We start from the raw sequence: 57,671 nt of genomic DNA on the forward strand, positions 1-57,671 counted from the left end.
TTCCGACTCTATCAGATCTTTTCTCGATCCGATTTCCTCGGTGCTTTCCAGGTTCCCGCTTTTGTTTCGCGGTTTCCTTTCCGGCGGTTCCGACTTTATCAGAAGTTCTGAGTCGGTTTTCCCGCCCCTCCGGGACGTTGTCCCCGGTGCGCGAAGCAGCCGGGTTCCCGTTCGGGCGGAGCCGTAAACGTACTGGAGCGGGGCGCCCCGATGCAAATCGAGGCGCCCCGCTCCGAGTTCACGCGTACGAGAGGTCGTTCGCGGGTCAGACCTCCACGACGACCGGGAGGATCATCGGCCTGCGCCGATACGTGTCGGAGACCCACTTGCCCAGCGTGCGGCGGACCAGTTGCTGGAGCTGGTGGGGTTCGACCACGCCGTCCTGGGCCGAGCGCTCGAGGACCTCGGTGATCTTCGGGATGACGTCCGCGAAGGCCGAGTCCTCGATGCCCGAACCGCGGGCCTGGACGTGCGGACCGCCGGTGATCTTGCCGGTGGAGGCGTCCATGACGATGAAGACCGAGATGATGCCCTCGTCGCCCAGGATCTTCCGGTCCTTCAGCGCCGGCTCGCCCACGTCGCCGACCGAGAGGCCGTCGACGTACACGTAACCGGCCTGGACCTTGCCGGAGATCTTGGCCCTGCCCTCGACGAGGTCGACGGCGACGCCGTCCTCGGCGATGACGATGCGGTCGTGCGGGACGCCGGTCATGGCGCCCAGCTCGGCGTTGGCGCGCAGGTGGCGCCATTCCCCGTGGACCGGCATCAGGTTCTTCGGGCGGCAGATGTTGTAGAAGTACAGGAGCTCGCCCGCGGACGCGTGGCCGGAGACGTGCACCTTGGCGTTGCCCTTGTGGACGACGTTCGCTCCCCAGCGAGTGAGGCCGTTGATCACGCGGTAGACCGCGTTCTCGTTGCCGGGGATGAGCGACGACGCCAGGATCACCGTGTCGCCGTCGACGATGCGGATCTGGTGGTCGCGGTTGGCCATCCGGGACAGGGCGGCCATCGGCTCACCCTGGGAGCCCGTGCAGACCAGGACCACCTCGTGGTCGGGAAGGTCGTCGAGGGTTCTGACGTCCACGACCAGGCCCGGCGGAACCTTGAGGTAGCCCAGGTCGCGGGCGATGCCCATGTTGCGGACCATCGAGCGGCCGACGAAGGCGACCCGGCGGCCGTACTCGTGGGCCGCGTCCAGGATCTGCTGGATGCGGTGGACGTGGCTGGCGAAGCTCGCCACGATGATCCGCTTGCGCGCGCTGCCGAAGACCTGGCGCAGCACGTTGGAGATGTCGCGCTCGTGCGGCGTGAAGCCGGGGACCTCGGCGTTCGTGGAGTCGCTGAGAAGGAGGTCGATGCCCTCCTCGCTCAGCCGCGCGAACGCGTGGAGGTCCGTCAGACGGTTGTCCAGCGGAAGCTGGTCCATCTTGAAGTCGCCGGTGTGGACCACCATGCCGGCCGGCGTGCGGATGGCGACCGCCAGGGCGTCCGGGATGGAGTGGTTGACCGCGACGAACTCGCAGTCGAAGGGGCCGATGCGCTCGCGGTGCCCCTCCGCCACCTCCAGGGTGTACGGGCGGATGCGGTGCTCCTGGAGCTTGGCCTCGATGAGGGCGAGGGTCAGCTTGGAGCCGATCAGCGGGATGTCCGGCTTCTCGCGCAGGAGGTAGGGGACGCCGCCGATGTGGTCCTCGTGGCCATGGGTGAGGACGATGCCCTCGATGTCGTCGAGGCGGTTCCGGATGGACGAGAAGTCCGGCAGGATCAGGTCGATTCCGGGCTGCTCCTCCTCGGGGAAGAGCACTCCGCAGTCGACGATCAGCAGGCGGCCGCCGTACTCGAAGACCGTCATGTTGCGGCCGATCTCGCCGAGGCCGCCGAGTGGGGTGACCCGCAGGCCGCCCTTGGGGAGCGGAGGGGGCGGGCCCAGTTCGGGATGCGGATGACTCAAAAGACTCTCCTCAACCACACACGCCACGTACCGGTCGGGCACGTGGCGCGCGTGACGTTCGTGCAGAAGCAGTTGTCCTGATGGAAGGCGCAGGCACCGGTGGCCTGCTGTATTCAGTTGTGAAGTCTGGTGTTACAGCTGTACCCCGCCCGCAGCAAGATCGATCTTGAGCTGCTCGATCTCTTCGCGGGAGCACTCGACCATGGGGGCGCGCAGCGGCCCCGCGGGCAGGCCCTGAAGGGTGAGTGCGGCCTTGGTGGTCATGACGCCCTGGGTGCGGAACATGCCCGTGTAGACCGGGAGCAGCTTCTGGTGGATCTCCGTGGCCTTCTGGACGTCGCCGGCGACGAACGCGTCGACGAGGGCGCGCAGGTCGGGGGTGACGACGTGGCCGACGACGGAGACGAAGCCGACCGCGCCCACGGAGAGCAGCGGCAGGTTCAGCATGTCGTCGCCGGAGTACCAGGCCAGACCCGACTGGGCGATGGCCCAGCTGGCGCGGCCGAGGTCGCCCTTGGCGTCCTTGTTGGCGACGATCCGGGGGTGCTCGGCGAGGCGGACGAGCGTCTCGGTGTTGATCGGGACGCCGCTGCGGCCGGGGATGTCGTAGAGCATGACCGGCAGCTCGGTGGCGTCGGCGACGGCCGTGAAGTGCCGGTAGAGGCCCTCCTGCGGGGGCTTGTTGTAGTACGGGGTGACGACCAGGAGGCCGTGTGCGCCCGTCCTGTGCGCCGCGCGCGCCAGCTCGATGCTGTGGCGGGTGTCATTGGTGCCGACTCCGGCCACGATGTGCGCCCGGTCGCCGACGGCCTCCAGGACGGCTCGTACCAGGTCCGATTTCTCCGCGTCGCTGGTGGTGGGTGACTCGCCGGTGGTGCCGTTGATGATCAGGCCGTCGTTGCCTGCGTCCACCAGGTGGGTGGCGAGCCGCTGTGCGCCGTCGAGGTCGAGTGCGCCGTCCGCCGTGAAGGGCGTGACCATGGCGGTGAGGACCCGCCCGAAGGGGGTCTGCGGAGTGGAGGTCGGAGCCATGGGTAACACGCTACTCGTTGCTCAGGGCGGGGTCTGCCCTCGGGGCGGGCGACAAGTCGTGACAAAGAGGGAACCCGGCACTGCCTGCTCGGGGGTTCAAGCAGTGCCGGGTCCGTTTGATCAGGCTAGATGAACTTCTCTAAATGCCGCAATACGGACACTTCGCCAGGCTGATCCGCACATACGTCTTCCGCTAAGGGGCGACGCGGCCGTTGGCGTTGAAGGCCGCGTGGGTGAGGGGCATGAGCTTGGCCCACTCGGCCTCCATCTTCTCGCCGACCATCTCGATCTCCCGCTGCGGGAAGGACGGGACCTTCGCCAGCTCGTGCTGCGTGCGCAGGCCGAGGAAGTGCATCAGCGAGCGGGCGTTGCAGGTGGCGTACATCGACGAGAACAGGCCGACGGGGAGGACCGCGCGGGCGACCTCGCGGGCGACACCGGCGGCGAGCATCTCCTGATAGCGCTCGTACGCCTGGATGTACGAGTCCTGCATCGAACGCTGCACGATCTCCTGCTGCGCTTCGCTGCCCGGCACGAACTCATACTTGCCCGGACGTCCCTGTTGGACGAGCTTGCGGTCCTCTCCGGGCAGGTAGAAGACGGGCTGGAGCTCACGGTACCGACCGGACTCCTCGTTGTAGGAGTTGTGGACGACGATGTCGTTGGCCAGGAAGTTGTGCCAGGGTCCGTCCACGGTGAGGTCGTACGTCATCTCCTCGCCGTCCGTCTCGATGGACACGACGGGATCGGGAAGGGCCACAGCGATCTCCCCACCGCGACGAGCCAGCTGCTGCTCATCGGCGCTCTTGGCCGCATGGCAGGGCTCGCAGGCAGGCGCGAGGTTTCGCTCGTCGAGGGCGCGGGTGAGATCGTCAGCCACGGGAACGACGTGATCGAGCGCGAGGTCCTCGCGTGCGAAGGACTCGCCGCAGAGGTGGCAGGTGTCGGTCTCCCCGATCAGGCGGTCGCGCTGCATCGAGGTCCAGACCCCGACGCCACGACGGAGGCTGGGAGGGACCAGCCGCTCCGAGGGGCGGGGCGCCGTCCCCGCCGCCATCACCGCGTCCCCGACCGTGAGCTCGCCGGCCTTTCGCCAGCCGTCCGGGGTGAGCACCGCATGGTCGACGGTGCAGCGCAGGACCTTGCCGCCGGCAGTGGTGATCTTGATCAGCCGCTTGACGCCCGACTGGATCACGTCCAGGATCTGGGCGCTCTGCGCCGTCAGCGTTTCCTCGTCGTAGCAGCGGACGTGGTTGCGCCGGACGGATTCCAGCTTGCGCAGACGGGTGGACGGGTGCTGCTCGCGGAACTCCGCGACGGCGGAGTCGGCCGCCTCACGGCTGTCGTAGAGCCCCAGGTAGTGGTCGGTCTCCCCGCGCCGAACCTGCGCCATCCACTTCTGCGCGCGGGCGTGCCAGGTCACACCGCCCGCCGAGTGCGGCAAGCGGTCCTCGACTCCCAGATGCCACAGCTCGTACAGGTCCTCGATCGAGCGGCGCCGCACCTTTCCGGCCTCGCTGACCAGCGTGATCTCCGTGTCACCGGCGACGCACCAGCCCACCCGGTGGCGCATGAACTCCCGGAAGACGAAGATCGGGGCGCTGATGAAGAAGGTCATCGAGTTGTGCTCGAAGGGGCTGCCGTGGCGGTCCCGCATCAGGTAGTTGATCAGGCCCTTCGAGCGCTCCGGGTCCTTGTCCAGCTCGTCCAGGGACTGCTCGCCGACAGTCGACACGCGGGCCGCGAACAAGACGTCCGCGTCGGACGCGGTGTGCTTGACCAACTCGACGGTGACGTCGCTGCGAAAGGTCGGCTTCAGGTCGTCGGCGGGGGTATCGGTCACGGGTGGGAGGGTCCTTCCATCACTGCGCAGGCACTTCTCGGGGCGGCGAACACTCTACGGGCCGCCACTGACATCAGGGCGTTCGGTGCCGGGGCGCGACATCTTCGGTGAAGATCTGTGAATTCGGGGCAAGCGGGCACCTTTCGTGGCACTCGTTCGTCTGTGGTGATGACAGTGATGCTTTCGAGTCCCCGAGAGGAGATGCACCGCCCATGTTCCGTCGGCGTGAACCCGTCCCCTTCGCCTTCCTTGCCGAGGCCGACCGGTTCCGCAGCAATGTCGCTCCCCCACCTCCCGAGCGGTCCACCATCGGACAGATGGCCGGGCGCTGGCTTCTGGGGCTCACCATCGTGGCCGCGCTGGTGGGTTCCCTGGTCATCGGGATGCCCGCGCTCACCCTGGACCACTCGGCGCAGACCCAGCAGTCGCAGGCGTCCCAGGGGCGCTGACTCCATCCGGGCCCCCGAAGGTGGTGGGGGCAGGCACAGGCGGATAACCTCACCGGGCACAGCCCCAGCCTGGATCGAGTGAGGACCAGCCGTGCCCCTGCCCTTCCTGACGGCCGACCGCGCATTCGAGGCAGCGGATGATGTGCCGTTGCCCTTCGACGACCGTGACCGCTGGCGGCGGCCCTACCGTCCCGGGCCGTGGCGGGTCGGCGTGGCCGCGCTGTGCCTGCTGCTCGCCTCGTACGTGCTGTTCGCGGCGGTCGTGATCGCGCTGACCGGCACCGTGTCCGAGGCCGGTGCGATCTTCGGCATCTCGCTGCTGGTGATCGCCTGTGCGCTGCGGCTGCTGCGGATGGGCGTGTGGGTCAGTGCGCGCGGGCTGCGGCACGTGGCGTTCTTCCGCACGCGGACGGTGCCCTGGGAGCGGGTCGTGGCCGTGCGGACCGTGCAGCAGCCGGTGCGCTGGCTCGGTCTGCCGCGGACCGTGCAGGGCCAGGCCCTGACGCTCGTACGGCGGGACCGCGCCGTGGAGGACTCGCTGCCGTTGCTGACCACGCACGGCGCCGACTTCCTCGCCAGGGTCGAGGCGTTCGACCGGGCGGCGGACTCGGTGGAGGCGTGGGCCGAGGAGTACCGGCCGCACTGAGCGCTGAGCACACGCCCGTGGGCCCGGCCGGCGCGTGCCGGCCGGGCCCACGGGCGTGTGCGTCAGTGCGCGGCCTGCTGCCGTGAGGTCCGGTGCAGGGTGATCGCCTGTTGCATCGCCTTGCGGGCGCGCGGGGTGTCCCGGGCGTCGTGGTAGGCGACGGCGAGGCGGAACCAGGTGCGCCAGTCGTCGGGGGCGGCTTCCGTCTCGGCCTTGCGCCGGGCGAAGACCTCGTCGGCCGAGTCGCGGTCGATCCGGCCGCTGGGGGTGCGCTTCAGCTCGTCGACGGGCAGGCCGCCCTCGGCGTCGAGTTCGGCGGCGAGCCGGTTGGCCCGGTGGACGAACTGGGTGTTCTTCCACAGGAACCAGACGCCGATGACCGGCAGGATCAGCACGGCCACGCCGAAGGTGACGGTGAGGACCGTGCCGGACTGGATGAGCATGACGCCGCGGCTGCCGACCAGGACGAAGTAGACGACCAGGACGGCGGCCGTGAGGGCGTAGGACAGCTTCGCGCGCATGGGTGTCGGGCTCAGTTCAGGTCGAGGAAGTGTTCCAGGCCGAAGGTCAGGCCCGGGGTCGTCACCACGCGGCGGGCGCCCAGCAGGATGCCCGGCATGAAGCTGCTGTGGTGCAGGGAGTCGTGCCGGACGGTGAGGGTCTCGCCCTCGCCGCCCAGCAGGACCTCCTGGTGGGCCAGCAGACCGCGCAGGCGCACGGCGTGGACGGGGACTCCGTCGACGTTCGCGCCGCGGGCGCCGTCCAGGGCGGTCACCGTGGCGTCCGGGGCCGGGGCGGAGCCGGCCCGGCGGCGGGCCTCGGCGATGAGCTGGGCGGTGCGCGTGGCGGTGCCGGAGGGGGCGTCCACCTTGTTCGGGTGGTGCAGCTCGACGACCTCGACGGACTCGAAGTAGGGCGCGGCGATCTGCGCGAACTTCATCGTCAGCACGGCCCCGATGGAGAAGTTCGGCGCGATGAGCACGCCCGTCCCCGGGGACTCGGCCAGCCGGTCCTCGAGCCGCGCGAGGCGCTCGTCGGTCCAGCCGGTGGTGCCGACCACGGCGTGGATGCCGTGCCGTACGCAGAAGTCGAGGTTGTCCATGACCGAGGCCGGGGTGGTCAGCTCGACGGCGACCTGGGCGCCGGCCTCCGTCAGCGTCTCCAGCTTGTCGCCCCGGCTCAGGGCGGCCACCAGCTCCATGTCCTCGGCGGCCTCGACCGCCCGTACCGCCTCGGACCCGATGCGGCCCTTGGCACCGAGGACCGCCACGCGCAGCTTGCTCATCTCTTGCTTCCTTACCGGGGTACTTTCCGAAGGGACTCTCGGGGCTTTCCGAGGACGTACGGGTGTCAGGCCACGGCGTCCTGCAGACGGGTCGCCTGCTTGTCCTTGAGCGGGCCGATGACCGACAGCGACGGGCGCTGTCCCAGGATCTCGCGGGCCACCGAGCGGACCTCGTCCGGGGTCACGGCCGCTATCCGGGTCAGCATGTCGTCGACGGACATCTGCTCGCCCCAGCACAGCTCGCTCTTGCCGATCCGGTTCATGAGCGCACCGGTGTCCTCCAGGCCGAGGACGGTGGAGCCCTTGAGCTGGCCGATGGCGCGGCCGATCTCGTCGTCGGACAGGCCGTGCTCGGCGACGTGGTCGAGTTCGTCGCGGCAGATCTTCAGCACGTCGTGCACCTGGCTGGGCCGGCAGCCGGCGTACACGCCGAACAGGCCGCAGTCGGCGAAGCCGGAGGTGTACGAGTAGACGCTGTAGGCCAGGCCGCGCTTCTCCCGGACCTCCTGGAAGAGCCGTGACGACATCCCGCCGCCGAGGGCCGTGTTGAGCACCCCGAGGGCCCAGCGGCGGTCGTCGGTGCGGGCCAGGCCGGGCATGCCGAGGACGACGTGCGCCTGCTCGGTCTTGCGGCCGATCAGGTCGACGCGGCCCGCGGTGCGGATCGTGCGCCGGCCGGCGCGCGGGGCGATGGGCGCGGCGTCGGGGTCGGTGAGGGCGCCGGCCTTCTCGAAGGCGGCGCGGACCTGGCGTACGACCTTGTTGTGGTCGACGTTGCCGGCGGCGGCGACCACGAGGTGGGTGGGGTCGTAGTGCTTCTTGTAGAAGCGGCGGATGCGGTCGGCGGTGAGGGCGTTGACCGTGTCGACCGTGCCGAGGACCGGGCGGCCGAGGGGGTTGTCGCCGAACATCGTCTGCGCGAACAGGTCGTGCACGCAGTCGCCCGGGTCGTCCTCGGTCATCGCGATCTCCTCGAGGATGGCGCCCCGCTCGACGTTGACGTCCTCCTCGAGGATGAGGGAGCCCGTCAGCATGTCGCAGACGACGTCTATCGCCAGCGGCAGGTCGGCGTCGAGCACGCGCGCGTAGTAGCACGTGTACTCCTTCGCCGTGAACGCGTTCATCTCGCCGCCGACCGCGTCGATGGCGGAGGAGATGTCCAGGGCGGACCTGCGGGTGGTGCCCTTGAAGAGCAGGTGCTCCAGGTAGTGGGTGGCGCCGTTCAGAGCCGGGGTCTCGTCGCGGGAGCCGACGTGGGCCCAGATGCCGAAGGTCGCGGAGCGGACCGAGGGCAGGGTCTCGGTGACGATGCGCAGGCCGCCCGGGAGGGTGGTCTTGCGGACCGTGCCGATGCCGTTCTCGCCCTTGATGAGCGTTTGGGTACGGGCGACGGCCCGCGCCTCCGAAGAGGTGCGGGCCGTCGCCTTGGAGCCACGGGACGTCACTGGTCGGCGTCGTCCTTCTTGTCGTCGCCGGCGTCTTCCTCGCCCTCGATCACGGGGATGAGGGAGAGCTTGCCGCGGGAGTCGATCTCGGCGATCTCGACCTGGACCTTCTGGCCCACGCCGAGGACGTCCTCGACGTTCTCCACGCGCTTGCCGCCGGCCAGCTTGCGGATCTGCGAGATGTGCAGCAGACCGTCCTTGCCGGGCAGGAGCGAGACGAACGCGCCGAAGGTCGTGGTCTTGACGACCGTGCCCAGGTAGCGCTCGCCGACCTCGGGCATCGTCGGGTTGGCGATGCCGTTGATCGTGGTGCGGGCCGCCTCGGCGGAGGGGCCGTCGACCGCACCGATGTAGATGGTGCCGTCGTCCTCGATCGTGATGTCGGCGCCGGTGTCCTCCTGGATCTGGTTGATCATCTTGCCCTTCGGGCCGATGACCTCACCGATCTTGTCCACGGGGATCTTGACGGTGATGATCCGCGGGGCGTTCGGAGACATCTCGTCCGGCGTGTCGATCGCTTCCATCATCACGTCGAGGATGTGGAGGCGGGCGTCACGGGCCTGCTTGAGGGCGGCGGCCAGGACGGAGGCGGGAATGCCGTCCAGCTTGGTGTCGAGCTGGAGGGCGGTCACGAACTCCTTGGTGCCGGCGACCTTGAAGTCCATGTCGCCGAAGGCGTCCTCCGCACCGAGGATGTCGGTGAGGGTGACGTAGTGCGTCTCGCCCTCGATCTCCTGGGAGATCAGGCCCATGGCGATGCCGGCGACGGGGGCCTTCAGCGGCACACCGGCGTTCAGCAGCGACATGGTGGAGGCGCAGACCGAGCCCATGGACGTCGAGCCGTTGGAACCGAGGGCCTCGGACACCTGACGGATCGCGTAGGGGAACTCCTCGCGCGTCGGGAGCACCGGCACGAGGGCGCGCTCGGCGAGGGCGCCGTGACCGATCTCGCGGCGCTTCGGGGAGCCGACGCGGCCGGTCTCGCCGGTGGAGTACGGCGGGAAGTTGTAGTTGTGCATGTAGCGCTTGCGGGTCACCGGGGAGAGGGTGTCCAGCTGCTGCTCCATGCGGAGCATGTTGAGGGTGGTGACGCCCAGGATCTGGGTCTCGCCACGCTCGAACAGCGCGGAGCCGTGGACCCGCGGGATGGCCTCGACCTCGGCGGCCAGGGTGCGGATGTCGGTGACACCGCGGCCGTCGATGCGCTTCTTCTCCTTGATGACGCGCTCACGGACCAGGGTCTTGGTCAGCGAGCGGTACGCGGCGGAGATCTCCTTCTCGCGGCCCTCGAACTCCGGCAGGAGCTTCTCGGCGGCGAGGGACTTCACGCGGTCCAGCTCGGTCTCGCGCTCCTGCTTGCCGGCGATGGTGAGCGCCTGGGCGAGCTCGGGCTTGACCGCGGCGGTCAGCGCCTCCAGGACGTCGTCCTGGTAGTCGAGGAAGATCGGGAACTCGGCGGTCGGCTTGGCGGCCTTCGCGGCGAGGTCGGCCTGGGCCTTGCAGAGCACCTTGATGAAGGGCTTCGCGGCGTCCAGACCGGCGGCGACGACCTCCTCGGTCGGCGCCTCGGCACCGTCCTTGACCAGCTGGATCGTCTTCTCGGTGGCCTCGGCCTCGACCATCATGATCGCGACGTCGCCGTCCTCCAGGACGCGGCCCGCGACGACCATGTCGAAGACGGCGTCCTCGAGCTCGGTGTGCGTCGGGAAGGCCACCCACTGGCCGTTGATCAGAGCGACGCGGACGCCGCCGATCGGGCCGGAGAAGGGCAGGCCGGCCAGCTGCGTGGACGCGGACGCGGCGTTGATCGCGACGACGTCGTACAGGTGGTCGGGGTTGAGCGCCATGATCGTGGCGACGACCTGGATCTCGTTGCGCAGGCCCTTCTTGAAGGACGGGCGCAGCGGGCGGTCGATGAGGCGGCAGGTGAGGATCGCGTCCTCGCTCGGCCGGCCCTCACGACGGAAGAAGCTGCCGGGGATCTTGCCGGCGGCGTACATCCGCTCCTCGACGTCCACCGTCAGGGGGAAGAAGTCGAGCTGGTCCTTGGGGTTCTTGGAGGCGGTGGTGGCCGACAGCACCATGGTGTCGTCGTCCAGGTAGGCCACGGCGGAGCCGGCGGCCTGGCGGGCCAGGCGGCCCGTCTCGAAGCGGATGGTGCGGGTGCCGAAGGAGCCGTTGTCGATGACGGCCTCGGCGTAGTGGGTCTCGTTCTCCACTAGCGTTTTCTCCGTTACTTGTCGTCTTTCGTCCCGCGGGCTGCCCGTGTGGCAGGGGGACGGTGGCGGAGAAGCGCTCCGTGCGGTGCGGGCCGGTCTTCGATCGAAGCACCCGGGGCTCACTTCCCCCCGGGGGCCACTACCGAGGACCGGCGGCGGCTAGGTGCGCTTCTCCTCTTCTTGTCGTGCTGTGTCGTCCGTATTGCGTTGTGCTACCACACTACAAAGCGTGAGTGACACTCCGCATGTTTCCGTGCGTACGGCAAAGGGAGCGGCCCCCGATCCTCACGGGAACCGCTCCCTTCACGGCGTCCTACTTGGCGCCCGCCGCACCGCGGCGGATGCCGAGGCGGTCGACCAGCGCACGGAAGCGCTGGATGTCCTTCTTCGCCAGGTACTGCAGCAGCCGGCGGCGCTGACCGACCAGGATGAGCAGGCCACGGCGCGAGTGGTGGTCGTGCTTGTGGGTCTTGAGGTGCTCGGTCAGGTCGGAGATCCGACGGGACAGCAGAGCGACCTGGACCTCGGGGGAGCCGGTGTCACCGTCCTTGGTACCGAACTCGGAGATGATCTGCTTCTTCACTGCGGCGTCGAGAGACACGCGTACTCCTCAGAAATCTGTGGATGGCCACCGAGTGCCCCCGGTCTGCGTCTCGGGGAAGCTTCCGTTACTCGGGAGGCGGGGATCCGCTGGGCGCGGCCTCCAGAGCGGCGCTCCGGGGGTGCGTACACAAACGGCCGTCAGCCAGAGTACCAGCAGGCCGGGGCCGCCTTCGCACCGGTTGCCGAATCGGGCGGGCGGCACGGGCGCTGCCACTAGGGTGAACGGTTGGATCATCCGTGCGTCGGGAAGGGGTCGCCGCGCCATGGCGGAGGAAGCGAACGAGGACGTCAGGGCCCGCAAGGAACGGGAGCGGGACGAGCTGTACGCGCTCGACATCTCCGGGGTCGAGTGGCAGTGCGCGCCCGGTACGGAGCAGCACGAGGAGCGCGTCGAGATCGCCCACCTCCCCGGCGGGGCCGTGGCGATGCGGTCGTCGCTCGACCCGGAGACCGTGCTGCGGTACACGGAGGCGGAGTGGCGGGCCTTCGTGCTGGGCGCCCGGGACGGCGAGTTCGATCTGGAGCCGGCGCCGCACAACGGCGGGCTGGCGGCACCGTAGCCGTCGCGGCGGCCGGCTCGCGTCGGCCGCCGCACACGGTCCGGTCACGGGGTCCGCGCCGCGCCGCCCTCGATACCGAGGACCAGGTACGTCCACGCCTTCCCGGAGGCGGGGCCGTCGGCGTTCCTGACGCCGAAGAAGAGGCGCCCGTCCTGGACGACGACGTCGTTGTGGTCCGTCATGGTGAGCAGCTCGCCCTCGGCCGGCAGCCCGAAGTAGAAGTACGGCGTCTCCTCGCCGGTCTTTGGATCCAGGGCGACCAGCGCGTTGGGCGAGATGTGGTCGTCGGTCAGGCGCAGGGCCAGGAGCCGGCCGCCGCTCATGCGCACCGGGTACAGCAGCGAGCCGGGGCCGGAGTCGAACTTCTTGGTGGTGTTCCCGGTCGCCAGGTCGAAGCCGACGACCCAGTTGGCGTTGGCCTCGTCGCCCGTCTCCTTGCTGCGCAGGAAGACCTGGTCGGCGCCGACGGCGATGGTCGGGCAGTCGTCGACGACGAGGTAGTCGTCGTACGAGCACTCCCCCTCGTAGGTGCCGTTCCGCAGGCGGATCGTGGCTCGGTTCCGGCCCTTGTCGTCGAGGGAGAGCATCTCGGAGATGCCGATCTCGCCGGCCTGGACCGCGAGGACGGCCGGGTCGGCGGACGGGATGCTCAGGTTCCGGATGCCCTTCGCGGCGGAGTAGGTCCACAGCACCTTGCCCGTGGCCGGGTCCACCTCGCGGGCCTTGTAGGCGACGCGTTCCAGTGAGTCGACGGGGAGGCTCTCGTCGTCGTTCCAGCACTCCTGGCGGACGATCAGCGCGCCTCCGCCGGCGGCGCCCATGTCCTGGCAGGCGCCGGTGGACGTGGTACGCCACAGTCGCCTGCCGGTGTCCATGGAGTACGCGTCGGTGCCGCCGCCCCAGGTCACGACGACCGTGCCGTGGGTGAGGGTGACGCTCGGGGTGTCCTGGCTGTCGCCGGTCCCGGGTACGCCCGGGGCGTCGGCGTAGCGGGAGAGGGGGAAGTCGCTCGTCCAGACCCGGCGGCCGTCGTCGAGGTCGAAGAAGGCGACGTGGTCGCAGGGGGCGCCCTCGTCCGTGTTCGCGCGGTAGAGGACGGCGGTGCGGTTCTCGCCGGTCACATGGCGGGTGTAGCCGCAGATCGGGCCGTCGAGGGGGAGCTTCCACTTTTCGTCGCCCGGTGCGGCGTCGGTGCCGATGGTCAGGCCGACGACGGTCTTGTTGACGCCCTTGGCGAGGATCTTGTCCGTGGCCCAGGTGCCCGGCATCTCGTAGTGCTCGCCGGGTCCCATGTCGTCGACGGAGAAGCGGAAGGCCATCCTGCCGACGGTGCCGGCGGGCGGCTCCTCGACCGACTCCCGCACGTCGAGCCGGCCCTGGGCGGCGGTGGCCCCGGGCGCGGGCTCCGAGCCGGAATCACCGCCCCACAGGAGCCGACCGCCGGTGCCGAGTGCCGCGACGAGCACGACCGCCGTCGGCCACAGCAGCATCCTCCGGCGGCGCTTGGTGCGGGCGGCCTCGGCGGACACCGCCGACTGGGTGTAGACGGACGGGGGCGGGCCGAAGCTCACTCGACGTTCCTTTCCTGCCTTTCCCGCACCGCGTTCAACTCGTCATCGCCCGCGCGGCCGCGTACACGTCGAAGACGGCCAGCGCCAGCGGCACCAGGGTCAGCAGCACGAAGCCCTCGGCGATCTCCAGGAAGCGTCCCCAGAACGGCGTGAGGCCGCCCCGCGAGGCGATCAGCCCGATGGCGGTGACGAGCGCGGACGCCGCCGCGATGGCCGCGATGAGCCAGATCGTGCGGATGTCGAGGTCGGTGCGGTCGCCCGTCAGGGCGTCGCGGAAGGCCGAGAGGGGCGGGTTGAGCGCCAGACCCAGTCCGAGCAGCACCAGGGAGGCGAGGCCCGCGGCCAGGACGGGGGCGACCTGGGCGGTGTACCGGAACAGGCCGGCGCGCATCAGCAGGGCGATGCCCACGGCCAGCGCGAGCAGTTGGGCCCACAGGTCGTCGGAGAAGCCGAGGACCGCGCAGGCGCCGACCGCGATCACCGCGCAGCCGCCGACCAGGCCGACGAGGAGTTCGTGGCCGCGGCGGGCCTGAGCCGTGATCCGCTCGACGTCGACCGGCTCCTGCGGGGCCGGATCGGCGCCGTAGGCGCTGCCGCGGGGCGCGGTGTCCGGGGCGTCGAAGCCGATGGGCAGCCGGGCGAAGCGCATGGACAGGCCGGGCAGGAAGGCCAGGGCGCCCACCGCGACGGGGGCGCACAGCGCGGCGGTCTCGGCCGGCGACCAGTGCGCGAGGATCGCCGCGAACACGGCGGCCAGGCCGACGCCGGAGGCGACGACGCAGGCGACGAAGGGCCCGTCGCCGCCGGGCGAGACCAGGGTGAGGAGCACCGCGGCGAGCAGCACCGCCGCGCAGGCCAGGAGGAACTGGAGCTTGCCGATGCCCTGGCCGTCGGCGAGCGGCAGGAGTCCGGAGCCCGCCACTCCCACGTTGGGCAGCGCGCCGAGCCCCAGGGCGATGGCCGAGGGCCGGTCGTCGTAGACGCGGGCGCGAACGCAGGCGAGGGCGACCAGGAGGACGCCGGTGACCGCGGCGAGGATGCCGGGCAGTGAGTGCATGTCGTGGCGCGGGTCGCCCATCCAGGCGACGAAGGCGAGCAGGGCCGGCAGGACGCCTCCACCGACGAGGCCCGCGGCACGGGTCAGGTCGCCGCTCCACAGGGTGTGCTCGCGCGTCACGGCCGAGGCGACCGCCTCGGAGACGTCGTCGTAGACGGCCGGGGGCAGCGACTCGGAGAACGGGCGCAGCGTGAGGAGTTCGCCGTCGAGGATGTGCTGGGCGGCGAACGAGCGCGAGCCGTCGAGGACCCTGCCGTCCCGGCGCACCAGGTGGTAGCCGACCGGGGCGCCCTCGGCGGGGCTCTGCCGGGAGAGCCTGAGGATCTCCGGATAGATGTCGACGACGGGGACGTCGTCGGGCAGGGCCACGTCGATCCTGCTGTCGGGCGCGACGATCGTGACCCGGCAGAAGCCGAGGCCCGTCCCGGAGGCGGCTCCCGTTCCGTGCCCTCCTCCGGTGGCTGCCGCGGAGGCCGTGATGCTCACCTGCTGCTCCCCCTCAGTGATGGTTCCGCGTCGGCGGTGTGAAAGTCCTGCGCCGGTTCGCGCCCGGTCGGACCCGTGGGCCCGGTCGGACGGCGAAACGGACGCCGCTGGGCGGCCGTGGAGCGCCGAACCGTTCCGAATCTCACGGAATGTCCCGGCCTCCTGGGCCCAAGTCGCATGTGCTCACGCGAACATCCGGCACCCTACCGCCCCCTCGCCGCACGAGAAGTCAGTAGGATCACGCGGCGGCCTGCGTCCGCCTGACACGGGGTGGCGGACGGTACTTACCCGGGGCCGCTAAGGGAATTGGTGAGCAGTGAGCCACATCGTCGTGAAACGGCCGCCTCGGTCGTTGCCGTCCGAAGTGCCCACCGGCGAGATCGCCGTACAGCCTCCCCCCGAGCTACCGCGGGGGCATCAGGACAGCGTGCTGATGCAACTCCTGCCGACCCTCGGCATGGGTGGCTCGGTGGTCTTCTTCTTCACGAGCGGGCAGCCGTTCATGAGGATCATGGGCATGGTGATGATCGCCTCGACGGTGGCCATGTCCATCGCGATGGTGGTCCGCTTCCGCCGCGGCTCCCAGGGGCAGTTGGCGGACCTGCGCCGTGACTACCTCGGCTACCTCGCGCACACCCGGAGCGCCACGCTGGAGACGGCGAAGGCGCAGCGGGACGCGCAGTACTACCTCCACCCCTCCCCCGAGCAGCTGTGGGCGCTGGTCGCCGAGGGCAGCCGGGTGTGGGAACGGCGGCCGGGCGACGAGGACTTCGCCCAGGTCCGCATCGGCCTGGGCGCCCAGGCGCTCGCCACCCCGCTGATCGCGCCCGAGACCGGCCCCGTCCAGCAGCTGGAGCCGCTGACGGCGGGTGCCCTGCAGCGCTTCCTCGCCGTCCACAGCACCCTGGACGACCTGCCCATGGCCGTCTCGCTGCGGGCCTTCTACCACGTGACGATCAGCGGCGAGCCGCAGTCGGTACGGTCCTCGGCCCGGGCCCTGGCCGGTTCGCTGGCCGCGCTGCACTCGCCCGAGGACCTGGTACTCGTCGTCGCGGCGGGCCGGGACGAGCTGGCGCACTGGGAGTGGGCCAAGTGGCTGCCGCACGTGCAGGCGCCGGACGCCGTGGACGGCGCGGGCAGCCGCCGGCTGATCGGCGGTGACGCGCGCGAGCTGGAGAACCTGCTCACGTCGCGGCTCACCGGCCGTCCCCGGTTCCACCCCAACGCCGCACCGCTGCCGGACGAGCCGCACATCGTCGTCCTCCTCGACGGCCTCTCGCTCTCCCCGGACTCGCTCCTGGCCAACCCCGAGGGTCTCCAGGGCGTGACGGTCCTCGAGGTCGTCCCCGGCGAGCTGACCAGGGCCGGCGGCGAGCTCAACATCGTCGTACAGCCCGGCGTGCTGCACCTGGAGTCGGGGCACGGCGTGGTCTACGAGGGGACGCCCGACGTCCTCTCGTACGAGTCCGCGGAGGTGCTCGCGCGGCAACTGGCGCCGCTGCGGATGGCGTCCGGCGGGGACGACGACGAACCGCTGCTGGCCAACCTGGAGTTCACCGACCTGCTGAACCTCGGTGACGCGGCGTCCGTCGACCCCCGGCGCACCTGGCGGCCGCGATCGCTGGCCGAGCGGCTGCGCGTGCCGATCGGTGTCGGCGAGGACGGCCGCCCCGTCATGCTCGACCTCAAGGAGGCGGCGCAGGAGGGCATGGGCCCGCACGGCCTGTGCGTGGGCGCGACCGGCTCCGGCAAGTCCGAGCTGCTGCGCACCCTGGTGCTGGGCCTGGCGGTCACCCACTCCTCGGAGACCCTGAACTTCGTCCTCGCCGACTTCAAGGGCGGCGCGACCTTCGCCGGCATGGCGCAGATGCCGCACGTCGCGGCCGTGATCACCAACCTGGCGGACGACCTGACCCTGGTCGACCGCATGGGCGACTCCATCCGCGGTGAGCTCAACCGCCGTCAGGAGATGCTGCGCGACGCGGGCAACTACGCCAACATCCACGACTACGAGAAGGCGCGGGCGGCGGGCGCGCCCCTGCAGCCCATCCCCTCGCTGGTCCTGGTGATCGACGAGTTCAGCGAACTGCTGACGGCGAAGCCGGACTTCATCGAGATGTTCGTGCAGATCGGCCGTATCGGCCGCTCGCTCGGCGTGCACCTGCTGCTGGCCTCGCAGCGCCTGGAGGAGGGCCGGCTGCGCGGTCTGGAGACGTACCTGTCGTACCGCATCGGTCTGCGTACGTTCTCGGCGGCGGAGTCGCGCGCCGCGCTGGGCGTGCCGGACGCCTACGAGCTGCCGAACGTGCCGGGTTCCGGCTTCCTGAAGTTCGGCACGGACGAGATGGTGCGGTTCAAGGCGGCGTACGTCTCCGGCGTCTACCGTTCGGGCACGCAGCGGGCGGCGCTGGGCGACGGTCCGCTGCCGGTGGACCGGCGGCCGGTGCTGTTCACGGCGGCCGAGGTGCCGGTGCGGTACGTGCAGGTGCCCCAGCAGCGCGCCTCCGGGGACGAGCCGGAGGTCGACGAGGCCCTCGCGGACACGGTCCTCGACGTGATCGTGCGCCGGCTGGAGGCGCAGGGCCCGTCGGCGCACCAGGTGTGGCTGCCGCCGCTGGACAGCCCGCCGTCGCTCGACGCGCTCCTGCCGGGGCTCGCCGCGGTGCAGGGCCGTGGCCTCACGCAGCCGGGCTACGAGGGCGCGGGCCGTCTGGTCGTGCCGGTCGGACTGGTGGACAAGCCGTACGAGCAGCGCCGTGACCCCCTCTGGGTGGACTTCTCCGGCGCGGCCGGCCACATGCAGATCCTCGGCGGCCCGCAGTCCGGCAAGTCGACGCTGCTGCGCACGCTGATCAGCTCCTTCGCCCTGACCCATACGCCGCACGAGGTCCAGTTCTACGGCCTCGACTTCGGCGGTGGCGGCATGTCGGCGGTGGCCGGTCTGCCGCACGTGGGCGGGGTGGCCTCGCGCCTGGACCCGGAGCGGGTGCGGCGCACGGTGGCCGAGGTGTACGGCGTGATGACCCGCCGCGAGGAGTACTTCCGCTCGGCGGGCATCCCGTCGATCGCCGACTTCCGGGCCCGCCGGGCCAGGGGTGAGATCTCGGTGACGGACCAGCCCTGGGGCGACGTCTTCCTGGTCATCGACGGCTGGGGCAACTTCCGTACGGACTACGAGATGCTGGACCCGGTGATCCACGAGATCGCGGCGCGCGGTCTCGGCTACGGCATCCACCTGGTCCTGACGGCCTCCCGCTCGATGGAGGTCAGGGCCGCCCTCAAGGACCACCTGATGAACCGCCTGGAGCTGCGGCTCGGCGACACGATGGACTCCGAGATCGACCGCAAGGTCGCCGCGAACATCCCGGCGGGTGTGCCGGGCCGCGGCGTGTCGCCGCAGAAGCTGCACTTCATGGGGGCGGTGCCGCGGATCGACGGCCTCGCCTCGGACACGGACCTCTCCGACGCCACCCAGGCGCTCGCCGCGGAGGTCTCCCGGCACTGGCAGGCCCCGCCGGCTCCCGAAGTACGGCTGCTGCCACGGGAGTTCCCGGCCACGGATCTGCCGGCGGGCGACCGCTTCCCGCGCCGGGGCGTCGCCTTCGCCCTGGACGAGAACAACCTCGAGCCGGTCTTCGTCGACTTCGAGCAGGACCCGTTCTTCCTCGTCTTCGGCGAGAGCGAGTCGGGCAAGTCGAACCTGCTGCGCCTGCTGATCAAGCAGCTGGCGGAGCGCTACTCCGGCGACGAGTGCAAGCTGTTCGTGGTGGACAACCGGCGCTCCCTGCTGGGCGTCACCCCGCCCTCCCACCTGGCCGAGTACATCCCCATGTCCAACGCCATGGACCACCACATGTCCGCCCTCGCCAACCTGATGCAGCGCCGCACGCCCACCGCGGAGGTGACGGCACAGCAGCTGCGGGACCGCAGCTGGTGGCAGGGGCCGACGGTGTTCGTCGTCATCGACGACTACGACCTCGTGTCGACGTCCAGCGGCAACCCGCTGTCCGGACTCACGGAAATGCTCCCCTTCGCCCGGGACGTGGGCGTCCGCTTCATCATCGCGCGGTCCACGGCCGGCGCGGGGCGGGCCTCCTACGAGGCGTTCATGCAGCGCATCAAGGAGCTCGGCGCACAGGGCGTGGTGCTGGCCGGCGACCCCGGGGAGGGCGACCTCCTCGGCGGGGTCCGGCCCCGGCCGATGCCCGCGGGGCGAGGGGTCTTCGTTTCGCGACGGCGGGGGAAGCCGTTGGTGCAGGTGGGGTTGGTCGAGGACGAGTTGTCCTGAGGTGGCGCCCCGACGGTCGGCGGTCTGGGCCGGGGCGCCTGAGAGGGCGTCCCGGCGGCTTGCTCCGGGTCTGCCGATGCGGCGTCCCGGCGGCGTGTCCCGGGGCTCCTGAGAAGGCGTTCCGGCGACTTGCTCCGGGACTGCCCATGCGCTGCCCCGACAGCTTGTCCCGGGGCACCTGAGACGGCGTCCCGGCGGCTTGCCGCCGGGAGTGGATCGGCGGGCCCGGATGCGTTTTCCGGGCCCGCCGTGGCGTCCGTTGCGGGACCGGCGACTCGTCGCGACCGGAGGCGTGCCGGACGACCGAGGGGATACCAGGGCAGGGCCTTGCCCCAACCACCGGTACGACAAAGGGTGGGCACCTCCCGTGCGTGCCCACCCTGTCGAGCTGTGCCGCTTCGCGTCACATGAAGTAGCTGGCGCCCTTCAGGTCGCCGCCGCGGTAGTCACCGCCGGCGGTGCTGACCTTCTGCGAGATCTGGACCAGCGCCGCGTGGATGCCCCGGGCGTGCCGGTCCCACTCCCCGGACTTCTTCTGGAACGCCTCGTACGCTTCGCCGCCCCAGCCCGAGGAGACCTTGAGCACGGCCGCCTTCAGGGCCTCCAGGTCCTCCTCGAGCTTCTTGGCCTGGTCGCCGAGCTCGGTGGCGAGCGCGTCCATGGTGCCGTACGTGACGGCAAGCTCCTCGTAGTGGACTCCGGACATGTTTCCCTCGTTTCCTTGAAGATTTCAGCCGGACCGCACAGTCCGGACAACGGTGTGACTCAGAGCCACCAAGGGCTCGTCAGTAGCTGTTGAGCGCCGAGGTCTTTCCGCCGAGGTCCTCTACCGAGATCTGCTTGAGGTCGGCCTCGATCTGGTCTTCGAGGTTGCGCTTGTCGGTCGCGGTCATGTTGATGCCCTCGAGGAAGTCGTCGAGCATCTTGCCGATCGCGACCATGTGGCCGTTGATCTCCGTCTGCTTCGTGTTGAACGCGTTGGCGCCCTGACCCGTCCAGGCCTTCTCGATCATGTCGATCGTGCCCTGGAGCTTCGCCAGCGAAGCACGGATGTTGTCGTAGCGGTCGATGACCTCTGTCTGGAGCTGCTTTACGTCGCTGTCATTGAGCTTGCGGTCGACCATTTGGGCACTCCCTTTCGTGAGAGCTGTGGTTCGTTTCTGCACGCGTCACCGCGTCAGAACGGTGGTGTGTCACCAGTCGTCGGGGGCGGGTCGTCACGCGCCTCGCCGTGAACGGATCACCGCGAACGCGCCGCCCCCGATGACCAGCACGCCTGCCGCGGCTCCGAGCGCCACCCACATCGTGGTGTTGTCGGAGGAGTCGGAACTCGATCCTGCCGCCGAAGTCCCGCCGTCTGAAGTCGTTTTCGAGGGCTGTGACGAGGTTGATGCGGAAGCGGAGGGCGTGTTGCCGTCGGCGTCCGTGACGCCCGTGGCGTTCTCCTTGGCGAGCGGGTCGGTGCCGGCCGAGCCCGGGTTGAAGTTCGCGTTCTCCAGCACCTTGCGGGGGCGGATCAGCCCGTAGCCGAGGTACGTGCTCGGGTCGTCCTTCGCCCAGTCGCGTCCGGCGGTGTCGATCAGGCTGGCGAGGACCTGGTTGGCCGTCCAGTCGGGGTGGGCGGACCAGATGAGGGCGGCGGAGGCGGAGGCTATGGCGGTGGCTTGGCTGGTGCCCTCGCCGGTGCAGTAGGAGCGGAAGGTGTTGTCGCACCAGGTGGGGACGTTGAGGCCGGGGGAGGCGAAGTCGACGTAGTTGCCGTGCTCTGAGAATTTGCCGACCTTGCCGGACTCGTCTGATGCCGCAACGCCGACTACGTAGGGGTAGGCCGCCGGGTATCCGATGAAGTTCTTCTCTTCGGCGTCATTGCCCGTGCTGGCAAACATCAACTTGCCCTTGGAATGAGCGTACTTGACGGCCGATCTCATATCGGCGTAGTCGATGCTGCCACCGAAGGACATGCTAATGATCTTGGCGTCGCTGTCAGCGATTGCCCTGATTACTGCCGACGCCGCAGGAGCCTTCTTTACTTCACTCTCGCTCTCCAGACCTTTGAGTGCAATCCGGTAAGGGACGATCTTCGCGCCAGGAGCAAGCCCCTTCACGCCTCCACCGGCCCCAGTGCCAGCGATGAGTTCAGCCATGCTGGTTCCGTGGCCCTCCCAGTCTTCGGTCGCCTTGTAGCCGACAGAATCGGGGACCTCGTCAGCGAGCACCTGGCCCTTCAGAGAAGGAGTGTTGGGGTTGACGCCCGTATCGACAACGGCCACCTTGACGCCCTTGCCGGTGCTCACCTTCCACATCTCGTCGGCCTTCATCGCCGACAGGTACCACTGCTGGGACTGGACGTCTGCGGCTGTCGCGCTCGGAGCCAGGCCTGCCGACAGGACGGCCAAGGCGCCGAGCGCTGAACAGACGGCGGAAACCCGTCTCCCGTTTCGTCCCGCGAAAGGCGCGCTCCACCCGCCGCGTCGGCTGATCCCTGACACCATGCCTCTGTCTGTCCTCGCTCTTGTCCGGTCAGTCGGTCGCCGACGCCCCGTCGCGCCGCTCATCGCGGCGCGGACGCGTCTCGCCGGAACTCTGGTTGCCCGCAGGGCCACGCGTCACGCCGGTGCCGCCGGGCGTGCGTCCACCGTTCGAGGCCCCGGGAGTCCGTCCCTTCGGCGTTCCGACCACGCCGTCAGAACCGCCGACGGGCCGGCGAACCGTCTGCCCCGTGCCCGTCGTCGGAGCGGGCGCCCCGATCACCCCACGCTGGCCGGGCCTCTCGCCGGTGGAACGCGAGGTGGGTGCGCCCTGAGCGCCGATGACCGTGCCGCGTGGCACCCTGGCGCCGTTGGCACCAGGGGCGGCCCCTGTGACGGGCTTCCCGCCGACAACGCCATCGGCGGTGCGCCCAGTGCCTGCGCGCACAGGGTTCGCGGCGCCCATGCCGTTGACAGGACCGCGTGGGGCGGCACCGCCCGCCTGGCTGGCCGCCGGTCCCGTAGCCCTCGGCATCCCGCCGACCACTCCTCGCCCCATGGGGCCGGCCGCTCGACTGCCCGCCTGCCCGCCTGCGGTGGCACGTCCCATCGGCCCCATGGGGCCGGCCGCACGGCCGCCCGCCTGCCCGGCTGCGGTAGCCCGTCCCATGGGCCCCATGGGGTTGGTACCCGTACGCCCTGCCTGGGCGGCGCCCGGCATGCCGACGGCCCGCCCCTGTGCCGAGGTGGGTGCCTTGGCTGCGGGCACGCCGCCGAACCCGGAGGTGCGTCCGGCCTGACCTCGCAGGGCAGGGGGTACCGCAACGGGGGCCATGGGAGCCGGAGTCACTGGGTTCACGTTAGGGGCCGTCGTCGACGGCGGCGTGCCGGTCGTCGGCTTCATGGTCTCCTGCGGCGGCAGCGTACCGACGCTGTCGATCTGTGTACCGATGCTTCGTTCCGGGGAACTGACAGACTGGTCGACGCTTTTGCGGGATGACGACAAGTCCTCCGCACGCGATCGCTCCACTCCGGAGTCCACAGAGTGCTGGCGCGGGGTACCCGAATCGCTTATGGATTGAAGGGTTCCTTGGCGCGCGTGGCCCTCATCCGGACTCCAGCCCACCGGCGGCGCCGGCTCCGGCACCCCCACATCCGGCATCTTCGGAAACACCGGCTCCTCAGCCGTCTGCATCATCCCGCCCGACACCGTGTAGAACGACGCCAGGCGGTACATCTGGTTGATGGCTTCCTGCCGGTGGCTCTCCGCCTTCACGGCCGCCGTGTACTCGTCGTTGCTGTCGACCCGCTTCGCCTCGGGGATGTCGTCGACCGTCTTGGGGTCGGTGCGGGAGTCGCGGGGCGGCATGGACTTGCGTACGGAGGCGAGTCCGGAGCTCGCCGCCAGTACCTGGGTGCCCACCACGTCGGCGTAGTTGGCCAGCGCGTTGGCGGTGCTGACCAAGTCGGTGCCCCAGGTGAAGAACGCGGAGTGGGCCTCACCCTCCCAGTCAACGTCGCCCAGGTTGACGCTGAGTTCCTCGGCGGCCTTGGTGATGGCGTCCCGGGCGGCGACGAGCGCCGTGCCCGCGGTCTCCACGAGCTCCGGATTCGCGGACTCGACGATGTCGATCATCTCGTTGAGGTCGTAGCCCTCGAAGCTGGTCTTGCCGAAGTGAAAGCCCCTGTTCGGTCCCCAGGGGTTGATCACCTTGGTCATATCCATGACGGCGTCGAGGGTGCCGTTCTGCTGGGCGGCTTCCTGACGTTCCGCCTTGTACGGATCCGGCTGCTTCTTGTCGCCGCTCATCAGTACCCCGCGTCGGTGTGGTCGGCCTTGTTGTCGCGCTTGAGCTGCTCGTTCAGCAGCTCCTCCCGTGTCTGGTTGACCTCGGTACGGATCTCGTGGAACCGGTAACGGAGGTCCTCTTCAAGGTTGTCGAAGGTGACGTCCACCCCGTGGACGGCGATCTGCATCGCCTCCAGCTGGAGACCGAGCGACTTCGAGAGCGCCGTGATGCGCTCGTGGACGCGCTCGTACTCCAGGTGGAGCGCCTTCGCTTCCGGGAAGTTCCCCATGCCGAACGCGGTCGGTGACAGGCTGTGAGTCGCGACCTTGGACGAGCCACCCGCCGAGTCCTCGAAGGCCTTGAGCAGGTCGTCCACACGCTTCTTGAACGTCGAAAGCGCCATCAGACCACGCCGTACGTCGGCGGCACCACCGCCCATGTCTGCAGGAAGCACGAAGCTTTCCCCTCCCCGTTGTCCGTTGCCGTCCTGAGCAGCCCACGCCCCTCAAGTGTTCATGACCGCAACACGACCACTGTAATGACTTCTACTGACAGTCCCAACTGCCATATGCAACAGCCCTGCTACTGCCGATCGAAGCTTCACTGATTCTCCACGACAGGCAATCGACCCCACGTGGTGCCCTGCTCCTCCAGCCACCGCCGGGCCCCGGCCTCCCTCGCGTACTCGCGCACGGGAGGGTCGCTCAGTGCGGCGTTGACGTCGACCGGCATCAGGCACCTCCCGCTGGTGATGCCCGCGTCAGTCGTCGCCAACCTGGATCAGCACGACGGAGCCCGTCGAGGTCGTTCTCGGACAAGCCGTCGTGGCTCGTACCGCCTTCTCCGGCGGCTTCGTCGCTTCGCGGATGCGTACGGCGTGGCGTCCCCGGGGGCCACCCCGTGGAAGTCGCGGTACGCGGAGGCCACCGGGTCTCGTCGGCCCGCCTCGATGCTGTCGTCGATCGCGCCATGTGCCGGAGCGCTTGTCCAGGTGGTCCCGCATGTCGTCGACGTGCGAGTTCGGTCCTCATCGCGGTTCCCAGTGAGGTGGCCGCCGTCCTCTACTCCACCCCCGCGACCCGCCGCGCCCGCCTCCGCGCGTCCCGGATCGCGACCGCCGTGCCGCCGAGGCCCGCGACGAGGACCGCCGCGGCCACGGCCACGTACGTGGCGAGGCGGGCGTTGCGTTCGTCGGGGGTCTCGCCGACCTGGAACTTCGCGGCCGTCGGGGGCTGGGCCCGGGAGAGGCCCTCCTGGGGGTCGGGGGACTCGATGGGGTGGTCGTCCTCGGTGAGGGCGCGCACGGGGTCGATCACGCCCCAGCCGACCAGGGGGTCCTGGCCGGCGATGGTGCGCTCCGCGGTCTGTTCGATCTGGGCGACGACCTCGCGGGCGGTCCAGTCCGGGTGCTTGGCCTTGATCAGCGCCGCGACGCCCGCGACGTAGGGCGCCGAGAAGCTCGTACCGTTGTCGGAGCAGTGGCCGCCCTGGGGGACCGTGGAGATCATGTCGACGCCGGGGGCCGCCACGTCGACGAAGTCGCCGGACTGGGAGAAGGAGGCGCGTTCGTTGTTGCGGTCGGAGGCGGCGACCGCGAGGACGCCGTCGTAGGACGCGGGGTACGTCTTCTTGACGTTGCCGTAGAGGCCGTCGTTGCCCGCCGAGGCCACGACGACGATCTTCTGGGCCAGGGCCTCGTCGATCGCCCGTTCCAGGTCGGAGGACGGCTTCATGGCGTTCGACGTGTCCTGGGAGATGTTGATGACGTGGGCCTTCGCCTGGATGGCGTAGCGGATCGCCGTGGCCAGGGTCTCCGTGGTGCCGTGGCCCTCCGCGTCGTTCTGCTGGATCGGGATGATCGTCGCCTCGGGGGCCAGGCCCACGAAACCGGTCCCCGCGACGGGGCGGGCCGCGATGATGCCGGCGACCTTGGTTCCGTGGCCGACGGTGTCCGTCGTGCCGTTCTCCTTGCCCCGCTCGATCGGGTCGCCGTTGTCGTCCTTGAGGTTCTTCGGCAGGAGATTGCGGCCGCTCTTCGCGTCGACCGCGTCGGTGAGCTGCGGGTTCTTCACGTCCACGCCCGTGTCGATGACCGCCACGCGCACCCCCTTGCCCTTGGACTGGCTCCACAGCTCCTCGAGGAGGACGCGCTGCAGGGACCAGGGGCGGCCCGGGTACAGGCCGTTGGGGAACTGGCACTGGTCCGAGTAGGGCAACGGGTCCGCGGCGGCCGCGGGGGGTGCGACGACCGTGGCCGTCGTCAGCAGGGTGGCGGCCGCCACCAGCGTCGTACGAAGCACTGCCGCCCGCCTCCTCAGGAGCCCTGCGGCTGGCGTGCCGCGGCCGTCGACAGACGCGGGCCCGTGGGCAGGAACTCCGACCAGGCGGCGGGGATCGGCGCCGGGTCGACGTCCTTGTAGCCGAGGCGCGTCTGCGCCTGCTGGGCCTCCTGCTGGAGCCGCTTGCGCTCCTCGGCCGTCGTGCCGATGCCCGCGTCGTCCGTGGCGCTGTCGGCGTTGGACTGCAGGACGTAGCGCAGGCCGGTGTCGGTGACGAGGAACACCGGGCCGACCTTGGTCGCCTCGCCCTGGAACTGGCGGTAGAGCTGGCCGGAGCCCGGCGTGACGTAGGCGCTGGAGGAACCGGCGGGCAGCTTCTTCGGGAAGTCCGTGCCGACCCAGGTGCTCAGGGTCGTGACACCGGAGTCGGCGTTCACTCCGCGCAGGACGTTGCAGATCGTGCTGCGGCTCCCGGAGGCCGCCGACGCCTCGTTGACGGGGGTGGGGTCCCCGGTCGGCCAGCGGTGCTCGGTGCCGAACGCCTTGCCCGGCACGATCGCGCCGGGGCTGACCTCACGGGCCTGGCCTGCCTGCCCGAGCGGGGCCAACTCCTCGCTGAACAGCAGCAGCTGGGCGACGAAGGCGGAGACGGGGGCGACCCGGCCGGGCAGCACCACGTAGTACTGCTCCGCGTTGTTGTCGAACGCCTTGAGCACCATGCCGACCTTGTTGGTCGAGTCATCGAGCTGGCCCGGCGCGCCGGCCGCGTCGCCCGGCTGGCCGGTGATGTCCGGGAAGCTGATCGCGTCGCCCTGGTGCAGGGTCGCCAGCCACTCCGCGGACACCCGCTGGGGCTGCCGGCCCGAGCCGACCACGGCGCGCAGCAGCAGTTCGTCGCTCTCGCCGATCGGGTACGCCCTGCCGTCCGCGTCGACGACGTAGCGCTTGCCGTCCGGGTCCGCCACGTAGAGCAGCTGGCCGCCGCTGAGGCGTCCCTTGCCGTCGGTCACCTTCATGTCGCGGGCGGAGAGGACCAGCGCGGCCTTCTGGACGGAGTCCCCGCCGCCGGCGCTCGGACGTTCGCAGACCACCCAGCGCTTGGAGGTGCCCGCCTCGGACGCCGAGGGCAGGCGGTCGGGCGCGTACGGGATGCCGATGGTGACACCGTGCGGGATCTTGCCGTTGTCGAGGACGGACTCGGCGACGGTGACGACGTCGCCCTGCCCGTCCGCGAGGAGCAGTTTCGCGGAGGCCATGTTGAGGACCGGGTGGAGCTGGACCTGGCCGTCGGTCTTCAGCACCACGTACCGGGTGGTCGACTTGCTGGCGATGATCACCTTGGCGTTGGGTTCGTCCCAGCCCTTCGGCGCGGTCGGCTTGAACATGCCCCACGCCCCGAAGACCGCCATGACGATCACCCCGACGACGATGCCGGGCAATATCGCGCGCAGCGGTCGCGGCGCTCCCTCCTCCGAGCCGTCGGGCGACGACTGCAGGAAGGCCGCGAGCATGCGGCGCTTCGCGAAGGTGTAGGCATTGAGCTGATCGCGCCGGGATGCCATCTGTCTCTGTCTCTCCCCGTTTTCCGTCCTGGCCGCACTCGCGGAGCCGCGGTCCCCCGCGCCCGATGTCAGAGCGGCCCCCTACTATGCCTGGTATCCGCCGGGACTTGGGGAGCGGGTAGGGTTCCTGGGCCGTCAAGTGCCCTGTGCGGTGCTGAAATGCGGGCGAGTCGTGAGCAGAACGGGGGGATGGAGTGATGGCTTCGGGAACGCGCGAACGCTCCGGTGGCCGATCGCGGACGCGGGGCTCCTCGGCGCCCCGGCCACCGGCGCCGCAGCGTTCGTCGGCGTCGGGAGCGCTCCAGCTCAAGGCGCGTTCGGGGCAGGCCGGGGCATTCCGGCTGCAACGCCTCGTGCTGTGGGAGATCGCGGCCGCCGTCCTGCTCGTCGGCTGGGCGATCGGGCCGGTGGGCCTGGCGGTGGCGGGCGTCGTCGCCGTCGTGCTGGTGGTGCTCTCCGTCGCCCGCCCTCGCGGCCGCTCCCTGCCGGACTGGCTCGCCACGGCGCGGGGACTGAAGGCCCGTCGGCGGCTGGCCGAGAAGCTGGAGATACCGCCCGGGACCGAACCGGGCTTCGGACCGGCCCTGGAGTGCGACCCGAGCCTGCGGACGTACACGTACGGCGGCCGCGACCGGCGGCCCGTGGGGATCGTCGGGGACGGCACGTTCGTCACCGCCGTCCTCCTGGTGGAGGCGGACTCGACCGCGCTGCGGGCCCCACGCGACCGGCAGCCGCTGCCGCTCGCCCTGGTGCACGACGCGCTCGACGTGGACGGAATCCGCCTGGAGTCCGCTCAGATCGTGCTGCACACCCAGCCCGCGCCGGCGCTGCATCTGCCCCCGCAGTCCGTGGCGGTGTCCAACTACGCGCCCCTGCAGGAGCAGACCGGCGCCCCGGCCGTCCGCATCACGTGGATCGCGCTGAAGCTGGACCCGGAGCTGTGCCCGGAGGCCGTGGCCGCGCGCGGAGGCGGTCTCGTCGGAGCGCAGAAGTGTGTGGTGCGGGCCGCCGACCACCTCGCGAGCCGGCTCACCGGGGCCGGGTTCCGCGCCACCGTCCTCGACGAGGAGCAGTTGACGGCCGCCATCGCCACGTCGGTCTGCGCCAACCCGCTGGTGACGGCGGAGGCCGGACGGACCGGTGCGGTGGAGCGGCGGACCGAGGAGTCCAGCCGGAGCTGGCGCTGCGACAACCGCCGGCACACGACGTACTGGCTGCGCCGGTGGCCGTCCCTGGGCGGCGGCAGCGGTCCGTCGCTCCCGCAGTTCATCGCCCTGGTCACCGCGGTGCCCGCGCTCGCCACGACGTTCAGTGTCACCCTCGCGCGCGGTGACCGTCAGGAGGTGTCCCTGAGCGGACACATCCGGGTGACGGGACGCAGTGACGACGAACTCGTGGCGGCCCGGCGCGCGGTGCAGGGTGCGGCCCGGCACACCGGCGCGGGGCTCGCCCGCCTCGACCGGGAACAGGTGCCCGGCATCCTGGCCACTCTGCCCCTCGGAGGTGTTCGGTGACGGCGATGACGACACGGGCGGCCACCGCTCCGGGCGAGCCGGAGCCCTCCTCGGGCCGGCGGGCGGACCGGTCGCTGCGCAGCGGCTTCGGTCTCCTCGGTCCGCGGCACGGCCGCCACTCGGTGACGGTGGACCAACTGGCCGCGCTCGCGCTGCCCATCGGGGACGACGGTGTCGTCATCGGTGTCGACACCGAGGGACGGCCCGCCGTGCTGGGTCTCAACCGGCCCACGCCGTACGACGTCGTCCTCATCGGCGGTCTGTGGACCGCGCAGGTCCTCGCGCTGCGAGCGGCGGCGACCGGGGCGCGGGTGGCCGTGGAGACGGGACGGCCGCAGGCCTGGGTGCAGATGGTGCACGCCATGGGCGGCGGGCAGAACGGCCTGGCGGTGTACGAGGTCGGCCGGGTGCCCCCGCAGGGCGCCTCGGCGGGTACACCCGTTCTGGTGGTGCGGGACTGCGGTATGCGCCCGCCGCGCGGACGCGTCGCGTCCGGGCCCTGGCAGGCCGTGCTGACGCTGCTGCCGTATCTCAGCCCGGTCGCTCCGCGACTGCTCCGGCAGGCCCGGCTGGTCGGTGTGCAGCGGATCTCGCCGGACGAGGCCACGGCGTTGGGCCGTGCGCTGACGCTGCCCCGGGGTGACGTGGAGGCCCTGCCCACGCTCGCCGACGGCTTCACGCTGTGGTGCGCCGACCGTGACCGGCAGTACGTGATGACTCAGCCGACGGATGCGGAGATCGGCCTGCTGGGCACGCCCCGGCGAATGGACTGACCGGGGCCGAGGGCACTACTCCCTTCCCCTGTGCGGCACTTCTGCGCCTATGGCCGGTTTGTCGAGTGGCGTGCCCGGTGTGATGAACTGTGCCGAGGGGTGGCCGGGCCTGCCGGGGCGGGGCATCCGATGATTAGGCTGGGACGGGGCGCGATGCCGGAAGCCACGGGGTGGGTGTCGACGTCTCCGGGGAGGGCCGGCACATCGGACGACCTGCGGACGGCCTCAAAGCCACTTCGTACGACGACAAATGGTCGCCCGGGCACGGCATGAGGGTGCTCGACCACACCAGGAGGAATTGTGAGCAGCGATCGGGACGGGATGCGCGGGGGCTGGGCGACACCCGGCGATGACCAGCCCGACGCGGAGTCCGCCATCGAGACGACGGGCGAGTTCACCATCGACTACGCGCCGCCCGCTTGGTACACGCAGAACGCGGGCGGCAGTTCGGCGGAGGGTACGGGCGGTGCCTCGGGCGCGGCCTCTCCTTCGGGGGCGGCGCCGACGTCGGCCGCGGGTACGCCTCCGGGCGGTATCCCCACGCCCGCGCCCACGGACGGTCCGGTGCCGGGGCTCGCTCCGCCCGACCAGGAGAACGCGACGCCCGGCGCGCCGTTCACCCCGCCCGTTCCTCCCGCGCCTCCGGTCGCGGAGGCGCCTTTCGCGCCTTCGGCGGCCGGGCCCGGGGCTGCCCCCGTCGCTCCGCCCTCGGCCCAGGGTCCGGGTTCGCCGTTCACGCCTGCCGCGCCGCCCACCGGGGAGCCGGTCGCCGTGCCCGGGCTTCCGGCGGACAGCGGGTTCGAGCCGGAGCAGCCGCCGGCGCCGGTTCCCGTGCCGCCCCCGGCCGCCGAGGAGAGCGGTGCCGGGGACGGCGACCTGGAGAGCGGTGCCACGATGCGCTTCTCGTCCGTCGCCCTCAAGCGGCAGATCGCGGAGCACGCGGCCGCCGCGGAGGCCGGGGCCGAGCAGTCCGCGGCGGCGGGGACCGACGCCGCGGTGACCGCGGAGGGTGACGGGGCTGCCGACAGCTCCGTGGAGTCCTCGGAGTCCTCGGAGTCCTCGACGGACGGTGCGCAGGCCGGCACCGAGGCGGGAATCGACGGTACGGCCGCCGACGGGGAGACCGAGGCCGAGGAGGCCGTCTCCGCGGCCGCCGTCTCCGACGATGCCGCAGCTCAGGACGCCGATGCCGCGACCGGCGCGCAGCCCGAGGGCGCCGACGCCGCAGAGGGCGCGGAGTCCCAGGACGACGCGTCCGCCGACGTGTCGCCGGACGACGCCCCCATGAACGCACCGGCGGCCCCCGCGGAGGCGCCCGCTCCCCCGGAGGCACCGGCTCCCGCGGCCGCCGCGCCCCAGGACACCGCCCCTGCCGCGCCGCCCGCCTGGACTCCGCCGCCGGCCGCGCAGGGCGCACTGCCGCCGCTGCCGCCGTCGTACCAGCCCGCGGCGCCCACGCCGGCGCCCCAGTGGCCGGCCCAGCCGCAGCAACAGCCGCAGCAGCCCGCCCACCCGCAGCCGTCACCGCCCGCCGCGGCCGGCCCCCAGTCGGGCTACGGCTTCCCCCAGCCGCCCGCGCCGGCACCGAGCCCGGCGGCACCACAGCCCCCCGCCCCCCAGCAGGGCTACGGTTTCCCGCAACCTCCGGCGCCCAACGCCCAAGGCGGCTACGGCTTCCCGCAACCGCCCGCACCCAACGCCCAGGGCGGCTACGGCTTCCCCCAGCCGCCCGCACCCAACACCGCCGGTGGCTACGGCTTCCCGCAGCCCGACGGCGCCCCGGCACCGACCCCGCCGGCCACCCCCGGTGGCTACGGCTTCCCCCAGTCGGGCACGGCCCCGACGGCACCCCCCGCCGCCCCCGCCGCACAGCAGGCACCGCAGCCCCCGGCCGGTCCGCACGTGCCCGGTGGCTACGGCTTCCCCCAGCCCCCGGCCCCCCAGGCGCCGCAGGCCCCGCAGGCGGACGGGCAGCCCTCGCCGGCCGCTCCCCAGGGTTTCCCCCAGGGCTTCCCCGGACAGCCCCCGCAGGCTGCGCCCCCACAGGCCCCGCACGCGCCCCAGCCCCCGGCCCACGACGGACCGCAGGCCGCGCAGAGCCCCCACCAGGCCGCCGACCCGCGAGTCGGTGCCGCCTGGCCGCAGCCGATCCAGCACGACCAGCGGCAGCCGGTCAACCCGGGGGCCGCCCCGCTGGGTTACACCGCGGCCGTGGAGCTGTCCTCGGACCGGCTGCTCAACAACAAGAAGCAGAAGGCGAAGAGCAGCCGCCCAACGGCCGGTGGCGGCCGGTTCAAGCTGGGCGGGAAGAAGGAGGAGGCCGAGCGGCAGCGGAAGCTGGAGCTGATCCGCACGCCTGTGCTGTCCTGCTACCGCATCGCCGTCATCAGCCTCAAGGGCGGCGTCGGCAAGACGACCACCACCACCGCGCTCGGCTCCACGCTCGCCACCGAGCGGCAGGACAAGATCCTCGCGATCGACGCCAACCCGGACGCCGGTACGCTCGGCCGCCGTGTGCGGCGCGAGACCGGGGCCACCATCCGTGACCTGGTCCAGGCGATCCCGTACCTGAACTCGTACATGGACATCCGGCGGTTCACCTCCCAGGCCTCCTCCGGCCTGGAGATCATCGCCAACGACGTCGACCCGGCCGTCTCGACGACCTTCAACGACGAGGACTACCGGCGCGCGATCGACGTGCTCGGCAAGCAGTACCCGGTGATCCTGACCGACTCGGGCACGGGTCTGCTCTACAGCGCCATGCGCGGGGTGCTCGACCTCGCCGACCAGCTCATCATCATCTCGACACCGTCGGTCGACGGCGCGTCCAGCGCCAGCACGACGCTGGACTGGCTGTCCGCGCACGGGTACGCCGAGCTGGTCTCCCGGTCCATCACGGTCATCTCGGGTGTCCGCGAGACCGGCAAGATGATCAAGGTCGAGGACATCGTGGCGCACTTCGAGACCCGGTGCCGGGGTGTGATCGTCGTGCCCTTCGACGAGCATCTCGCCGCCGGTGCCGAGGTCGACCTCGACATGATGCGGCCGAAGGTGCGGGAGGCGTACTTCAACCTCGCGGCGATGGTCGCGGAGGACTTCGTCCGCCACCAGCAGATGCACGGCCTGTGGACCAGCGACGGCAACCCGCCGCCGGTCGCCGCCCCGCCCCTGCCGGGCCACCCGGTTCCCGGCCCGCCCTACCCGCCGCAGGCCGGGCAGCCGTACCCGCCCCAGCAAGGACAGCCGTACCCGCAGCCGGGTCAGCCGTACCCCCCGCAGGGGCAACCGCACCCCCAGGGGCAGCCGCACCCGCAGATGCCCCCGCCGGGGCAGCCGGGCCAGCCGCCCTACCCGCAGCAGCAGCCGCACCCCCAGCAACAGCCGCATCCGCAGCACCCCCAGCACCCGCACCCCGGTTACCCGCCCGCCGGCTATCCGCAGCCCCCGCAGGGCCCCGAGGGCCAGACCCCTCCCCCGCCTCCGCCCCCGCAGCAGTAGCCGCTGAGCGGCGGGAACCGCGGGAACCGCACGAAACAGGAAGGGCGGCCGGTGTCCGAGGACACCGGCCGCCCTTTCGTCGTCCCGGGACGCGAGCGGCTACTCCGCCGCCGCCACCAGCTCCCGGCAGCGCTTGACGTCCTGCGCCATCTGCTCCAGCAGGCCATCCAGCGACTCGAACCTCGCCTGGCCGCGGACGAAGGCCAGGAAGTCGACGGCGACATGGAGGCCGTACAGGTCGAGGCCGACGCGGTCGATGGCGTACGCCTCCACCGTGCGCTCGGTGCCGTCGAACTGCGGGTTCGTGCCGACGGAGATGGCGGCCGGCATCGCCTCGCCGGCCGCGTGCAGCCAGCCGGCGTAGACCCCGTCGGCGGGGATCGCGGTGTGCGGGAGCGTCTCCACGTTGGCCGTGGGGAAGCCGAGTTCACGGCCGCGCTGGGCGCCGCGCACGACCACGCCCTCGACGCGGTGCGGACGGCCGAGGATCTCGGCGGCACCCTCGACGTCGCCCTCGGCGACCAGACGCCGGGTCAGGGTCGAGGAGAACGGCTCACCACCGCCCGCCTCGCCGGTCAGGTACAGGTCGACGGCCTCGACCGCGAAGTCGTAGATCTTGCCCTGCTCGGTCAGGAACTCCACGTTCCCGGCGGCCTTGTGCCCGAAGCGGAAGTTGGGGCCCTCGACGACCGCCTTGGCGTGCAGCTTGTCGACCAGGACCTTGACGACGAAGTCGGCCGGGGACAGCTTCGAGAACTCCGTCGTGAAGGGGAGGATCAGCACCGCGTCCACACCCAGTTCGGCCATCAGTTCGGCCCGGCGGTGGTGCGGGGCGAGCAGCGGCGGGTGGCTGCCGGGGCGGACGACCTCGCTCGGGTGCGGGTCGAAGGTGACGACGACGGCGGGCACGCCCAGCTCCCGGGCCCGGTCCACGGCGTGCCGGATGATCAGCTGGTGGCCGCGGTGCACCCCGTCGTACGAGCCGATGGTGACGACGCTGCGCCCCCAGTCCTGGGGGATGTCCTCCAAGCCACGCCAGCGCTGCACTGTGACCGCTCCTCGAACCCGTGTCCGTGTGTTTCGTGTTCCGTTGACCGCTTACGCAGCTCTAAGGGTGCCATGCCGGGCGTCCCCGGCCCGCATCGGCCTGGGGGCTGTGACCCGGCCCACGCGTCGGCGCTCCCCGGCGCGCGAGGTGCGCACGGATCACGCGGGCACCCGGACGCCCGCCAGGTCCTCGATCTCGCGGCGCGCGCCGGGGCCCACCACCGCCTCCCACTCCCCCGGCGCCTCGGTGAACCAGCCCGCCACCCGCGCGGCGAAGCCGGCCACATGGCGGCTCACGTCGAGCAGGCCGCGGTCGAAACGGGCCGCGCCGTCCGGGGTGTGGGCGAGGAGGAGGCCGGTGCGGTGGACGAGGGCACGCGCGTCGTCCCCGCTCCACCGGACGGCCGCGCGCAGGACGGCGTCGAGCGCGGCGGCATCGTCCTCGCGTGTCAGGAGGAACTCCAGCAGTTCTTGGCGGAGGGGACGGGAGTCCGCGGTGCCGGGGGCGGCCAGGACGGTGGCGAGGGCGGTGGCCAGGGCGGCCCGCACCTGCTCGGGACCGCCCGCCAGCAGCCCCGTGACCAGCGGGAACAGTACGGCGCGGGCGTCCGGCCCCCGGTCGAGGCGCCGGTCGACGTACGCGGCCAGGTCACCGGCGGTCTCCGGCCGCCGCTCCAGCGCCTCCCGGACGAGGGCCACGACCCGGCGGGCCAGGGCGGGCGTGGTGACGTCGGCGAGCGCCCGCAGGACACGGTCTGCGTCCGGTCCGCGCAGCCGGGCCCGTACGGCGTCCAGGACCGGCTCCGGGTGGGTGGCCAGGGCCGTGAGCAGCGCGCTCGGCGGCAGCTGCGGATCGCCCGCCGCGAACCGCTCCAGCGCCTGCGGGAGGTGCCGGGAGCGGGTCCGCGGGTCCCGTACGAGGAGGGCGAGCGCGCCGCCGTGCAGGGTGCGGTCGGCGGGGCGGGCGAGCAGAGCGAGGGCCGCGTACCGCAACAGCTCACGGTCGGCGGCCGTACGGACGTGGGCGGCGGCGCGCACTCCGTACGCCACCGCCGCGACCCGCCGGGCCGGCCGCTCGTCGTGCGCCCAGCGGTCCACGGCGCGGCACAGCGCGGACGGTTCCTCCTCCGCCAGGACGGCGAGCAGTTCGCCGGCGCGCGGGTGCGCGCAGCCCACGAGGGCCTCCGTGAGGTCGTCCGGGGCCCGGTGCCGATGCGTGTGCAGCAGCGCCTGGGCGGCCGTCGCCACGGTGGCGTGCGGGGTCGCGGGCAACGGCCGCTCGTCGTCGAACCAGCCGGTGAGCAGCGGCTGCACGGCGGTCGGGTCGGCGGCGAGCAGGCCGGCCACGGCGTCGAGGTAGCGGGGTTCGTCCGCGGCGCCCGGGGCCGCGTCGGCGAGGACCAGACGCCGCAGCAGGTCCAGGCGGGTCCGCGCCGGCAGGGGCAGGGCGGTCCAGAAGTCGGGGGCGAACGCGGCGCTCCGGCCGGGCCGGTGGCCCCGCGCCACGATCCGGTCGGCGAGCAGCCCAAGGACACCGATGTACGGCGTGGCGTCCGGGACGCGCAGCAGGGTCTCGGTGAGCAGCCGGGCGGCCCACCACGACTGCGGGTCGGCCTCCAGGGCGTCCGCCAACTCCCGCAGACGGTCGGCGAGTCGGGGGGTGCCCTGCTGGCGGGCGACGAACAGCAGGGCCTGGACGACGGGGCCGATGCGGTGGTGCGGGACGGCCGGCGGGTGGGCGCCGTCCTGGGAGCCGCCGGGGTGGACCAGGACGCGCAGGGCCTCGTCGAGGTCGAGGTGGACGCCCTGGAGCCAGTCGGCGAGTTCCTCGTGGGCGAAGCGGTAGCCGCTGCCCGCCGGCACGAGGAGCCCCTCGGTGAGGACGGCCGACGCCCAGCCGGTGCCGCCGCCGAGGCGGGCCGGGGCCCGCCCGCACGGGAACACCGCCTCGAACGACGCCCGGTCCAGCTCCCCCTGACCCGCTGCGAGGCCGCGCCGGGCGGCCTCGTGGACCTGACCGCACACCTTCGCCGCGAGCCGTCGTACGGCCGTGCCGCGCAGGCCGTTCTCCGCGGCGAGCCGGACCGCGACGCGCAGGCACATCAGGTCCAGGTGGGCGGCGAGGACGTCGTGGCGGTCGACGGGTGTGCCGGGGGCGTCGGGGAGGGCGGCGCGGATCTCCGCGGCGAGGCGGAGGGTGAGGGGGTGGCGGGCGTCCGAACCGTCGAGCACGGTGTCCGGGATGCCGTACCGGGCGCGTGCCTCCCGGGCCTCGGCCGGGGTGAGGTCGCCGAGGGGGACGCAGGGCGGCAGCGCCCGGGCGGTGCGGCCGTGGAGCATCTCCGCCGGGAACCGCGCACCCGCCTGCTCCCAGTACTCGGCCCGGCACGCCACCACCAGCCGCGCCCCCGTCTCCCGCAGCCACCTCGCCGTCCCCTCGGTCCACTGGGGGAGGCGGTCGCCCAGCCGCTGGGGCATCTCCTCGGGACCGTCGAGGAGGATCAGCAGCGGACGGCCGACGTCGTGGGCGAGGCGGGCGAGCCGCTCCGGGGGCAGGTCACCGAAGGCCGGCACGGGGCGCGACGCGGCCACGGTCCGGGCCGCGCGCGTCAGCGCCCTGCGGGCCGCGTCGGCGATCGAGGCGTCCTCCTCCCTCAGGTCGGCGCCCCGCACCCACAGCGTGGGCGCCAGTTCGTCACCCCGGCCGCGGCGGGCGGCAAGCGCCGCGAGTTCCGTCGTACGGCCGCTGCCCGGGGCGCCGACGAGGCCGAGGACGGCCGCCGGGCCGGTGGTGAACGCGGCGAACTCCGCTGCCGGTACGGCGCGTTCGACCGGTGTCCAGGAGGGGTCGCCGACCGGGGCGGCCGCGCCCACCGAGGTGGCGGTGAGTTCCAGGACGCCCGCCGGGTTGAGGTCGGCGCCGTAGGCGGGGACCGTCGCCGCGTTGCGGGCGAGGAGTTCGGCGAGGGGGCCGTCGGGCGGGGCGGGACGCAGTGGGACGGCGAAGCCGGCGTCGTGGTGGCCGGAGTGCAGGGCGGTGCCCAGGACGGCGACGACGGCGCCGGTCGCGGCGTCGAGCACCGGTCCGCCGGCCGCGCCCCCGCCGGGCCGCAGCGCGTCCCGGCCGGCCGTGCCGATGGCCAGCGCCAGGGCGCCGTCGAGGAGGTGACGGTCGTCCGCGGCCACGTACGTCACGGGCGTCTCGGCCAGGATCCGCGCCTCGCGCCAGCAGCCGGCGGCCAGCCGGACGTAGGTGCCCGTCTCGACGCGGTCCCGGACGGTGACCGGCAGCGGGTCGGCGGCGAGGTCCTCGGTGCGGATCAGGGCCAGGTCCAGCTCCGGCAGCGGGGTGACCGCGTCGGCGGTCACGACGCAGCCGCGGCCGTCGGCGGCGTGCAGGACGAGGCGCGGGAGTCCGTCGACGGCCTCGTGGCTGGTGACGACCGTGCCGTGGTGGTCGGCGACGAAGCCGGTGCCGCGCGGGCGGCCGGCGAGGTCGCGGATCCGGAGCAGGGAGCTGTCGAGGTCGTCGGGGAAGGAGCGAGCGGCGGGGGCGGTTGCCGGCCGGGCGTCGTCCTGGGCCGACCCGGTGTCCCGGTGCTCGGCGGACCTGGTGTCGTGCCGCGGTGTGCTGCCGCCGCCGGTTCGCGGGCCCGGTCCCGCCATCGTCGTACCTCCACGCCTTACGTGTGTGTCCTCGTGGGACGGTAGGCACGGGTTGATCGGCGGGACAGATCGCGGAATGAACGCGCCCCCTCACACTCCCCGGGTTCACTCCGAGCGCCTGCCCGGACGGGTGAATGAACGGGGGTCGTTGGATACACCCTAGGGGTGGGGGAACCGAGGGGGGACCGTGGAGCGGCGGGGCGGGCAGGATCCCGTGCTCGCCGCTCCACGGGCGAACCGGTGGGACTCAGCCGAGGACGGCCAGGCTCTTCGCCTTGCCCTTCTGCTCCTCGACCAGCGCCAGGAACCGGCCCTCGGGGTCGAAGACGGCCACCGGGCCGGCGTCGGCGTACTCGTCGGGCATCTCCAGCCGCACGCCGTTGGTGAGCAGCCGGGCCCGCCTGGCGTCCACGTCCCAGCGGGGGAAGGCGGCCGCGGCGGCGTCGGCGATCGGCATCACCGTCAGCTCCTCCTGGAGCTGTTCGAGGGTGCGCGCGGAGTCCAGCTTGTAGGGGCCGACGCGGGTGCGGCGCAGGGCGGTGAGGTGGCCGCCGACGCCGAGGTCGGCGCCCAGGTCGCGGGCGAGGGCCCGGATGTAGGTGCCGGAGGAGCAGACCACCGAGACGATCAGGTCCAGGACGGGCGTGCCGTCCCCGGCGACGGCGTCCCGGACGTCGTACACCGTGAAGGAGGAGATGGTGACCGGGCGGGCGGGGATCTCGAAGTCCTCGCCGTCGCGGGCCCGCTTGTACGAGCGCACACCGTCGATCTTGATGGCGCTGACCTTGGAGGGGACCTGCATGATGTCGCCGGTCAGCTTGGCGATGCCGGCGTCGATGGCGTCCCGGGTGACCTGGGAGGCGTCGGTGGAGGAGGTGATCTCCCCCTCGGCGTCGTCGGTCAGGGTGTTCTGGCCGAGCCGGACGGTCCCCAGGTACTCCTTCTCGGTGAGGGCGAGGTGCCCGAGGAGCTTGGTCGCCTTCTCCACGCCGAGGACGAGGACGCCCGTCGCCATCGGGTCGAGCGTGCCGGCGTGGCCGACGCGGCGGGTCCTGGCGATCCCCCGCATCTTGGCCACGACGTCGTGCGAAGTGAAGCCCGACGGCTTGTCGACGATGACGAGGCCGTCGGGCGCGGTGTGCTTACGGTTCATTCCGCGGTGTCGTCCGTCTCGTCGTCACCGGGCTTGCGGTACGGGTCGGCGCCGGCGGCGTACGCGGCGCCCGCGGACGCCTCGCGCACCTTCTCGTCGGACTGGCGCGCCTTGTCGAGGAGGTCCTCGATGGTGCGGGCGTTGTCCGGGAGGGCGTCGGCGACGAAGGACAGCGTCGGCGTGAACTTCACGCCGGCCGCGCGGCCGACCTCGGAGCGCAGGATGCCCTTGGCGCTCTCCAGACCGGCGGCCGCGGCCGCCCGCTCCTCGTCGTCCCCGTACACGGTGTAGAAGACGGTCGCCTCCCTGAGGTCACCCGTGACACGGGTGTCCGTGATGGTGACGTGGGAGCCGAGCCGCGGGTCCTTGATCCCGCGCTGCAGCTTCTGGGCCACCACCTCTCGGATGAGGTCCGCAAGCCTCTTGGCGCGCGCGTTGTCGGCCACTGGTCCGTCTCCCGTTCTTTCTTCTCTTGCGTTCTGTGGTCAGTCAGTCGTCTTCGCCGTGGAAACGGCGTCTGACCGACAGCAGCTCCACTTCGGGGCGGCCGGCGACCAGCCGTTCGCACCGGTCCAGTACATCGGTCAGGTGCTCCGCGTCACCCGAGACCATGGCCAGGCCTATCGTGGCCCGGCGGTGGAGGTCCTGGTGGTCCACCTCGGCCGCGCTCACCGCGAACTTGCGCTGGAGCTCGGCGACGATGGGGCGGACGACGGAGCGCTTCTCCTTCAGCGACCGTACGTCGCCGAGGAGCAGGTCGAAGGACAGAGTCCCCAGGTACATGTGTGTAGCCGGTTCACCCGCCGGTACGGGATCGATGGCCCTGTCAGCCGTGTGGGACAGGGCATCACGAACGCTACAACGATACCGGCACCGTCTCGACGGGGTTTTCACCCGCCCACCCGGCTCGGCCGGGCACGGGGTGAACCCCGCCCCGGGGCGCCTCACCGGCTGCCGGGCACCCCCGGGAACGGCGGCGCGCCGGCCGACGGGACAGGTCCCGTCGGCCGGCGCGAACCGTGGGTCACACCCGCGGCTTCTCCCGCATCTCGTACGTCGCGATGACGTCGTCGACCTTGATGTCGTTGAAGTTGCCGAGGTTGATACCGCCCTCGAACCCTTCGCGGATCTCGGTGACGTCGTCCTTGAAGCGACGCAGGCCCTCGATGTTGAGGTTCTCCGCGACCACCTTGCCGTCGCGGATGAGGCGTGCCTTGGTGTTGCGCTTGACCTCGCCCGAGCGGATGAGGACACCGGCGATGTTGCCGAGCTTGGACGACTTGAAGACCTCGCGGATCTCCGCCGTACCGAGCTCGAACTCCTCGTACTCCGGCTTCAGCATGCCCTTCAGGGCCGCCTCGATCTCCTCGATCGCCTGGTAGATGACCGAGTAGTAGCGGACGTCCACGCCCTCGCGCTCCGCCATCTGCTGCGCACGGCCCGCGGCACGCACGTTGAAGCCGATGACGATCGCGTCCGAGCCCATCGCCAGGTCGATGTCGGACTCCGTGACCGCACCGACGCCGCGGTGCAGGACGCGGATGTCGACCTCTTCGCCGACGTCCAGCTGGAGCAGGGACGACTCCAGGGCCTCGACGGAACCAGAGGCGTCACCCTTGATGATCAGGTTCAGCTGCTGGACCTCGCCGGCCTTGAGAGCCGCGTCCAGGTTCTCCAGGGAGAACCTGCGCGTGCGCTTCGCGAAGGCCGCGTTGCGCTCGCGGGCCGCACGCTTCTCGGCGATCTGGCGGGCCGTGCGGTCCTCGTCGACGACGAGGAAGTTGTCGCCCGCACCCGGGACGTTGGTCAGGCCCAGGACCTGGACCGGCGTCGACGGGCCCGCCTCGGCGACGTTGTTGCCGTTGTCGTCGAGCATGGCGCGGACTCGGCCGTAGGCGTCGCCCACCACCATCGTGTCGCCGACCCGCAGCGTGCCTCGCTGGACGAGGACCGTCGCCACGGCACCACGGCCGCGGTCGAGACGGGACTCGATCGAGATGCCCTGCGCGTCCTGGTTGGGGTTGGCCCGCAGGTCGAGCGAGGCGTCGGCCGTGAGGATCACGGCCTCCAGCAGCGAGTCGATGTGCAGACCCTGCTTGGCGGAGATGTCGACGAACATCGTGTCGCCGCCGTACTCCTCGGCCACCAGGCCGTACTCGGTCAGCTGACCGCGCACCTTGGTCGGGTCGGCACCCTCGACGTCGATCTTGTTGACCGCGACGACGATCGGGACGTCGGCCGCCTTGGCGTGGTTGAGCGCCTCGACCGTCTGCGGCATGACGCCGTCGTTGGCCGCGACGACCAGGATCGCGATGTCGGTCGACTTCGCACCACGGGCACGCATGGCGGTGAACGCCTCGTGACCCGGGGTGTCGATGAAGGTGATCTTGCGCTCTTCGTCGTTGACCTCGGTCGCGACCTGGTAGGCACCGATGTGCTGGGTGATGCCACCGGCCTCGCCCGCGATGACGTTCGTCTTGCGGATGGCGTCGAGCAGGCGGGTCTTGCCGTGGTCGACGTGACCCATGACGGTGACGACCGGCGGACGGACCACCAGGTCCTCCTCGTCGCCCTCGTCCTCGCCGAACTCGATGTCGAAGGACTCGAGCAGCTCGCGGTCCTCCTCCTCCGGGCTGACGATCTGAACCGTGTAGTTCATCTCGCCGGCGAGGAGTTCCAGCGTCTCGTCGGAGACGGACTGGGTCGCGGTGACCATCTCGCCGAGGTTCATCATGACCGCGACGAGGGACGCCGGGTTGGCGTTGATCTTCTCCGCGAAGTCGGTGAGCGACGCACCGCGCGACAGGCGAATGGTCTCGCCGTTGCCGCGAGGCAGCATCACGCCGCCGACCGACGGGGCCTGCATGGCCTCGTACTCCTGGCGCCTCTGCCGCTTCGACTTGCGGCCACGACGCGCGGGACCACCGGGACGACCGAAGGCGCCCTGCGTGCCACCACGGCCACCGGGACCGCCGGGACGACCACCGAAGCCGGGACGACCGCCGCCGCCACCGCCCGGACCGCCGGGACGGCCGGCGAAGCCGCCGCCACCGCCACCGGGACCGCCGGGACGACCGGCGAAGCCGCCGCCACCGCCACCGGGACGGCCGGCGAAGCCGCCGCCACCGCCCGGACGACCGCCGCCGCCACCGGGACGACCGCCGCCGCCGGGACCGCGGCCGCCGGGGCCACCGCCACCGGGACGCGGGCCGGCTGCCGGACGCTGCGGCATCATGCCCGGGTTCGGACGCGGACCGCCGGGGCCGCCACCGGGACGCGGAGCGCCGCCCTGCGGGCGGGGCATGCCGGCCGGCGACGGGCGCGGACCGCCCGGAGCCTGCGGACGGGGACCGCCACCCTGGCCACCGGGGGCCTGGGGACGGGGACCGGCGCCGGGAGCGCCGCCGGGACGCGGACCGCCGGGGCCGCCCTGCGGACGGGGGGCCTGCGGACGGGCCATACCGGCGTTGCCACCGGAGGTGAAGGGGTTGTTGCCCGGACGCGGGCCGGCCGGACGGGCACCGGGACGCGCGGCGCCGGAGCCACCGGAACGCGGACCCTGCGCGGCGGCCGGACGCTGGCCCTGGCCACCCTGGCCCTGGCCCTGACCGGGACGGCCACCGGGCCTGGGGGCGCCGGGGCGCGGACCCTGGCCTGCGGGCTTCGCGGCGGCCGGGGCCGACGGCGGAGCGGTGAACTCCGGAGCGGCCGGGGCCGGACGCGGCGCGGGCCTGGGGCCCGGACGCGGGCCGGGAGCCGACGGCGCGGGAGTCGACGGCGCGGGGGCCGACGGTGCCGACGAGGCAGCCGGGGCCGCGGGGGCCGCGGGGGCCGCGGGCTGCTGAGCCGTCGGGGGCTTGGGGGCGGCCGGCCGCGGAGCGGCCGGACCCGGACGAGCCGCCTGCGCCGGGGACGGCGCGGCGGGCCTGGGGGCAGACTTACGCGGGGCAGCGGGCCTGGCGGACTTGCCGCTGCCACCGCCCTGGAAGGCGTCAGTCAGTTTGCGTACAACGGGCGCTTCGATGGTGGAAGACGCCGATCGGACGAATTCACCGAGTTCCTGGAGCTTGGCCATGACGACCTTGCTCTCCACACCGAACTCCTTGGCGAGTTCGTATACCCGGACCTTAGCCACTTCGCTCCTTTTAGGTCCGGGTTGCGGCCGGACCGTCGCTACTTCATGGGCGTACTCATCGCGTGCTCATCGAGTGCTCATCGCAATCTCGACCTACTTCCAACTCGCGGGGTACCTGGGCCGCGCGGGGGTTCCACGCAACGCTTTCTTACGGTGTTGCCTCCTCGGCAACTGTCGTCTGCTCGACGTACTGACGCAACGCCTTTGTGTCGAGCGCTCCTTGGGCACGCAACGCCCTCGTGAACGCCCGGCGGCGCACCGCCTGGTCGAGACAGACCGGGGCGGGATGCACGTACGCACCCCGGCCGGGCAGCGTACCGCGAGGATCGGGGACGCATGCGTCTCCGGTCGCCACGATGCGCAGCAGCTCCGTCTTGGCCGCTCGCTCCCGGCACCCCACACAGGTGCGCTCAGGGCATGCTCGGGCATGCGTCCGGCCAGACACAGCTAAGTCTACCTCCCCGTACCGACCTCACCCCTTTGGGCCAGGAATCGGACAGTAGCCGCGCAAACACTGTCGTGATCTAAGCGCCTCGCGGCCTGGATCTATTCCCCGCGCTGTTCGCCGGGCTGCTCGGTGTCCGGCCGGATGTCGATCCGCCAGCCGGTCAGGCGGGCGGCGAGCCGGGCGTTCTGCCCTTCCTTGCCGATCGCCAGGGACAGCTGGTAGTCCGGCACGGTCACCCGCGCGGAGCGGGCCGCGAGGTCGACGACCTCCACCTTGGACACCCGGGCGGGTGACAGCGCGTTCGCCACCATCTCGGCCGGGTCGTCCGACCAGTCGACGATGTCGATCTTCTCACCGTTCAGTTCGGCCATCACGTTGCGCACCCGTCCGCCCATGGGGCCGATGCAGGCGCCCTTGGCGTTCAGGCCCGAACGGGTGGACCGTACGGCGATCTTCGTGCGGTGGCCGGCCTCGCGGGCGATGGCGGCGATCTCGACGGACCCGTCGGCGATCTCCGGCACCTCCAGCGCGAACAGCTTCTTCACCAGATTGGGATGCGTCCGGGAGAGCGTCACGGACGGACCGCGCACGCCCTTCGCCACCCGTACGACGTACGACCGCAGCCGCATGCCGTGCTGGTAGGTCTCACCCGGGACCTGCTCCTGCACCGGCAGGATGGCCTCGAGCTTGCCGATGTCGACGAGCACGTTCTTGGGGTCGCGGCCCTGCTGGACCACTCCGGTGACGATGTCGCCCTCGCGGCCGGCGTACTCGCCGAGCGTCGCGTCGTCCTCGGCGTCGCGCAGCCGCTGCAGGATCACCTGCTTGGCGGTGGTGGCGGCGATACGGCCGAAGCCGGACGGGGTGTCGTCGAACTCGCGGGGCTCCTGGCCCTCCTCGAGGTCCTCGGGGTCCTCCTTCGCCCACACGGTCACGTGACCGGTCTCCCGGTTGAGCTCCACGCGCGCGTGGCGGCGGCTTCCCTCGGTGCGGTGGTAGGCGATGAGGAGGGCCGACTCGATCGCCTCGACCAGCAGGTCGAAGGAGATCTCCTTCTCCCGTACCAAGCCCCGCAGGGCACTCATGTCGATGTCCACGGCTACGCCTCCTCCTCTTCCTTCATGTCCTTCTTGTCCTTGCGGTTGAACTCGACCTGGACGCGGGCCTTGTCGATGTCGTCGAAGGCGAGTCTGCGGGTGGTGGCCCTGCGGCCCTTCACTCCGGGTACTTCGACGTCGAGGCCGTCGTCGTCCACGTCGAGGATGCGGGCGACGAGTTCGCCGCCCTCGTGCAGCTGGAACCTCACCAGGCGGTCCGTGGCCCGTACGTAGTGGCGGTGCTCGGTGAGGGCGCGCTCCGCGCCCGGGGTGCCGACCTCGAGGGTGTACTCGCCCTCGCCCATCGCGTCCGTCTCGTCGAGCTTCGCCGAGAGCGCGCGGCTCACATCGGCGATCTGGTCCAGGTCCGCACCGGTGTCGGAGTCGACGACGACACGCAACACGCGCTTGCGTCCGACGGAGTCCACGGCGATCTCTTCGAGATCGAGGCCCTGGGAGGTGACGAGCGGTTCCAGCAGTTCTCGCAGCCTCTCGCTCTGGGTGGTGCTCATCCGGGTGACTCCTCGGCCGCGTGTGCTGTTGTGGGATGGGTCGCGTGTCTGGTCAAAGGGTATCGGGTCGCGGGGGGTGTTGCCGTCCACCGGGCGGCCGCCAGGGCGCACATGGTGCCGGTGAGTGGTGCGGGGGCGGCGCGCGGGTACGGTGATCACGGGCGTGCCGCCCGCGATCTGTCTTCATGTCATACGAGTTCCCCGAGGACGTCTGCCGTGCCGTTCCCCCCGCCGCCGCGCACCCCCTCGGGGCCGCGCAGAAGAACCCTGCTCGCCTCGGCCGCCGGGGCCGCCCTGCTCATGGGCTGTTCCCCGGGCTCAGGGGATTCCGATGGGGAGAGCTCGGGCGGCAGCCCCTCGGTCACGGAGCGGGCACGCGCGCGTGCGGCCCGGGACAGCGCGGAGCTGGTGGCGCGGTACGACGCCGTCCTCGCCGCCCATCCGGCACTGGCGGGGCGGCTCGCGCCGCTGCGGGCGGAGGTCGTGCGGCACGTGACGGCGTTCGGGGGCGCCCGGGGGACGTCGGTCTCCCCCTCGGCGTCGGCTTCCGCTCCGGCGTCGCCCTCTCCTTCGGCATCGGCCTCCGGCACGGCCCCGGCCGCCCCGTCGGCCCCGCCCGTCGCTGTCCCGGCGGGTGAGAAGGACGCCCTCACCGGCCTCGCCGCCGCCGAGCGGACGCTCGCCGACCAGCGGGTCGCGGCCCTGGTGGGCGTGCCGGGCGAGCTGGCCCGGCTGATGGCCTCGGTGGCGGCGGCCGGGGCGGCGCACGCGTACCTGCTGACGGAGGGAACCCGATGAGCGGGAAGACGAGCGGGCGGCTGACGGCCCTCCAGGCGGCGCTGGCCGCCGAGCACGCGGCGGTGTACGGGTACGGGGTGGTCGGCGGACGCATCCGCGAGGGGCGGCGCGCGGAGGCGCGGGCGGCGTACGACGCGCACCGGGTGCGTCGGGACGCGCTGGCGCGCGAGGTGCGCGACCTGGGCGCCGAGCCGGTCGCCGCGAGCGCCGCGTACGCGCTGCCGTTCCCGGTGCCGGACTCGGCGGCGGCGGTCCGGCTCGCGGCCGAGCTGGAGGAACGCGTCGCCGGCGTGTACGCGGACCTGGTGCGGGCCACCGGGGACGCGCGGCGTCGGGAGGCCGCCGGGGCGCTGCGGGAGGCGGCGGTGCGGGCGGTGCGCTGGCGCGGCGGGAGCGTAGCCTTCCCTGGGCTCGCCGAGCGGGCCGGCACGGCCAGGGAACCGGCCGCCACCGGCGCCGGGCCCTCGGCCACGGGGGCGGGCTCGGCGACACCGACGGCGTGATCGGAGGAGGACCGGCGGCAGACGGACCACGGCAGGACACGGACGGGCCACGCAGGACGCACACGGACCAAGGCAGGACCGCGACCAGGAGCAGGAAGGGGCGACCCGCGCATGGCTTTCGAACCGCCGCAGCGTCTGGTCAGGGCGCTCGGTGAGACGGCGCCGGACGGTGACGACTGGCTGGAGAGGCTGCCGGAGGCGGCCCGACAGGCCGCAGCCCTACGCGAGTTGACGGTCGAGCGGGTGCAGGTGCCGGGCGGGCGCAGCAGCCTGGTCGTGCTGGTGCGGTACGCCGACGGGACCCCGGCCGTGCTGAAGCTGGCCCCGCCCCGGTTCCGGCCGGAGGCCGAGCGGGCCGCGCTCGCGCACTGGGGCGGCCTGGGCGCCGTACAGCTGCTGGAGGGGCCCGTGACGAAGGGGGTGCTGGTGCTGGAGCGGCTGCATCCCGATGTGTCGGTGCGGTCGTTGCCGGAGGCCAAGGCGCTGCTGGAGGCGGCGGGGACGCTGCGGCGGCTGTGGGTCGAACCGCCCGGCGACAGCGGCGCACCGGTGTTCGAGACCGTCGCCGAGCGGTCCGGGCGGCAGGCGGCGGCCATGCGGGCGAGTGCCGACGCCGAGACGGGCCCGCTGGTCGACGCGGCGCTCGCGGCGCGCGAGGAGCTGGTGGCCGCGCCGCCCGAGCACCGGCTGCTGCACGGCACGTTCCGGCAGAGCAAGGTGCTGGCGGGTGAGCGGATGCCGTGGCTGGCCGTGGGGCCGGATCCGGTGGTCGGCGAGTGCGCCTTCGACCTGGCCCGCCTCGTCCGGGACCGGGTGGAGGACCTGATCGCCTCGCCGTCCGGGGCGGCGACCACCCGGCGGCGCGTGAAGCGGCTCGCGGAGTCGCTGGAGGTGGACCAGGAGCGGCTGCGCGGCTGGACGCTGTTCCGCGCGGTGGAGTCCGGGCTGCGGGCGCGGCGCGTGGGACGGGCACGGGACGCGGAGCTGCTGCTGGAGTTCGCGGGCTGGCTCTAGGCCACCCCGGACGGGCCGGCTGGCCAGGCGGCCGCCTCCCGGGCGGTGGGGGCCGGCCCGGGGTGGTGACGGCCGTCCCGTCCTGCGCCCTCGGGCGGGCCGGCAGGCCCGCGCCACACCGCTGATCAGAGCGGCCGTGCCGGCTGCGTCGGGCAGGACTCCCGCGGCGTCGGGGCGGTGACGGCCGCCCGGGCGGTGGTGCCGGGGGCGCCGCGTTCGACGGTGGCCGTGGGGCGGGAGGTGGCGGGCGCGGGCGTCATGAGGCCTGCGAGGGGGAGCCGATGGCGCTGCTCGCGGTCCTCATGGCGTCCGCCCGTGCCGTGCCGGTCAAGGCGGAACACCCCGGCGGCCGGTGGCGAGCGCGACGGCCGCCGCGAGAGCCGCCGTGCGGCGCCGCGCGGCTCGGCGGACCACTGCCGCGGTCCGCCGTTCCTCTTCCCCCGTCTCCCTGGCCGTTCCCCTCCGCAGTGACGCCCTGTCATGTCCTACGGTCGGGGAGCGGTCCGGCAGGAGCCTGTGCGGAGTCCGTACGCCGCGACAGGCTCTCCGGGAGACGCCTTCACGGCGTGCCGGTCATCAGGCGGTCAGGCGGGCGATCGCCTCGTCCACCGTCAGCTCCTCGCGCTCGCCGGTCCTGCGGTCCTTCAGCTCCAGGACGCCCTCGGCGGAGCGGCGGCCCGCGACCAGGATCTTCGGTACGCCGATCAGCTCGGAGTCGGTGAACTTCACTCCCGGGGAGACGCCGGCCCGGTCGTCGACCAGGACGCGCAGGCCGGCCGCCCGCAGCTTCTCGGAGACGTCGAGGGCGAGTTCGGTCTGGAGGGCCTTGCCGGCGGCGACGACGTGCACGTCGGCCGGGGCGACCTCGGCGGGCCAGCACAGTCCCTTGTCGTCGGCGGTCTGCTCGGCGAGGGCCGCGACGGCGCGGGAGACGCCGATGCCGTAGGAGCCCATGGTGACGCGGGCCGGCTTGCCGTTCTGGCCGAGGACGTCGAGCTTGAGGGCGTCGGCGTACTTGCGGCCCAGCTGGAAGATGTGGCCGATCTCGATGGCGCGGTCCAGCTTGAGGCCGGTGCCGCAGTTCGGGCAGGGGTCGCCCTCCTGGACGACCACGGCGTCGACGTACTCGTCGACCTCGAAGTCGCGGCCCGCGACGACGTTCTTCGCGTGCATGCCCTCCTTGTTGGCGCCCGTGATCCAGGAGGTGCCGGGGGCCACGCGCGGGTCGGCGATGTACGTCACCTTCTCCATGCCCTGCGGGCCGACGTAGCCGCGGACCAGGTCCGGGCGGCCCACGAAGTCCTCCGCGGTGACCAACTCGACGGCGGCCGGGGCGAAGTGGGCCTCGACCTTGTCCAGGTCGACCTCGCGGTCGCCGGGCACGCCGACGGCGACGATCTCGCCGTCGACCTTGACCAGGAGGTTCTTCAGGGTGGCGGAGGCCGGGACGCCGAGGGAGGCGGCGAGGGTCTCGATGGTCGGGGTGTCCGGGGTCGGGATGTCCTCGGCGGCGGGGACCCCGGCCGCGTCCACCGGCTTCAGTCCGTACGTGATCGCCTCGGTGTTCGCCGCGAAGTCGCAGTTCGGGCAGTCCGCGAAGGTGTCCTCACCGGCGCCGGCCGGTGCGAGGAACTCCTCCGACTTCGAGCCGCCCATCGCGCCCGCGGTGGCGGCGCAGATGCGGTAGTCCAGGCCGAGGCGCTCGAACACCTTCTGGTAGGCCTGGCGGTGCAGGGCGTAGGAGTGGGCGAGGCCCTCGTCCTCCAGGTCGAAGGAGTAGGAGTCCTTCATCAGGAACTCGCGGCCACGCAGGATGCCGGCGCGGGGGCGGGCCTCGTCACGGAACTTCGTCTGGATCTGGTAGAGGATGACCGGCAGGTCCTTGTAGGAGGACGCCTGGTCCTTCACGATCAGCGTGAAGATCTCCTCGTGGGTCGGACCGAGGAGGTAGTCGCCGCCCTTGCGGTCCTTCAGGCGGAACAGCTCGGGGCCGTACTCGTCCCAGCGGCCGGTGGCCTCGTACGGCTCCTTCGGCAGCAGGGCGGGGAGCAGCACCTCCTGGGCGCCGATCGCGTCCATCTCCTCACGGACGATCCGCTCCACGTTGGCGAGGACCTTCTTGCCCAGCGGCAGCCAGGTCCAGATGCCGGCGGCGGTACGGCGGACATAGCCGGCGCGGACGAGGAGCTTGTGGCTGAGGACCTCGGCGTCGGCGGGGTCGTCGCGCAACGTCTTCGCCATCAACTGGGACATGCGCTGGACCGGTGCGTTCGCCATGGCTGTCGTACTCCTGCTGCTGGGGGTCCCGGCTCCGGCGAAGCCGGGAACTGGGGGAGGGTGATGGCTAGGAGGTTAGCCGGGAGCCCTGGGTGGCCGGAAATCCGTTACTTGCGGAGCAGCGGGAGGGTGGCGCCCATCACCGCGTACGGGCGGGGGGCACTGGGGAAGAGGACGCGGCGGGCCAGGTCCTGGTAGCCGAGGGAACGGTAGAGGGCCCTGGCGGGGCTTTCCGTGTCGATCGCGGAGAGGATCGAGCGGGGTTCCGTGGCCGCGTCCGTGATGGCGGTGATCAGGGCCCGGCCCGCGCCGCGGTTCTGGTACACCGGGTGGACGTGGAGCTCCGTGATGACGAAGGAGTCGTCGAGCCAGTGGTCGTTTCCCTGGGCCCGGAGGTAGGGCTCCACGACGGTGGACCACCAGTGGGTGCGGTCGTTGGGCATGCCGTAGACGAAGCCCGTCAGCCGGCCCTCCGCCGTCCAGGCGCCGAGCGCCCGTGCTCCGGGGTAGGTCATGTGGCGGATGACGATCTGGCGACGTACGGCCACCTCGTCGGGGCCCAGCCCGAAGGCTACGGCTTGGACGGCCAAGGCCTCGTCCACGTGGGCTGTGAGGTCCAAGGGGCCGATGACGAGGTCCATGACGGGAGACTACAGGGGGGGTTCGGCCGCGTGCGGGGGGCGGGTTGTCCGTGGTCGCTCGCGCCCGTGCGGCGGAGCCGCGCGCCGATACGGCCCCGCGCCGCCAGGACACGTTGGCCCGACGCGGCTCGGTGGGCGCGGCTCTAGAACAGCACGCTCATGAACGCGCCCACCTCGCGGAAGCCCACCCGTTGATAGGTGCGCCTGGCCGCCGTGTTGAAGTCGTTGACGTACAGGCTGACCACCGGGGACACGTCGGACAGCGCGTAGCGCAGGACCGCTGCCATGCCGGGGGCCGCCAGGCCCCTGCCCCGGTACTCGGGGGCCACCCAGACGCCCTGGATCTGGCAGGCCTGGGGGGTAGCGGCGCCGATCTCCGCCTTGAAGACGACCCTGCCCCGGTCGTCGAGGCGGGCGAAGGAGCGGCCGGAGCCGACGAGTTCGGCGACCCGGGCCTGGTAGAGCAGCCCTCCGTCGCCGGCCATCGGGGAGACGCCGACCTCCTCGGTGAACATCGCCACGCACGCCGGCATGATCGTTTCCATCTCGTCCTTGCGGATGCGGCGGACGCGGGGATCCGGGGCGATGTCGGTGGGCAGGCGGTCGGTGACCATGAGGGGCTGGTGGGCGCGGATTTCGCGGGCCGGGCCCCAGTGGGGTTCGAGCAGGCGCCACAGCTGGGCGGTGGCTTCGACGGGGCCGACGATGGAGGAGCAGCGGCGGCCGGCCCGGCGGGCGCGGTCGGCGAAGGCGCGGACGGCGCGCGGGGTGGCGCAGATGGGGACCAGGTTGGCGCCGGCGTAGCACAGGGACGTCAGCATGCCGTCCTCGTACCAGCCCCACATCTCGCCGCCGAGCCGCCACGGGTCCAGGCCCGCGACCTGCACGCGGGAGGTCACGAAGGCGTTCACGACGGGCTCGCGGTCGAGGACGGCGAGCGCGGCGTCCAGGTCGCTCGGTTCGAGGACCCGGGAGGTGGTCTGCGTCAACACGTGCGGGGCCTCACACTGGGGTCTGCCTGATTTCCGCACTGTACCCGCGGCGGCTGAGCAGCGTCGCCCCGTGCGGGTCGCCGCTCGCAGGACGGGGGCCGTCGGCCGCCGTTCCGTCCCTGGGGGCTGCCGCCCCCGGACCCCCGCTCCGGCCCTGGACGGGGCCTCGTCCTCGAGCGCCGGGACGGGCGGGATGTGCGATGTGCCCGCCCGGCGCCGGACAGTCGCGTCAGCCCGCGACCGACACCGACGGTTCGCCGGAGGTCACGCCCTCGGCCTCCATCCGCTCGGCCAGCTTCATGGCCTCCTCGATGAGGGTCTCCACGATCTTGGACTCGGGGACGGTCTTGATGACCTCGCCCTTGACGAAGATCTGGCCCTTGCCGTTGCCGGAGGCGACGCCGAGGTCGGCCTCGCGGGCCTCGCCCGGGCCGTTCACCACGCAGCCCATGACGGCCACGCGCAGCGGGACCTCCATGCCGGTCAGGCCCGCGGTGACCTCCTCGGCCAGCTTGTAGACGTCGACCTGGGCGCGGCCGCAGGACGGGCAGGAGACGATCTCCAGGCCGCGCTGCTTGAGGTTCAGGGACTCCAGGATCTGGATGCCGACCTTGACCTCCTCGGCCGGAGGCGCGCTCAGCGAGACGCGGATGGTGTCGCCGATGCCCTGGCTCAGCAGCGCGCCGAAGGCCACCGCCGACTTGATCGTGCCCTGGAAGGCGGGGCCGGCCTCGGTCACGCCGAGGTGGAGGGGGTAGTCGCACTGGGCGGCGAGCTGGCGGTAGGCCTCGATCATCACGACCGGGTCGTTGTGCTTGACGGAGATCTTGATGTCGCGGAAGTCGTGCTCCTCGAAGAGGGACGCCTCCCAGAGGGCGGACTCGACGAGGGCCTCGGGGGTGGCCTTGCCGTACTTCTGGAGCAGGCGCCGGTCCAGCGAGCCCGCGTTCACGCCGATGCGGATCGGGGTGCCGTGGTCCTTCGCCGCCTTGGCGATCTCCTTGACCTTGTCGTCGAACTGCTTGATGTTGCCGGGGTTCACGCGGACGGCGGCGCAGCCCGCCTCGATGGCGGCGAAGACGTACTTCGGCTGGAAGTGGATGTCGGCGATGACCGGGATCTGCGACTTGCGGGCGATGGTGGCGAGGGCGTCGGCGTCGTCCTGGGTGGGGCAGGCGACGCGGACGATCTGGCAGCCGGACGCGGTCAGCTCGGCGATCTGCTGGAGCGTGGCGCCGATGTCGGACGTACGGGTCGTGGTCATCGACTGCACGGACACGGGGGCGTCTCCGCCGACCGCCACGGAGCCGACCTGGATCTGCCGGCTCTTCCGGCGCTCGGCGAGCTTGGTCGGAACGGACGGCATGCCGAGAGAAATCGCAGTCATCTGCTGTGCAACCCCAAGTCGTGGATCAAGGTCCGGTCCCATGAACAGCGGGCTCCGGACTCCGAGATTACGGCACGGGCACTGGCCGGAGCACATCCCGCTCGTCAAGCCACTCGTGGGAGGACCGCACCGGCCCGGAACGGCGAACGGCCGGGCACCCAGGGTGCCCGGCCGTCGTGAACTCCGGGTGGCTAGGAGATTCTCACCGGGTTCACCACGTCGGCGATCAGTACCAGGATCGTGAAGCAGATGAAGATCCCGGCCACCACGTAGGCCACCGGCATCAGCCTCGCCACGTCGAACGGGCCCGGGTCCGGGCGGCGCAGCACCTTCGCCGTGTTGCGGCGCAGCGACTCCCAGAGCGCGCCCGCGATGTGGCCGCCGTCGAGCGGCAGCAGCGGGAGCATGTTGAACAGGAACAGGGACAGGTTGAAGCCCGCCACCAGCATCAACGCCATCGCCAGCTGCTGGGTCGGCGGGATGTCCAGGGTGAAGATCTCGCCGCCGACGCGGGCCGCGCCGACCACCCCCATGGGTGAGTCGGGCTCGCGGGGGGCGCCGTCGAAGGCCGCGTTCCACAGGGCCGGGATCTTGCCGGGCAGGGCGGCGATGGAGTCGACGGCCTCGCCGATGCGGTCCCCCATCCAGGTCACGGAGTCGCCGAAGTCCTGCTTGACGATGCCGGTGGCCGCGCTGAAGCCGAGGAAGCCGGCCGTGACGTACTCGCCCTGGACGATCTGTCCGGCGGCGTCCTTCTTGGCCACCTGGTTGGTGGCGATCGTGGCCTTCAGCGTGATGTCCTCGCCGTCGCGCTGGACGACGATCGGGACGGTCTTGTCGGGGTGGGAGCGGATGAGGTCGGACAGCTCGTTCCAGTCGTCGGTCCGCACGCCGTCGAAGGAGACGATCTTGTCGCCCGCCTTCAGGCCCGCGGCCGCGGCCGGGGAGGCCGGGTCCTTGGAGGTGCAGTCGTCGCGGTTCTCGCTCTGCTTGATGACGCACTGGGAGACGGAGCTGACCGTGGTGGTCTGCTGGGAGATGCCGAAGCCCATCAGGACCGTGAGGAACAGCGCCACCGCGAGCACCAGGTTCATGAAGGGGCCCGCGAACATCACGATGACCCGCTTCCAGGGCCTGCGGGTGTAGAAGAGGCGGTTCTCGTCGCCGGGGCGCAGCTCCTCGAACGCGGCCGAGCGGGCGTCCTCGATCATGCCGCGCCAGGGCGAGGTGGAGCGGGCGGCGAGCCGGCCGTCGTCACCGGGCGGGAACATGCCGATCATGCGGATGTAGCCGCCGAACGGAATCGCCTTGATGCCGTACTCGGTCTCGCCCTTGCGGCGCGACCACAGGGTCGGGCCGAAGCCGACCATGTACTGCGGCACGCGGATGCCGAAGAGCTTGGCCGTGGACAGATGCCCCAGCTCGTGCCACGCGATCGAGAACAGCAGGCCGATCACGAAGACGACTATGCCGAGGATCATCATCAGGGACGTCATCAACGCGCCTCCGCGGTCGCCGTCTGTGCTGTCAGTTCCCGGGCCCGGGCCCGTGCCCAGGTCTCCGCTTCGAGGACGTCCGACACGGTCAGTGAAGTTCCCGTGACGGGCGTGCCGTGCTCCTCGACCACCCGTGTCACCGTCTCCATGATGCCGTTGAACGGCAGCGCGCCCCGGCGGAACGCCTCCACGCACTCCTCGTTGGCGGCATTGAACACCGCCGGGGCCGTACCCGCGAGCTCGCCCACGTGCCGGGCGAGGTTCACCGAGGGGAAGGCCTCGTCGTCGAGCGGGAAGAACTCCCACGTCGACGCCTTGCTCCAGTCGAAGGCGGGCGCCGCGTCGGGCACGCGCTCGGGCCAGCCGAGGCCGATGGCGATGGGCCCGCGCATGTCGGGGGGCGTCGCCTGCGCCAGTGTCGATCCGTCCGTGAACTCAACCATCGAGTGGACATACGACTGGGGATGCACGACGACCTCAATGCGGTCGAAGGGAATGTCGTAGAGGAGGTGCGCCTCGATGACCTCCAGGCCCTTGTTGACGAGGGTCGCGGAGTTGATCGTGATCACCGGGCCCATGGCCCAGGTGGGGTGGGCGAGGGCGTCCTCGACGGTGACATGCGCCAGCTGTTCCCGCGTCCGGCCGCGGAAGGGGCCGCCGGAGGCGGTGACGACCAGCTTGCGGACGTCCGCGCGGGTGCCGGCGGCGAGGGACTGGAAGAGGGCCGCGTGCTCGGAGTCCACCGGGATGATCTGGCCGGGCTTGGCGAGCGCCTTGACCAGCGGGCCGCCCACGATGAGCGACTCCTTGTTGGCGAGCGCGAGGGTGCGGCCCGCCTCCAGGGCGGCGAGGGTGGGCACGAGGCCGATGGAGCCGGTGATGCCGTTCAGGACGGTGTGGCAGTCGGAGGCGGCGAGCCGGGCGGCCGCGTCCGGGCCGGCAAGGATCTCCGGGAGCGGCTCGCCGGTGCCGTACGCCGAGGTGAGCGCCTCGCGCAGGGCCGGTATGACGTCCTCGCGGGCGACCGCGACGGTCCGTACCCGCAGCCGGCGGGCCTGCTCGGCGAGGAGGGCGACCCGGCCGCCGTTGGCGGACAGGCCGGTCACCCGGAAGCGGTCCGGGTTGCGCAGCACGAGGTCGATGGCCTGGGTGCCGATCGACCCGGTGGAGCCGAGGATCACCACGTCCTTCGGGCCGTCGCCCGCGACGGGGTCGTAGACGAGGTGCGGGTCGGCGAGGAGGGCTGGACTGTCGCTCATCCCCCCATTGTCGCCGGAACGGACGCGCCGGTTGACAGGGTGTCCCCTCGGGAGGGTACGGCGGCGACCTCCCGACGGCCGGTGGGGCTGCGGACCACGTCGCCCCCGGCAGGACACCGGGGAGCGGCGGCGACGCCCCCGGGACACGCGTCCGTTGCGCGGAACCGGTCCCGGGGGCACCGTCACGTCGGGCGGCGGATCACCTGACCGGGCGGTGGACGTTCTCCCGGGTGCTGGGTCCGGGCGTCGCGTCGGCGATCCACGGGCCCTCGCCCGACGGGTCGACGATCCCGTGCTCCAGCCACTCGTAGGTGCCGGTGAGGACGCCCTTGACGACCTTGCGGTCGAGGTCGTCGGTGTTGGACCACAGGCGGGTGAAGAGGGCGTCCACGCGCAGGCGGGCCTGGTGGCAGAAGACGTCGGCGAGCTGGTAGGCCTCGCGGCCGTGCTCGCCCCGGGAGCGCAGCAGCTCGGCGCGGACGCAGGCGGCGCTCATCGCGAACAGCTCCGCGCCGATGTCGACGATCCGGCCGAGGAAGCCCTGCTTGGTCTCCATCCGGCCCTGCCAGCGCGACATGGCGTAGAAGGTGGAGCGGGCGAGCTTGCGGGCGTGGCGCTCGACGTAGCGCAGATGCGGCGAGAGGTCGACCTCGTGCTTGAACTCCGTGTACGACGACGGCAGTTGGCCGGGTCCCGCGACCAGTTTGGGGAGCCACTTGGCGTAGAAGACACCCGCGTTCGCGCCCGCCCTCGCCTTGTCCTGGAGGGACTTCTCGGGGTCGATGAGGTCGCCGGCGACGGAGAGGTGGGCGTCGACGGCCTCGCGCGCGATCAGCAGGTGCATGATCTCCGTGGAGCCCTCGAAGATGCGGTTGATGCGCAGGTCGCGCAGGAGTTGTTCGGCGGGGACCGCGCGCTCGCCGCGGGCCGCGAGCGAGTCGGCCGTCTCGAAGCCGCGGCCGCCGCGGATCTGGACCAGCTCGTCGGCCATGCGCCACCCCATCTCGGAGGCGATGAGCTTGGCCAGCGCGCCCTCGATGCGGATGTCGTTGCGGTCCTCGTCGGCCATCTGGCTCGACAGGTCCAGGACGGCCTCCAGGGCGAAGGTCGTCGCCGCGATGAAGGAGATCTTCGCCCCGACGGCCTCGTGGTGGGCGATCGGCTTGCCCCACTGCTCGCGGGCCGCCGACCACTCGCGGGCGATCTTCAGGCACCACTTCCCGGCGGCCACGCAGGACGCCGGGAGCGACAGCCGGCCGGTGTTGAGGGTGGTGAGGGCGATCTTCAGGCCGGCGCCCTCGGGGCCGATGCGGTTCGCGGCGGGGACCCGCACCTGGTGGAAGCGGGTGACGCCGTTCTCGATGCCGCGCAGTCCCATGAAGGCGTTGCGGTTCTCGACCGTGACGCCGGGCGAGGCGGTCTCCACGACGAAGGCCGTGATGCCGCCGGGGTGGCCCTCCGACTTCGGCACCCGGGCCATGACGACCAGGAGGTCGGCGACCACACCGTTGGTGGTCCACAGCTTCACGCCGTCGAGGACGTAGTCGTCCCCGTCGGGCACCGCGCTGGTCGCGAGCCGTGCCGGGTCGGAGCCGACGTCCGGCTCGGTGAGGAGGAAGGCGCTGATGTCGGTGCGGGCGCACCGCGGCAGGAAGGCCTCCTTCTGCTCGGGCGTGCCGAACAGCTTCAGCGGCTGGGGGACGCCGATCGACTGGTGCGCCGAGAGCAGTACCCCGACGGCCGGGCTGGCCGACCCGGCCAGGGCCAGCGCCTTGTTGTAGTACACCTGGGTGAGGCCGAGCCCGCCGTACTTGGGTTCGATCTTCATGCCGAGGGCGCCGAGCTCCTTGAGCCCGTTGACGACCTCGTCGGGGATCCGTGCCTCGCGCTCGATCCGGGCGCCGTCCACCTTCGTCTCGCAGAAGTC

The 57,671-nt window shown here is 71.9% G+C and carries 43 protein-coding genes and 1 pseudogene (1 of these 44 running past the window's edge); 10 read left to right on the forward strand and 34 right to left on the reverse strand.

Annotation, left to right across the window (positions count from 1 at the left end):
- Nucleotides 1-265: 265 nt before the first annotated feature.
- From ACF1A1_RS22015 to ACF1A1_RS22030, 4 genes and pseudogenes are all read right to left on the reverse strand, one after another.
- On the reverse strand, nucleotides 266-1,951 hold the full coding sequence (locus ACF1A1_RS22015) for a ribonuclease J (protein WP_392002027.1): 1,686 nt from the start codon (nucleotides 1,949-1,951) through the stop codon (nucleotides 266-268).
- Nucleotides 1,952-2,083: 132 nt separating this feature from the next.
- Nucleotides 2,084-2,983, reverse strand: coding sequence for a 4-hydroxy-tetrahydrodipicolinate synthase (dapA, locus tag ACF1A1_RS22020; RefSeq protein WP_392002028.1), 900 nt, complete (start codon nucleotides 2,981-2,983; stop codon nucleotides 2,084-2,086).
- A gap of 193 nt (nucleotides 2,984-3,176) precedes the next feature.
- Complete coding sequence (gene thyX, locus ACF1A1_RS22025; RefSeq protein ID WP_392002410.1) at nucleotides 3,177-4,556, reverse strand: FAD-dependent thymidylate synthase; 1,380 nt, start codon at nucleotides 4,554-4,556, stop codon at nucleotides 3,177-3,179.
- Nucleotides 4,536-4,826 (reverse strand): annotated as a pseudogene (locus ACF1A1_RS22030) (FAD-dependent thymidylate synthase); the annotation flags it as partial. The gene thyX and the pseudogene ACF1A1_RS22030, both read right to left, overlap by 21 nt.
- A 212-nt stretch (nucleotides 4,827-5,038) precedes the next feature.
- Here ACF1A1_RS22030 and ACF1A1_RS22035 point away from each other — a divergent pair.
- Nucleotides 5,039-5,275 carry a hypothetical protein gene (locus ACF1A1_RS22035; protein ID WP_392002029.1) on the forward strand — a complete coding sequence of 79 codons (237 nt, stop codon included), beginning with the start codon at nucleotides 5,039-5,041 and terminating at the stop codon, nucleotides 5,273-5,275.
- A 91-nt stretch (nucleotides 5,276-5,366) separates the two neighbouring features.
- Nucleotides 5,367-5,921 carry a hypothetical protein gene (locus ACF1A1_RS22040; RefSeq protein WP_392002031.1) on the forward strand — a complete coding sequence of 185 codons (555 nt, stop codon included), beginning with the start codon at nucleotides 5,367-5,369 and terminating at the stop codon, nucleotides 5,919-5,921.
- 62 nt (nucleotides 5,922-5,983) lie between these two features.
- On the opposite strand, the gene ACF1A1_RS22045 is transcribed toward ACF1A1_RS22040, so the two are convergent.
- The 5 genes from ACF1A1_RS22045 to rpsO all read right to left on the reverse strand — a co-directional run bounded on the left by ACF1A1_RS22045 (nucleotide 5,984) and on the right by rpsO (nucleotide 11,471).
- Nucleotides 5,984-6,442, reverse strand: coding sequence for a hypothetical protein (locus ACF1A1_RS22045; RefSeq protein WP_392002032.1), 459 nt, complete (start codon nucleotides 6,440-6,442; stop codon nucleotides 5,984-5,986).
- A gap of 11 nt (nucleotides 6,443-6,453) precedes the next feature.
- The gene (gene dapB, locus ACF1A1_RS22050; RefSeq protein WP_392002033.1) at nucleotides 6,454-7,206 is read right to left on the reverse strand and encodes a 4-hydroxy-tetrahydrodipicolinate reductase; all 753 of its coding nucleotides are present in this window, start codon (nucleotides 7,204-7,206) and stop codon (nucleotides 6,454-6,456) included.
- A 65-nt stretch (nucleotides 7,207-7,271) separates the two neighbouring features.
- Nucleotides 7,272-8,651: a M16 family metallopeptidase gene (locus ACF1A1_RS22055; protein ID WP_392002035.1), complete on the reverse strand. Its 1,380-nt coding sequence runs from the start codon at nucleotides 8,649-8,651 to the stop codon at nucleotides 7,272-7,274.
- Complete coding sequence (locus ACF1A1_RS22060; protein WP_392002037.1) at nucleotides 8,648-10,870, reverse strand: polyribonucleotide nucleotidyltransferase; 2,223 nt, start codon at nucleotides 10,868-10,870, stop codon at nucleotides 8,648-8,650. Before ACF1A1_RS22060 ends, ACF1A1_RS22055 begins: the two co-directional genes overlap by 4 nt.
- Before the next feature lie 313 nt (nucleotides 10,871-11,183).
- Nucleotides 11,184-11,471: a 30S ribosomal protein S15 gene (gene rpsO, locus ACF1A1_RS22065; RefSeq protein WP_351323622.1), complete on the reverse strand. Its 288-nt coding sequence runs from the start codon at nucleotides 11,469-11,471 to the stop codon at nucleotides 11,184-11,186.
- A gap of 265 nt (nucleotides 11,472-11,736) precedes the next feature.
- On the opposite strand from rpsO, the gene ACF1A1_RS22070 reads away from it, so the two are divergent.
- Nucleotides 11,737-12,033, forward strand: coding sequence for a DUF397 domain-containing protein (locus ACF1A1_RS22070; protein WP_392002038.1), 297 nt, complete (start codon nucleotides 11,737-11,739; stop codon nucleotides 12,031-12,033).
- A gap of 44 nt (nucleotides 12,034-12,077) precedes the next feature.
- Here the strand turns inward: ACF1A1_RS22070 and ACF1A1_RS22075 are convergent, their stop codons facing one another.
- The gene (locus ACF1A1_RS22075; RefSeq protein WP_392002039.1) at nucleotides 12,078-13,604 is read right to left on the reverse strand and encodes a PQQ-binding-like beta-propeller repeat protein; all 1,527 of its coding nucleotides are present in this window, start codon (nucleotides 13,602-13,604) and stop codon (nucleotides 12,078-12,080) included.
- Between the two features lie 34 nt (nucleotides 13,605-13,638).
- Complete coding sequence (gene eccD / locus ACF1A1_RS22080; RefSeq protein ID WP_392002041.1) at nucleotides 13,639-15,147, reverse strand: type VII secretion integral membrane protein EccD; 1,509 nt, start codon at nucleotides 15,145-15,147, stop codon at nucleotides 13,639-13,641.
- Between the two features lie 316 nt (nucleotides 15,148-15,463).
- On the opposite strand from eccD, the gene eccCa reads away from it, so the two are divergent.
- Nucleotides 15,464-19,435: a type VII secretion protein EccCa gene (eccCa, locus tag ACF1A1_RS22085; RefSeq protein ID WP_392002042.1), complete on the forward strand. Its 3,972-nt coding sequence runs from the start codon at nucleotides 15,464-15,466 to the stop codon at nucleotides 19,433-19,435.
- 403 nt (nucleotides 19,436-19,838) lie between these two features.
- Here the strand turns inward: eccCa and ACF1A1_RS22090 are convergent, their stop codons facing one another.
- From ACF1A1_RS22090 to eccB, 7 genes are all read right to left on the reverse strand, one after another.
- Complete coding sequence (locus ACF1A1_RS22090) at nucleotides 19,839-20,141, reverse strand: WXG100 family type VII secretion target (protein ID WP_392002044.1); 303 nt, start codon at nucleotides 20,139-20,141, stop codon at nucleotides 19,839-19,841.
- Nucleotides 20,142-20,220: 79 nt separating this feature from the next.
- Nucleotides 20,221-20,559, reverse strand: coding sequence for a WXG100 family type VII secretion target (locus ACF1A1_RS22095; protein ID WP_392002046.1), 339 nt, complete (start codon nucleotides 20,557-20,559; stop codon nucleotides 20,221-20,223).
- A 93-nt stretch (nucleotides 20,560-20,652) separates the two neighbouring features.
- On the reverse strand, nucleotides 20,653-21,753 hold the full coding sequence (locus tag ACF1A1_RS22100) for a S8 family serine peptidase (protein WP_392002047.1): 1,101 nt from the start codon (nucleotides 21,751-21,753) through the stop codon (nucleotides 20,653-20,655).
- 202 nt (nucleotides 21,754-21,955) lie between these two features.
- Entirely contained in the window at nucleotides 21,956-23,713 is a 1,758-nt protein-coding gene (locus tag ACF1A1_RS22105; protein ID WP_392002049.1) for a hypothetical protein, read from the reverse strand.
- Entirely contained in the window at nucleotides 23,713-24,147 is a 435-nt protein-coding gene (locus ACF1A1_RS22110; RefSeq protein ID WP_392002050.1) for a hypothetical protein, read from the reverse strand. Before ACF1A1_RS22110 ends, ACF1A1_RS22105 begins: the two co-directional genes overlap by 1 nt.
- Nucleotides 24,148-24,754: 607 nt before the next feature.
- Nucleotides 24,755-25,993 (reverse strand): type VII secretion-associated serine protease mycosin, encoded by a 1,239-nt coding sequence (mycP, locus tag ACF1A1_RS22115; RefSeq protein WP_392002051.1) that lies wholly within the window; start codon nucleotides 25,991-25,993, stop codon nucleotides 24,755-24,757.
- A gap of 14 nt (nucleotides 25,994-26,007) precedes the next feature.
- Nucleotides 26,008-27,534 carry a type VII secretion protein EccB gene (eccB, locus tag ACF1A1_RS22120; protein ID WP_392002053.1) on the reverse strand — a complete coding sequence of 509 codons (1,527 nt, stop codon included), beginning with the start codon at nucleotides 27,532-27,534 and terminating at the stop codon, nucleotides 26,008-26,010.
- Between the two features lie 197 nt (nucleotides 27,535-27,731).
- On the opposite strand from eccB, the gene eccE reads away from it, so the two are divergent.
- From eccE to ACF1A1_RS22135, 3 genes are all read left to right on the forward strand, one after another.
- Nucleotides 27,732-29,048: a type VII secretion protein EccE gene (eccE, locus tag ACF1A1_RS22125; protein WP_392002054.1), complete on the forward strand. Its 1,317-nt coding sequence runs from the start codon at nucleotides 27,732-27,734 to the stop codon at nucleotides 29,046-29,048.
- A 5-nt stretch (nucleotides 29,049-29,053) separates the two neighbouring features.
- A complete protein-coding gene (locus ACF1A1_RS22130; RefSeq protein WP_392002056.1) occupies nucleotides 29,054-29,821 on the forward strand; it encodes a hypothetical protein in 768 nt (255 codons plus the stop codon).
- A gap of 300 nt (nucleotides 29,822-30,121) precedes the next feature.
- Nucleotides 30,122-33,319, forward strand: coding sequence for an SCO5717 family growth-regulating ATPase (locus ACF1A1_RS22135; RefSeq protein ID WP_392002057.1), 3,198 nt, complete (start codon nucleotides 30,122-30,124; stop codon nucleotides 33,317-33,319).
- 99 nt (nucleotides 33,320-33,418) lie between these two features.
- On the opposite strand, the gene ACF1A1_RS22140 is transcribed toward ACF1A1_RS22135, so the two are convergent.
- The 9 genes from ACF1A1_RS22140 to rimP form a co-directional block, all read right to left on the reverse strand.
- Nucleotides 33,419-34,366: a bifunctional riboflavin kinase/FAD synthetase gene (locus ACF1A1_RS22140; RefSeq protein ID WP_392002058.1), complete on the reverse strand. Its 948-nt coding sequence runs from the start codon at nucleotides 34,364-34,366 to the stop codon at nucleotides 33,419-33,421.
- A gap of 159 nt (nucleotides 34,367-34,525) precedes the next feature.
- Complete coding sequence (locus ACF1A1_RS22145; RefSeq protein ID WP_392002059.1) at nucleotides 34,526-38,032, reverse strand: trypsin-like peptidase domain-containing protein; 3,507 nt, start codon at nucleotides 38,030-38,032, stop codon at nucleotides 34,526-34,528.
- 247 nt (nucleotides 38,033-38,279) lie between these two features.
- Nucleotides 38,280-39,185: a tRNA pseudouridine(55) synthase TruB gene (truB, locus tag ACF1A1_RS22150; RefSeq protein WP_392002060.1), complete on the reverse strand. Its 906-nt coding sequence runs from the start codon at nucleotides 39,183-39,185 to the stop codon at nucleotides 38,280-38,282.
- A complete protein-coding gene (gene rbfA / locus ACF1A1_RS22155; RefSeq protein ID WP_392002061.1) occupies nucleotides 39,182-39,631 on the reverse strand; it encodes a 30S ribosome-binding factor RbfA in 450 nt (149 codons plus the stop codon). Before rbfA ends, truB begins: the two co-directional genes overlap by 4 nt.
- Before the next feature lie 43 nt (nucleotides 39,632-39,674).
- The gene (locus tag ACF1A1_RS22160) at nucleotides 39,675-39,968 is read right to left on the reverse strand and encodes a DUF503 domain-containing protein (protein ID WP_392002063.1); all 294 of its coding nucleotides are present in this window, start codon (nucleotides 39,966-39,968) and stop codon (nucleotides 39,675-39,677) included.
- A 241-nt stretch (nucleotides 39,969-40,209) separates the two neighbouring features.
- Nucleotides 40,210-43,320: a translation initiation factor IF-2 gene (infB, locus tag ACF1A1_RS22165; protein WP_392002064.1), complete on the reverse strand. Its 3,111-nt coding sequence runs from the start codon at nucleotides 43,318-43,320 to the stop codon at nucleotides 40,210-40,212.
- A gap of 148 nt (nucleotides 43,321-43,468) precedes the next feature.
- On the reverse strand, nucleotides 43,469-43,765 hold the full coding sequence (locus ACF1A1_RS22170; protein ID WP_392002065.1) for a YlxR family protein: 297 nt from the start codon (nucleotides 43,763-43,765) through the stop codon (nucleotides 43,469-43,471).
- Between the two features lie 101 nt (nucleotides 43,766-43,866).
- Nucleotides 43,867-44,865 (reverse strand): transcription termination factor NusA, encoded by a 999-nt coding sequence (nusA, locus tag ACF1A1_RS22175; RefSeq protein ID WP_392002066.1) that lies wholly within the window; start codon nucleotides 44,863-44,865, stop codon nucleotides 43,867-43,869.
- A gap of 2 nt (nucleotides 44,866-44,867) precedes the next feature.
- A complete protein-coding gene (rimP, locus tag ACF1A1_RS22180; protein WP_392002068.1) occupies nucleotides 44,868-45,377 on the reverse strand; it encodes a ribosome maturation factor RimP in 510 nt (169 codons plus the stop codon).
- 216 nt (nucleotides 45,378-45,593) lie between these two features.
- Between rimP and ACF1A1_RS22185 the strand changes: the two genes are divergently transcribed.
- The 3 genes from ACF1A1_RS22185 to ACF1A1_RS22195 all read left to right on the forward strand — a co-directional run bounded on the left by ACF1A1_RS22185 (nucleotide 45,594) and on the right by ACF1A1_RS22195 (nucleotide 47,692).
- Nucleotides 45,594-46,175, forward strand: a complete 582-nt coding sequence (locus tag ACF1A1_RS22185; RefSeq protein WP_392002070.1) for a hypothetical protein — start codon at nucleotides 45,594-45,596, stop codon at nucleotides 46,173-46,175.
- Entirely contained in the window at nucleotides 46,172-46,678 is a 507-nt protein-coding gene (locus tag ACF1A1_RS22190) for a ferritin-like domain-containing protein (RefSeq protein WP_392002072.1), read from the forward strand. Before ACF1A1_RS22185 ends, ACF1A1_RS22190 begins: the two co-directional genes overlap by 4 nt.
- A 111-nt stretch (nucleotides 46,679-46,789) precedes the next feature.
- Nucleotides 46,790-47,692 carry an aminoglycoside phosphotransferase family protein gene (locus tag ACF1A1_RS22195; protein ID WP_392002073.1) on the forward strand — a complete coding sequence of 301 codons (903 nt, stop codon included), beginning with the start codon at nucleotides 46,790-46,792 and terminating at the stop codon, nucleotides 47,690-47,692.
- A 576-nt stretch (nucleotides 47,693-48,268) separates the two neighbouring features.
- Here ACF1A1_RS22195 and ACF1A1_RS22200 read toward each other — a convergent pair.
- From ACF1A1_RS22200 to ACF1A1_RS22230, 7 genes are all read right to left on the reverse strand, one after another.
- Nucleotides 48,269-49,969, reverse strand: coding sequence for a proline--tRNA ligase (locus ACF1A1_RS22200; protein WP_392002074.1), 1,701 nt, complete (start codon nucleotides 49,967-49,969; stop codon nucleotides 48,269-48,271).
- 107 nt (nucleotides 49,970-50,076) lie between these two features.
- Nucleotides 50,077-50,610, reverse strand: coding sequence for a GNAT family N-acetyltransferase (locus ACF1A1_RS22205; protein WP_392002076.1), 534 nt, complete (start codon nucleotides 50,608-50,610; stop codon nucleotides 50,077-50,079).
- A 143-nt stretch (nucleotides 50,611-50,753) separates the two neighbouring features.
- Nucleotides 50,754-51,602: a GNAT family N-acetyltransferase gene (locus ACF1A1_RS22210; protein ID WP_392002077.1), complete on the reverse strand. Its 849-nt coding sequence runs from the start codon at nucleotides 51,600-51,602 to the stop codon at nucleotides 50,754-50,756.
- Nucleotides 51,603-51,831: 229 nt separating this feature from the next.
- Nucleotides 51,832-52,989 carry a flavodoxin-dependent (E)-4-hydroxy-3-methylbut-2-enyl-diphosphate synthase gene (gene ispG / locus ACF1A1_RS22215; protein WP_392002079.1) on the reverse strand — a complete coding sequence of 386 codons (1,158 nt, stop codon included), beginning with the start codon at nucleotides 52,987-52,989 and terminating at the stop codon, nucleotides 51,832-51,834.
- Nucleotides 52,990-53,180: 191 nt separating this feature from the next.
- Nucleotides 53,181-54,473, reverse strand: a complete 1,293-nt coding sequence (locus ACF1A1_RS22220) for a M50 family metallopeptidase (RefSeq protein ID WP_392002412.1) — start codon at nucleotides 54,471-54,473, stop codon at nucleotides 53,181-53,183.
- A gap of 11 nt (nucleotides 54,474-54,484) precedes the next feature.
- Nucleotides 54,485-55,744, reverse strand: a complete 1,260-nt coding sequence (gene dxr / locus ACF1A1_RS22225) for a 1-deoxy-D-xylulose-5-phosphate reductoisomerase (RefSeq protein WP_392002080.1) — start codon at nucleotides 55,742-55,744, stop codon at nucleotides 54,485-54,487.
- A gap of 199 nt (nucleotides 55,745-55,943) precedes the next feature.
- A protein-coding gene (locus ACF1A1_RS22230; protein WP_392002081.1) for an acyl-CoA dehydrogenase family protein crosses the window boundary here: on the reverse strand, nucleotides 55,944-57,671 show its 3' portion. 207 nt of this gene lie beyond the right edge of the window; only the last 1,728 of its 1,935 coding nucleotides appear in the window; its start codon lies off the right edge, out of view; the stop codon is at nucleotides 55,944-55,946.

The organism is Streptomyces sp. NPDC014995 (assembly GCF_043080745.1).
In the GTDB taxonomy this organism is placed as follows: domain Bacteria; phylum Actinomycetota; class Actinomycetes; order Streptomycetales; family Streptomycetaceae; genus Streptomyces.

Coding starts and splice junctions, on each gene's coding strand:
- ACF1A1_RS22195 (WP_392002073.1), top strand. CDS start 46,790: ATGGCTTTCGAACCGCCGCAGCGTCTGGTCAGGGCGCTCGGTGAGACG.
- ACF1A1_RS22200 (WP_392002074.1), bottom strand. CDS start 49,969: ATGGCGAACGCACCGGTCCAGCGCATGTCCCAGTTGATGGCGAAGACG.
- ACF1A1_RS22220 (WP_392002412.1), bottom strand. CDS start 54,473: ATGATGATCCTCGGCATAGTCGTCTTCGTGATCGGCCTGCTGTTCTCG.
- ACF1A1_RS22105 (WP_392002049.1), bottom strand. CDS start 23,713: ATGAGCGGCGACAAGAAGCAGCCGGATCCGTACAAGGCGGAACGTCAG.
- ACF1A1_RS22045 (WP_392002032.1), bottom strand. CDS start 6,442: ATGCGCGCGAAGCTGTCCTACGCCCTCACGGCCGCCGTCCTGGTCGTC.
- ACF1A1_RS22070 (WP_392002038.1), top strand. CDS start 11,737: ATGGCGGAGGAAGCGAACGAGGACGTCAGGGCCCGCAAGGAACGGGAG.
- thyX (WP_392002410.1), bottom strand. CDS start 4,556: ATGCGCCACCGGGTGGGCTGGTGCGTCGCCGGTGACACGGAGATCACG.
- dapB (WP_392002033.1), bottom strand. CDS start 7,206: ATGAGCAAGCTGCGCGTGGCGGTCCTCGGTGCCAAGGGCCGCATCGGG.
- rimP (WP_392002068.1), bottom strand. CDS start 45,377: ATGAGCACCACCCAGAGCGAGAGGCTGCGAGAACTGCTGGAACCGCTC.
- ACF1A1_RS22190 (WP_392002072.1), top strand. CDS start 46,172: ATGAGCGGGAAGACGAGCGGGCGGCTGACGGCCCTCCAGGCGGCGCTG.
- ispG (WP_392002079.1), bottom strand. CDS start 52,989: ATGACTGCGATTTCTCTCGGCATGCCGTCCGTTCCGACCAAGCTCGCC.
- eccB (WP_392002053.1), bottom strand. CDS start 27,534: ATGGCATCCCGGCGCGATCAGCTCAATGCCTACACCTTCGCGAAGCGC.
- ACF1A1_RS22095 (WP_392002046.1), bottom strand. CDS start 20,559: ATGGTCGACCGCAAGCTCAATGACAGCGACGTAAAGCAGCTCCAGACA.
- eccE (WP_392002054.1), top strand. CDS start 27,732: ATGGCTTCGGGAACGCGCGAACGCTCCGGTGGCCGATCGCGGACGCGG.
- ACF1A1_RS22145 (WP_392002059.1), bottom strand. CDS start 38,032: ATGGCGGGACCGGGCCCGCGAACCGGCGGCGGCAGCACACCGCGGCAC.
- ACF1A1_RS22160 (WP_392002063.1), bottom strand. CDS start 39,968: ATGTACCTGGGGACTCTGTCCTTCGACCTGCTCCTCGGCGACGTACGG.
- ACF1A1_RS22035 (WP_392002029.1), top strand. CDS start 5,039: ATGTTCCGTCGGCGTGAACCCGTCCCCTTCGCCTTCCTTGCCGAGGCC.
- ACF1A1_RS22100 (WP_392002047.1), bottom strand. CDS start 21,753: ATGAAGGCCGACGAGATGTGGAAGGTGAGCACCGGCAAGGGCGTCAAG.
- dxr (WP_392002080.1), bottom strand. CDS start 55,744: ATGAGCGACAGTCCAGCCCTCCTCGCCGACCCGCACCTCGTCTACGAC.
- ACF1A1_RS22205 (WP_392002076.1), bottom strand. CDS start 50,610: ATGGACCTCGTCATCGGCCCCTTGGACCTCACAGCCCACGTGGACGAG.
- ACF1A1_RS22090 (WP_392002044.1), bottom strand. CDS start 20,141: ATGTCCGGAGTCCACTACGAGGAGCTTGCCGTCACGTACGGCACCATG.
- dapA (WP_392002028.1), bottom strand. CDS start 2,983: ATGGCTCCGACCTCCACTCCGCAGACCCCCTTCGGGCGGGTCCTCACC.
- ACF1A1_RS22130 (WP_392002056.1), top strand. CDS start 29,054: ATGACGACACGGGCGGCCACCGCTCCGGGCGAGCCGGAGCCCTCCTCG.
- truB (WP_392002060.1), bottom strand. CDS start 39,185: ATGAACCGTAAGCACACCGCGCCCGACGGCCTCGTCATCGTCGACAAG.